Below are 52,055 nucleotides of genomic sequence, written 5' to 3'. Positions count from 1 at the left end.
CTTCTTACTCACCATCATATCTACCTTTTTTGACATAAGTTATCCACAACCCTGCTAAACGGTAATTTCCTTAACAACAAAAAAAGAGGCGCCCTGTGCGCCTCTTTGGGGGGTTCATCCCTTCCCCCGCCCGTTCATATAGCTAAAAGCTATCTTGTTTAAATTATACCATATCTGGTAAATCAGTCAAAGACTTTCACCCAGATATATTGTATACATTTCATCACTATTTGGTATACCGGTCCGCCACTTTACTGGCGCCGTAAGAATAGGGTTTTACCCTGGCCAGAAACCCGCTCATATTCACCATACCAACAACCTGCTGAATCAGTTCCTTGGTTTTACCCTTTGTTCCCACATCCAGGTGAATCTCAATGGTAAGTTCAGGGTTAATAGCAGATAACTTTTCCATCAACCGCGCGGCTATATCCAGACTTTCATTGGCTTCGGCAAAAATTCGCTGCTGCAAAGAATGATATGGCTTGTGATAAGTTCGCCGGTAATAGAATTTGGCACCTTTACCTGCGCGGTGAATAATGACCGCAGTAACAAAACAGGTTTTTTCGCCCTGTTGTGAATCAGTCCCAATAATTATCCGGTAGCTGTCTTTCGGGGACTGAATAGTGAAATTAATCAAATCGGTAACCATTTCCTCGAGGCTGATGGAACCCTTGGACGGACTAATGAAACGCATCCGGTTACCTCCGTTCTAAATTGAATTGTTTGTATATACTATATAGTATATCATAATTTGGGCAATTAATTGTTACCAAAAGTACAAATTTTAGTTTCCTACCGGACGCGCACTTTTTTAATATTTGGAAATGATGCTTTAAGGCAAAATTGTGGATAACCTCAAAGCATAATTTCGGACATCAATAAAAGTTTCCAGGAAATCTCGATAGAAACTTTTGTTTTTGCCATGGTTACGAATGCTTTAGCTAATCATTCTCTTGCCGTAAATCACCCGGTGGACAACTTTACTTAATTCCACCATTTTATAAGGTTTGGCGACAACGTCTATAAATCCATACTGCTGGTAATTTGCCATAATCGGGTCATTGGAGTAACCGCTGGAAACAATAGCCTTTATATTGGGATCATAATCCAGCAGCTTCGCAATGGCCTCTTTACCGCCCATACCACCGGGTATAGTCAAATCCATGATTACTACATCGAAAGGGCGGCCTGCCTCTTTGGCCAGCCTGTATAATTTTATAGCCTCTGCTCCGTCTCTTGCTTCTTCCACATGATAGCCAAAATGGTTCAACATGCTGCGGACTACATAGCGAATGGTTTCTTCATCATCCATGATAAGTACCCGCCCTTTTCCTTGTAGCGGATAACTATGTGTGTTCTTCTTGGAACAAACCTGTTTTGGGGAAGCCGGCAAGTAAATGTAAAACCTTGTTCCTTGTCCTGGTTCCGATTCAACCTCAATATGCCCGTTATGTTTTTTGATAATGGAATAGGCCGTTGCCAGGCCCAGTCCACTCCCTTTAGGTTTGGTAGTAAAATAGGGGTCAAAAATCCGGGGCAGATTTTCTTCAGGTATACCTATCCCCTGGTCATCTACAGTTACTTTAACATATCTTCCTTCGGCAAGGGAAATAAACTCACCGGTACCTATATAAACATTTTCCGCCTTTACCTTAAGTACCCCGCCCTCCGGCATAGCCTGTTTGGAGTTAATCACCAGGTTGTTGATAACCTGACTGATTTGCCCTTCATCGACTTTTACCGCCCACAAATCCGGCGGCATGGAAAATTCGCACTTCACGTTGGAACCCCGCAAAACAAAACTTACCGTATCTCTTATGAGCTGTTTTATCGAAGCCGTTGTCAATATGGGAGCGCCACCCTTGGCAAAGGTGAGCAACTGTTTCGTCAAATCTTTAGCCTGCATGGTCACCTTTTCCATTTCTTCCAGTTGAGCATATGCTTCTGAATCAGGCGGCGTGAGCATCTGAACCAGGGAAATGTTACCAAGAATCACCGTCAGGATGTTATTAAAATCGTGGGCGATACCTCCGGCAAGAATACCCAGGGATTCGAGCTTCTCTACCTTAAGGAATTCCTCTTCAATTTTTCTCTGGTCGGTAACATCTCTGATAACCAGCACGACCCCGACAATTTGACCGCTGTCGGTACAAATAGGCCTTGCGCTGTCCACAATAATTCTCTCTGTTCCGTTCCTGTTCACAAGTATCTTTTGTTCTGTAAAAGTAATACCCTGTCCGCTGTCTAATACCTTAGTTCCGGCATCGGCGCACCTTTCTCCTGTTTTCTCGTTTCTAACGTTAACTACTTCCGTCAATAATTTCCCGATGGCCTCTTCCTGACTCCATCCTGTCAGGTTTTCAGCCACCAGGTTCATGAGTACGATTTTCCCTTTACTGTCAGCCGTAATTACTCCCTCATCGATACTGCGCAGGGTTACCGCCAGCCGCTCCCTTTCTGTAGCCAGAGCGCCCTCCGTCTCTTTACGCTGGGTAATGTCCCTAATAATCATCTGGATAGCCGGTTTTCCTTTATAAGTATAAGGTATCAATGAAAGTTCCACATCTATGACGGCCCCGTCAACCCGCAGAAATTTTTCTTCCGTTACAGGTTTGACCGAACCCTTTTCACCGGTTTGAATCTTTTCCTGAACAGCCTCCCTATGATCGGGGTGGACCAAATCAAGTATAGGTCTGCCGATTAATTCTTCAGGGTCGGAGACACCAAACAGCGTTGCACCTGCCCGGTTAATAAATACGATGTTGCCGTCCATAATTACGGAAATAGTATTCGGGAAAAATTCCACCAGACGGCGGTAGCGCTCTTCACTTTCCCTTAAAGCCTTCTCATCTTCTTTTTGCTTCGTTATGTCCCGGCCTATGCCGATCATGGCGGGCTGCCCCTGCCAGTATACCTTGGTAAGAGTCAGATCCATGACCTTTACTTTTCCATTCACCCAGTATTCCGTTTCAACGGTACCACCATTAACCCAATAAGGTCTTTGCTGTTTTAGCATGCCCTCCCGGCCCGGGGGTACAGTATTTTTGACATTCATGGTCAAAAATTTTTTTCTGTCGCATTCCAAAAATTTTAATGCTTCTTCATTGCAGTCTATGTAATTTCCTTTTTTGTCAATGACGATAATGGGGTTCTGGGACTTTTCAAATAAGGTCCGATACATGGCTTCTCGTTCTTCAAGAGCTTGCACCGCCAGGTTCCGTTCGGTTATATCCTGAATTTGAGAAACAAAGTAAGAAGGATTTCCCTCGTTATCCCTGACCAGGGTAGCGCTGAGCAGACAATGGACCACTCGGCCGGACTTATGTATATACTTTTTTTCTGTCCAGTAGTTGGCAAGTTCGCCCTTTTCCATCTGAAACCGCTTACTGACGGCTACATCCAGGTCTTCGGGGTGAGTGATGTCCTGAAATCTCATGGACAACATTTCCTGTTCCGTATAACCAAGTATTTCACACATGGATTTATTGACTTTTAAAAAACCTCCGTCCAAAGAAACCAGGGCCATGCCAATCGGGGCATAGTTGAATGCCTGCCTGAACCTTTCCTCGCTGGCCTGCAGTAATGCCTCGGCCCGTTTGCGGTCAGTAATATCGCGGACAACACCCATATTGCGACCGCCCCCCAGAGATACGGCATGGATTTCGACAGTAATTTCCGTGCCATCTTTTCTGCGGGCGGTAATCTCGCCTTTACTCTCACCTGTTTCCATCAACTTTTTAAAGTGTTCAAAGCCGTCAGTCTGACCGGAAGCTATTATGTCCGCTATAGTCATATGGAGCATTTCATCCTCAGTATAACCCAGCATGGCACAACCTGCCGGGTTTACTTCCAGGTACCTTCCCTCATTATCAACAATGTGTATACCATCTATAGACTGGTTAATGTATGATTTAAACTTGGCTTCGCTTTTGCGCAAAGCTTCTTCAGCTTTTTTCCGCTCCGTTATATCCTGAAGTTGCATGACAAAATACAACGGCTGTCCCTGGTTGTTTCGTACGAGAGTGGCATTGGTCAGGGCCATAACAACCTGCCCCAATTTATGGATGCACCGTTTTTCTATTTGATAAGTGCTTCTTTCTCCGGCAATTAGCTGCTGCATAAAGTTTTCTTCTACCGGCATATCATTGGCATGGGTTATGTCTTTTAAGGCCAAACTTAACAATTCAACTTTTGGAAACCCCAGCATCTCGCAAAGGGAATTGTTGACTTTGAGAAAATATCCTTCAAGGGACACCAGCGCCATACCTATAGGGGCATATTCAAAGGCACATTTAAATTTTTCTTCACTGGCCTGCAGCGCTTCTTCGGCCCATTTTTGCCAGGTTACATCTTGAAAATAAATCAGCAGTCCTGCCCCGGAAGGAACAGCCCGTACAGAAAACCAAAGATTGCAAGGTTTATGATATATTTCAAATTGAACTGAAATCTGTTTATTCTTGGCTGCATAAAGTTCCTTGTAAAAATTGGAATCAGCCGTTTCCGAAAAGATTTCCCATAAATTTTTACCAATTATCGCTGACCTCGGTTGCTGCAAAATTTGCTCGGCCGCCTTGTTAACACTTACAAATTTCCAGTCATTATCCAATGATAAAAAGGCCTGCGGTATGTTTTCAAAAAACCTGGCGAATAATTTGTTAAGCCTCTTCCAAGTTGCGATATCATGGGTAAGATGCAGCCTTTTTTGTTCCCTTGTAAGGTTTGTGGTACTGGTTAACTTATCAGTCATAATTTCCCCTCCCACTCTACAAAGCCAACCTCATTAAAACCGAAATAACCCGTTACTCTCGACCAATCTTTTTTGTATCAGACCCCTCCTTTTCAGCCAGAATCAGTAATAATTATGGTATTAATTCTTTCTTTCTCAATTATCTTCCTTTATATTTAACAATAAATCGTTCACCAAATTCCTTTGTTTTTCGACACCTGCATCGAAATCCAGGGCAAAATTAGTATAATAGAAAACCGTGTCCCAAAATGAAACACGGTATAGGAATACTTCCCAGTTAAGGAACTCCCAGAGGTCTTACCTGTACATGTTTAAAGCTAACTTTAGTTGTAAATAATTTCTAGTCACGAACCGGTTAACGGATTATTATCAGTATGGTCTTCTTTACTGTGGAACGAAATAATACAAGTGCGGCCGTTCTTGTTGATCTAACCATGTTACTTTCAATGATTTAATCACGTCCCATTTTCCCACCTGAGGTTTTGCCCTTATATGAAACCTGTGCCCAACAATTTGTTTATCATTATGGCCGACTCTGCTCTGGTGATATAATTACCGGGAGCAAAGTAACCGTTTATATAACCGGCTATTATCCCGTTTCGGGCGGCCAGCGCCACAAAAACCTTAGCCCATGGGCTAATCTCCGACTTATCTTTAAATCGGGCCAAAATTTTTTCGCTGTCTATATCGGCAGTGGAAACACCGGCGAATTTCAAGGCCCTCACCATGATAGCCGCTGCTTCCTCTCTTCTGATATATCTGTCAGGCCGGAAAGTTCCGTCCGCATACCCGTTAATCAAACCGGCATTAACAGCAGCGTTAACTGGCCCGGAGTACCACGCAGCGCCCTTAATATCCTTAAAATAACTCCAGGTATCTTCTGGTTTTAATCCCAATGCCTTTACCAGCATCGTTGTAAATTGGGCCCTAGTAACTTTATTATTCGGAGCATATGTATTTGGTTTTATTCCCTTGACGATCAATTTGGCCGCTAAATCATTGATATCATTTTCGGCCCAGTGGTTTTGCAAATCCTTAAACCTGGGAATGTTTTCTACAGCGGTGTAAATGCCTGTGTACCTGCTTTTGATTACAGCGGCGGAACGGCCTCCGTCTACCCTGAACCGGGAAGGTACGGGCAATAAAGCATTGTTGTAAATCGATACTCCACCAACGTATCTGTTATTGACGGTTTGAGATAAATAGATGATAAGACTGGCATACCTGTTTAAATTCCCTACTGTAATTCGCTTATCACCGGCCGATGCCTCTATCTTAAATTCAATCGGATATGATAACATTTTCAGCTTATCTTTATTGGTTAATCTGCCTATTAAGTTGACATCTCCCGCCTCGGCATTTTCGACGGTAATTTTTACCTCTAGCTCACCGTTTTGGCCGTCAAGATATCTACCTATACTTTGTTCGATATCTGGGGCAGACAATACAATGGCCCCTCTAGTCGTACGTACTTCGACCAGCGCGCCTTTTCCGGAGAGTTTATTTAACAACCCACCTTTAAAATACACATTTACGGAGTCCGCTTCCACTACTACCGGAATCAATGCAACCCGCACATTGGAATAACCTTCAATTATTTTCAGGGCAACCTTTTCATCAACCTGCGCATTGACGGTGAACCGGTCATTAATTATGGAGAAACTGCTGGTTACCGCGTCGGATAAATCTACTTTCTCTGTGAGAGCCCCCTCCCGGGGAACCCCTTCAGTAAAAAAGCTCAACGAATATGACTGCAACAATGGTTTCCCCGCCGTATCAACTACCGCACCCTCAGGAACGGTAACAGTATATTTGGTACCGTAAGCCAATTTCACCGAAGGAATAATGGTCAGAGTATCACCTGTCAATTGAGTTGTAAACTGCAGCTTTCTATCCTCCACCGTGAAAATAATATTATCAAAAGAACTGCCTTTATGTACCAAATCATTAAAAACAACAGAAATCTTTGTATCCACGGGTACCTGTTCGGCCTCCGGCTCCGGAATGCTCGCAGACACCGCTAGGCACGGGTAAAAATCAAATATCCCTCTTCCTTCACGGGTCTTTCCGTAACTGTCGGTGGCCTTAATCACCATAATGTAAGTACCTTCGGCTACGTAATTTCCGGCAGTATCTTTTCCATCCCACGACACCGAATTATACCCTGCCCTCTTTTGTTGTTTATTAATTATTCTCCGGACAAGGGTACCTCCTTGATATACCGCAACTGAAACCTGCGCATCTTCACTTAATATATATCTTGCAGTTAACTGCCTACTTTTATTTAAGTGAAAGGGATTGGGATAGATAGTCAAATCCTTTATAAAAGGAATTTCTTTTTCCACATTGACATTTATTTTAAATGTGGTGTTAAAGGCCGGTACTGTCGGGTTCTCAGCATAAATCCGGCAAGTATAAGTACCGTCGGCGGCAACAGTACCGTCATCCAGCCTACCATCCCATGTGGTACTGTATGTGCCTGCATCTTTCTCCTCTTCAGAAATTAATGTCTTGACCGGAAGGTAGTTTTTGAGGATACTTATTGTAATTTTGGCTTTGTCTGTCAGCGTATAATTAATCATCATTCTCTCTCCGTCCAGGGGGTTGAAGGGGCCCGTCACGCCGGTTACCTCAGCGATTTTGGGAGGTCGGGCAGCTAACACAATTTTTTCCCGCGACCCCAGAGTTATACCGTCTTTACCTTTCGCTGTAATAACAAATTTATAATAGCCGTCACCAACTAACTCGTTATTGACATTTTTCCCGTTCCAGGCCTGGAAGTTGGCTCCGGCATAACGATAGACATTGTCCAGAATAGTTTGCACCTTATGCCCTGTTTCACCCAGGTTGCTGGATTCGTAGACATCAATAGTGATATAGGCTCCTTGCGACAAAGTATACTGAAGATACGCGCCGGAACCAAGTCTTATAGGGTCAGGCCCTATGTCTAAAGGGCCAATTACCATTGAACCCTCGGCCTCAGCCGCTTTGGCATAAAGCATACTAACCAATGCTGCCGTAAGAGCCACAGCAACTAGGAAGGTGGCTAATCCGGAAAGCAGCCTGCCCGACTTCATCTCTTAACACCCCCGTTTTGTACGGAAAATGTCTTTTTACTTTCCGATACTTTTCCGTATTTATCCACTGCGGTAATTTCAAGAGTATAATTTCCTGCGCCGACATACTTGCCGTTACTTCCTTTTCCGTCCCACCCGGCGCTGTTCGGACCCGCCCTTCTGGCAGCATTATTGTCAAGAACTTTTATCACATTGTTCTTATTGTCAAGTATTTTTAAGGTTACATCACCATCTTCACTGAGGGTATAGATTATGTTTAACCATACACCGACAGGCAGTGGATCAGGCCCAACAGTAAAGTCTTTTATAACGGGGGGACCTTTTTCAACAACAATGTTTCTCCTGACCGTTGTTTTAAAAGAAGGTTCAATGGGGTTGACGGCCTCAATCTGATAAACGTATGTACCATCTTCCACCAAATTGCCGCTGCTGTCTTTTCCGTCCCAGTAAACAGTATTTTTACCGGCAGACTTAAGGGAATCAGCGATCAGGCTGACCACCGGAGCATAATTTTTTAGGATGGTCACCGTAATAAGGGCATCACAGGACAGCTCAAATTGGCTAGTCCTACCCCCGTTCAGGGGGTTAAACAATTCCTGCCCGTCACTTACCTCGGTGATGATAGGCACTCGGGCAGCAACCTGCACCTTTTCTGCCTTCCCGATAAGCTTTCCCTCTTTGTCTCTGGCTTCCACCACAAGCTTATACTTACCGTCGGCAACCAGATTGCCGTCTTCATCCTTGCCATCCCATACCAGGAACTGGAGACCGGCTGTTTTAAAAACATCCCTGGCAAGGGTGCGTACACAGTAACCGTTAGCGTTATATATCTTCACGGTCACGCAACCATCCACAGTCAGTTTATAAGATATACTAATTCCCGCTCCGATTCTAATCCGATCAGGCAGTGTTAACCCGGTGACCCGGTTGTCGTTATAAATTACCCGGCGGATTATCGTCGCCATATTTCCCGCCTTGTCCCGGGCAGTAATAAACAACCTATTACTGTACACAGCAAGATCCACAACTTTACTAAAGTTCCCCTCACTGTCAAGCGGAACCTCAGACCAGTTAACATTTACGGTACTTTCCGGCTCAGCGTACCCGGTAACTATCACCATATCATTACCTGTCTCCGTTTCTTCTGTTGGACTGGTTACAAACAGTTCGGGAGGTGTATGATCATAAACTACGGTCCGGGAACAGGTCTGGGCGTTGCCGGCATTATCAATAACTGAAACCGCCAGTAAATTCTTACCGGGGTTCAGGTTAATGAGACTTCTAAAATTGCCCTGGTTGTCCGTTTTGGCAACTCTTCCATTAACCTTCACTATACAGCCTGGTTCAGCATAACCGGCTACAGCCAGGGGACTTTTGTTTGTGAGTAAATTGTCAACGGGCGCTATTACATCAAAATCAGGTGCATACTTGTCATAAATGACAGTACGTTGCAAAGTGGCTCTGTTGCCCTTTTGATCAGTAGCTGTGACCGTAATCGTATTGTTACCGGGGGACAAATAAACAGCATCAGAGACGAAACTGCCTGTAGGCTTGAGGTACACCGGTTTATTATTGACAGTGACAAAACTTCCGGCCTGGGCCTTTCCGAAAACAAAGACATAATTTTTGTTCGTTTTAAAATTATCAATAGGGGAATCAACCTGAAAAGCAGAGGTGATCAACTCTGCTTTTCTCAACATTCTGGTGATCATAACAACGGCTTCTGCCCTCGTACAGGGTTTTTCTAGGCTTAGCAGTCCCTCACTGTTACCGGTAATGATGTGGCTTTTTATTGCTATGGCTGTCAACTGCTTAACCCACGGTCTGACGGTACTTCTGTCTTTAAACGGGGCCAGCAGCTCAGCCGTCTCTGTCAGAGTGACAGTATTTTTTTTATTCAGCATATCCAGGGTTGAGGACAGCATTATAACTGCCTGTTCCCTTGTTACAAAGGCGTTCGGTTTAAAGGTTCCGTCTTTATAACCTTTGATTATGCCTGCTTCTGCCGCAGCTCCAACTGTACCGGCATACCAGTCGCTCGCCCTGATATCGCGAAATGTTTTTGCCGCCAGCTTAGGTTCTAAACCCAAGGCCCTGGTTAACATGGCCGTAAATTGGGCCCGTGTAATTTTGCTGTCAGGGGCAAAGCTGCTGTTATTAACACCTGCGATAACCATTTTTGACGCCAGTAGGCTAATTTCATCCTGCCCCCAATGAAGCAGTGTATCCTCGAAATTCTTTTCATTGTCAATAACTGTGTAAACCCCGTTCGCCTGGTGTTTGATAATTGCTGTTACCCGGCCATTGGAATCTTCTGTAAATTGGGTCGGGACCGGTATGAGCCTGCCCTGACCGGTTAACGCTGCGCCTGTTGTCCTGTTAATATCTATTGGCGTTTCAACAGTCATGGTACGGGTAATAAAACTCTTGAACTTTTTAATTTCAACAGACCTTTCGCCAGCAACCGCTTCGACCTTAAACTCAACAGGTTTAACCACTTGGCGCAGCATGTTTTCCTCGGCAAATGTTCTGATATAACCTTCCTGCTCGGCATCGACTTTACCAATAATGATGTTTATACAAAACAGATTTTCAGGTACAGCCAACTCTTTGGCAAGGGCAGCAACCGGAATTTCCGAAGCTGGAAGTACATAGGTGCTGTGTAATGCCGCCACTTCTATATTGATATTTCTACCGGCTAAAGCCCTTAAAGTCTCACTTGCCAACTGTACCGTAATTGTAGAAGAAGTATTATTTATGGGAATGAGCACATTGGAAGCAACTTGGTCCTGGTTTAGCCGGTCCAGCAAATTTTTTTCGTCAATTTTCACTAAGTTAACAGTATGTCCACTAATTTGGGAAGAAGAGTTATCTACAATCCTTGCAATAATTTTGCCTGTACCTGCTTCTGCCAACCGGAGATTGCATACCGAAAATACGGACAAGAAAATAATGGCTAAACAGATGCAAAACCAATATGAACGCAGTTGTTGTAACATATCTTCTTACCCCTTCCTTAAACTCATGACAATATAAAAACCTGACAAGGATTATAGTGTAAAAAGGGGAGCAGCAACAAAGCCGCTCCCCTTTTCCGCCACTATTTATAGATTACCTCTATCCTGTAGCCGGCAGGCAGCGCCTGATCAGAAGCATTATGAGTGGCTCCGCCGTAGAACCAGATCATTACCTTATGTTTATCCTTTGTAAAGGTTACATTAAAGAAGTTTGCTCCCGGCACCGGCGCTTCGGAGACCAGGGTCCAACCTTGGGCCGCCAGTTCAGTTTTATAGAAGTTCCAAACGGTATCCCCTATATGGTCTGGACGACGGTTGGAAATAACCACTTTGCCACCAACCAGGAATTCATCGGGCATCCAGGACTCTCCCGCCCACAGCGAAGCATCCTGCGGTTGGGTCCACTGGGTATAGACAACGTCGCCAACGGTTTTGCGGTAAAGGGGGATGTCTGCCGGAACCGTCTCTGCAAACATTATGTTATGACCCTCACGGTGACAGGCTGCGCACTGTCTATTACCGGTACTGAGAGCTCCTACTACAGCAGGCTGAGTACTGGCGTGGCAGGTATCACAGGTCCAGGATTTTGCCTGCCCTGTTACAGGATCTGTTTGTGTTTTCGGGTTATTTAAGTGTTCTTGGGTCAGGCTGTTAATATGGCAGGTGGTACAATTGGCATCTAGCGCTGTCGTAACGTGCATTTCTTCATGGCCTGATGTCGGGCCATGGCAGGCGGAACAATTGGTTTGCTGATTGTAAATGGCTTGTTGTACAGTCTCCTTGGTACTCTGGTGACAGGTGTTACAATCATAGGGTACCAGCGTCACGGGGTCCGCATATTTGGGGTGTTCAACAGTCAAATTCCGGTCATGGCATTTTTCACAATCGGCGCTCACATCGGCCGTATGAATCACATTAATATCCCCGTGTGCAGGAATCTTATAACTGTAGGTAGGATTGTGGCAGAATTCACACTCATATTTTTCCAGAACAGAACCGTCACTATGAGTCTGCCATGTCGGGTGGCAGAAAGCGCAATCCTGAAGGGGTTCATTGTCACCGTGGCAGCCAAAGCAGTTGTTCATGGGATGAACAACCGGATACCCCGCATGGCATTGCTTACAATTGTTAGGCTCAGACGGCGGCAATGGAGGCCCGATAAGTTCTCCGGTCACCTCAACAGCGCCGGAGGCCTGAGCAGCCTTATAATACCCTATGACAGAAGATGCATCTATTGTATATTTAAGAGTACCTGTTACCAGCCGACCGTTTTCGTAGACATTCAGAACAACGGAATCTGCACCTGCCGATATCTTTTCATAAGAACGCAGGGTCTTCCAAACCTGGTTATTGGCATCGAAAACCTTTAATGTCACATAGGAATCCTCAGATACATTATAAGAAATGGTTGTCGTGGTTTGGCCTGTAGACAAATCAATTGTTTGTGGGGTTGCCTTAACATTGGTGATTTGGGGTGGCACTGCTGCCTGGAAAGCCAGTTCCGAGGAGCCTGCTTTGCCAAAACTGTCAGTAGCGCTTATTTTAATGATATAGTCCCCGGTTAAAACTAAATTACCCCCATTGTCCCTGGTATCCCAGGTTAAGGAGTAGTAGCCTCCTGCAGTTTTTGTCTCTGACGGGAAGTCACGGACTACTTGCAGGGTTTCCGATTTTAATATTTGGGCACTAACGGTGGCCGGTTCACTCAGGGTATACCTGAAAGTAGCCTGATAACCTACCTTGGCCACAGTGGGGGCTACTATTATGTCATTGATGGCCGGCGCCCCGGATTCTACCGTGACAGTTCCCTTATAAATGCTCCTGAATGTCTCAACCATAGGGCTTACTGCTTCTATCTGGTATGTATAGAACCCATCCTTAACAGGTTGACCGTTATTGTCTTTTCCGTCCCAGGTAATAGCCCGGGAGCCAAATGGTACATTTTTTTCGGAAATAGTCCTTACCGGAAGGGAACCATTCATAATAGTAACAGTTATGTTAGCGTCACTGGACAAATCAAACTTAAAAGTGGCACTGCCCTGCGCCGGGTCATATGGCTCCGGCGTATGGGTTACATTGCTGATAACCGGCAAATATCCGGCCGTTACAGTACCACTGACTTGACCGGTAAGACCGGTACTGTCAACAGCGCTGACAGTTACGGTATAAATTCCTTCGTCAACAAAGTTATTGGCCTCATTTTTACCGTCCCAGGAAACTCCGTTACTACCGGCATTCTGGGATTTAGCGGTGATAATTTTCCTGACCAGTAAGTCTCCTTGATAGACATTTACGGATACCATAGCATTTTCACTTAAGTTGTACCTTATGGAAAGAACACCGGCAGCGCCCAATTTGTATGGCTCGGGACTTAATGTAAGGTCAGTTATTTTGGGTGCGCCTTTCTCCACTGTAACCGTTCCTTTGGCCGTGCTGCAGAAGGTATCCACCACTGCGCTCTGCGCCTTTATCTGGTAAATGTAAGAACCGTCAGCCACAACGTTTCCGTTATCGTCTTTACCATCCCATATAACGGAATTGACACCGGAGCCCTTTTGCTGCTTATCAACGATTGTCCTCACCGGCACACTGCCGTTCAGTATTTGCGCAGTTACCAATGCATCGTTAGACAAAGTATAGGAAACAGTAGCCTGATTATTTGTCGGGCCAGTGGGGTCAAAAACAACCGGGGCAACAGAAAGGTTGCTGATAGTCGGTTGAAAACCTGCCTTAAAGTTTACTGTCCGGTCCCCGGAAGATTTGCCGGAATTATCTACTGCATTAATAACAACCGAGTAAGAGCCTTCAGGTATATAATTAGTATTATCAAATTTACCATCCCAGGAACTGCTGTTGTAGCCGGCCTTTTTGGGGGCATTTTCCAAAATAGTCTTAACAACATTTCCGCCGCTATCGTAAACCTTCATGGTAACGGCAGCATCTTCGCTCAACGTATACCTTATGCTCATGGTGGAACCCGCAATTTTAAACAGGTCAGAACTAAGAGAAAAATCAGTCACCTTGGGCGGATCTTTCTCTACAGTCACATAAGCCCTATAGGCGCTGTTGAAACTGCTGACCAAAGGACTTTCAGCATAAATCTGGTACATATAAGTCCCATCGGCAGCGAAACTGCCATCGCCCAGTTTACCGTCCCAGGTTACGCTGTAAGTCCCGGCGTCTTGCGTCACGTTACTGGCGATAGTCCTGACCGGCACATAATTCTTGAGAATAGATATAGTAACTTTGGCATTACTGGTTAACGTATAATTAAGGGCCCACTGTTGACCAGCGCTTGGATTAAAAGGATCCGGGTCGTCAGTTACCCCGGTAATACCAGGGCTACGGGCAGCCAGTACAGTCTTTTCTGCCGAGCCAATGGTCGCGCCGCCGGCGTCCTTTGCTGTAACCACGATTTTATAATTACCGTCGGGAACCAGGACATTGTTGGCATCCTTTCCATCCCAGGTCTGGTAGTTGGTTCCGGCATACTTATACACATTGTTTAAAACCGTCCGTACCTTCTCCCCCGATTCTTTAAACACGTCGATAGTCACATAAGAATTTTCACCCAAGGTATATACGATATTGGCATTAGACCCTAGTTTAATCGGGTCAGGACTGACAGACAGCGAAATCTCCCCCACAGCCGTAGCAATGGAAATGCCGGCTATGGCCACAAGTACAGCAAGAACCAATATTACTACTTTTTTTGAACCATTGTTTCCTACTTTGCCAATTAATTGAATCATAACTTTAACCTCCTCCCCCTTTCCTCAAAATTTGCACTGCATAATACCTCCTTTCATTTCGTTCTATAGCAGTTGCCCAAAGGTGCAACTTACTACCAACTTTTACCTTTCATAGTTGAATTAGATTGCAAGTCAACCAAAAGGAAGGCGGGGTCAACAAATGATTGAGCACTTTTAATAGCAAAATGAAGGTGGGGACCGGTGCTCCGGCCTGTATTTCCTGACCACCCTATCAGAGTCCCGGTGTTTACCGCGGTTCCATCTTTAATAGGTGCCCAATCACTTAGGTGGCCGTAATATGTAGTTAACCCGTTATTGTGAACGATGTATACATATTTGCCCAAACCTCCATCTCCCTGGTCTCCCTTAAAAACCACACCGTTATATGAGGCTATAATCGGCGTCCCTATCGGAACAGCAATGTCTAATGCCCGATGCTTTTTACCTTCCCGGTCTTCATAAAAAGTAGAAGTGATCACGGGGTCTATTCCAGCCACCGGCCATAAAAACACAGAACGTTTTTTGTTAAAAGTCTGTTCAGATAGTCGCTGGTTTGAGATAAGTTCTGTTATTTGGCTTTCAATCTTGGGCTTATGACGATTCGTAAATTTTTTGATACGAGAACTAATTAACCCCTGCTGCAATCCGTGTGGTAGTTGCTCCATTGCAGTCGTAAAGTACCCTTCCCTAGATCGAAGTGCATCGTCCCTGGTTCTTTGGACCGTCCCCAAGCCGGTCATAACAACATCAAAATTTAAAATACCGGTAAAAGGCAGGAACAGAAATATGACCAGAATTGCAGATACTAATTTGTAATTTACTGGCATAAGCTATTCCTCTCCTGTCAAAGGCCAATTATTGAGTTTACTGCGGCCCGTGGGCAGCCGCCACAGGGGAACCGCCGTGGCAGGAACTGCAATACTGCGTATCGTTCGCAGCATGCCCGGGAATATCGTATACAAAACCGGCAACAATACCGTATAATTCAGTTTCATTGTTATGACAACTTGTACAGAATCGCCGTTCATTGGCAGGATCCCAGGTATCCCCTTGCGATAAAAACTGTCTACCCTTGTTATGGCCAAGTTTTTCCCGCAGCATTTTTAAGTTAGAGGAACCGTGCGTATTGTGGCAGTCGGAGCAGGCCAAATGGCCGTTCAGGTAACTGCCGTCCTCGGCCTTGATGGTATGCCGGGAAGGTTGTTTATAATAGGTTGCTATGTCAGAAGCGTTAGAACCGTCATGACATCGCAGGCACAGGCTGTAATCCTCGGGAGTTCCTTTGCTTGTATGCCATTTTCGGTAATTGTACATAACGTACGTTACTCTGGGGTCATCTTTGATAGTAGAAAGATGACAGTTTTCACACAATGCTTCCTCGGTACTGTTCGGAAGATACGGATTAGTGGGGTCATTATGTTCGTAATAGTAATAATCCATTAATAAATCGGGGTTTTCTTCAGTCAGGGTCAGATGGGGGTTATGACAGCCTGCACAGGCACTTGGGCCGGCTGTCCCCTCTATACTCATCCGAAAATTATGGTTGTTCGCCGCAGGCCAATTTTGGGGAAGCGGTGCAGCAGTACCATCATGGCAGGCGTTGCAATAGTCATCTATTATTGGGGCCTGAGCATCTATAGGCCGGCTTAGCTTAGGATCCTGAGCGCGATGCGGTCGGTGGCAGTTCACACATGTATTCACATTTAAAGTATAATTGCCATGTGGGTTCTCATATACCGTAGCGCCGGTAGTCTGGAATTCCCATACCCTGGGATACACGGGGTTTCCGGCAGCATCCTTTAACAGGGGGTTCACCGACACCCGGTACTTTGTATACGGCCTGAGAAGTGCATTAGGTTGAAAGATAATTTCATAATAGGGATCGCCGTATACCGTAGTATAAACAGCGCTGTAAACCGTACCGTACACTGTCTCCCCTGTCGTTCCTCCCACCTCAGCAAGGCTTATGGCTGTCCGCATGGTTTCGGCGTCCATTGGGTATTTCTCAACCAAATATACTCTTGCCAAAACATCCAAGGGCACCTGGGTCATATCTTCGGGAGGACTGAAATCCGGCAGCACTACCGGGCGGGTCGTATCCAGAATAAAAGAACAGTTTGGTGCAGTTGTCACGTTGCCTGCCTTATCTACCGCCGTGGCATATACCGTATGTTGGCCCTCGGGAAGGGTCTGGTCGAAATAAAACCAATTACCAAGCAGATCTGAACGCACCGTGGCCTGTTTACCGTAAACAAAAACCGTAACATCAGTTTCCGGTTCCGTCCTGCCTTCGATTAAAGGCAAATTAACGTAGGAACCGTTGACCGGTTTGGTAATAGTTAACTCTGGCGCCGTCACATCCACTTGAAAATTAACCCTATTGGAGATACCCACATTGCCACCCGAATCCGTCGCCGTGGCATAAAGGCTGTGGGTACCTTCCCCAACACTGACCGCATTGAAAGTCCAGTTGCCACTACTGTCCGGAACAGTGGACCCTTGCCATACATCATCTATATATACATCAACCGTAACGGTTGTTTCTGTCGAACCTAAAATACTCACGGAAGTAGTATTTAAAGCCTGTCCTTCAACAGGACTGGTAATATTAATCACAGGGGGTATTGCCGCAACAGCAAGTTGGTGAATGGGAAGCGGTACTGCTATTGTAACAAAGGCAAGGGCTGTTATGGTCAAAAGCACGATCGGCTTAAGATGCAGGTGGTATTTCATAAGCATCCCCCTTTTGGCAGTGTTGTTGACAAAATACCGGAAAAGAAATTATAATTAAAAGATAAAGAAATTATATAAGTAAGGGCTAAGGTATTATGGGGGGCATAATACCTTAGCCAAATCCGGTTATTTCCCTGTAGAGCTAACAAAGTTATTTTGTTAGCTATTTTTTTACCAGTTGTGCTCCAGGCTGGTGTCAATACCGGTTGAACCACCGTGGGGCACGCCTGCAGTATTCCAGAAGAAGTCATTGTTCTTGAGCTGTTCAGCCTTGGAGTCAGTATGGCACTTCCAGCAAACTGCCATATTGGTGTACCGCTTCAAAGCAGAAGACGGGTTCTTATCGAGGAGGTAAGCTTTGGCAGTTGCTTGGTCAGTCTTACCGGCAGCAACAAGGCGGTCTACTGTCCAGTCATTGGCATCCTTCATAACAGTTACGTCAGTACCGTGAGCGAAGTGGCACTTCAGACAGGTGTAACGGTCGTTGTTGGTGGTGTGCCGGAAGGCTGTAGTGTACATACCGGTACCGTTTACATAGTCTTTTCTGTTACCGGCAGATGCAGCCAGGTAGTCAACGTGGCAGGCGCCGCAGTACTTACCGATAGCGACACCGTATCCGGCTTCATCGTAAATATCGGGGTTGACCTTGGTGATGGCTACGCCGCCAAAATCCGCAATTTTCTGCATAGGCATATCAATAATGGTGCCGTCTTTTTGCTTGGCAGGACCACCGAGTTTAACAACGTAAACGCGGGAGATATCAGCCCTGACAGCCAAGTTAACATCACCTTTGGCATAGGACAGGCCGTATTCAACCTCAATACCCTTCTCATTCAGTTCTTTGTTATTGGCATCCCAGAATGCAGTATAGTGAGGAGCGCTATAATAGGGATAGCCGTATAACCATGGAGTCTTATCCATTACATAAGAATAGGTCTTATCAGCATTTTGAACCTTCTTCATCAGAACGATTATAGGAGTGCCTGTAGTTTCCTGGGTGACACCAACTGCATCAGCAGTTGTCCTGTAGACAACAAAATCAGGTGAAGTTGCAGAAGCTTGAGGAAGCGCATCATATACAGAATCAGAAACCTTCTGTCCACCGTTAGCTATAGAAACTGTGGCCATGCCGTTGGGGTTGTAATGTAATAGACGATCACTGTAGGAACCGTGCGGGCTGTGGCAGGAAGCGCAATCGAACTTGTCGCCCCATGCGCCGTTATTGGTTCCGGTCTTCATTAAGTTACCGCCGGGAGCCAGAGCATGCTCAATGTATCCTTCAGCCAGGTGTACGGAGGCGTTGCCATCCATAGTTCCGCCGAAAGTACCTGCTGTCGGCAGACTGCCATCGATATTCTTGGTGGCAAATACGTTGTAGAAACCTAAAGTACCGTCATGGCAAGCTGTACATGTATTGTATACACCCATCTTGAACAACAGGTCTTTGGATGCGCCAGTATGGGTCTGGTGGCAGCTTGCACAGGAGTTGGTGTTGTTTTGGTACTCACCGTGCGTCCTCTGGGTACGCGGACCGGTGAAATCATTCATCAACATATTTTTGGACTTAATAACGTTGTAAGGGTCCTGGGCATTAGTGGGATTTTCTAACTCCACGCCATTACCGGTAGCGTTGGCGTTACCAGGCCCCAGATCAATTTCGTCACCGTCTGTCAGCGGTGCCGTGTAACTGGGCGCCCCCATGGTATCCGGGGTACCGTTAAGTCCCGAATAAGCAGCGAAGGCGCTGGTTGCTGCACCGAAAACAAACATCCCGGTGAGCAAAACAGTAAACAGCTTTCTCTTCATTTTTTTCCCTCCTGATTGATTTTTTATATAACACCCCCAACCATCAATCAGATATGATGTGCAGCCTGCTTCCCCCCTTTCTCTTTTATTCTGGGGTTGGGAGGGTTACCCCCTCTTATTCGTAAACAGCTATCCGCTGGTTGACAGTATCCGTTATCAATACCTCATCATTTTCGGTGATGAACAGTCCATTAGGCAAGCTAAACTGATCATTAGCTGAACCATTGCCGCCGAAAGTAAATACCTGGTTGCCCTCTCTGTCAAAGCCATGGACAAAATGGGTCAAGTTGCTGACTACATAGACGATGCCACGGGAATCAATTCCTATGCCGCGGGGATTAACGAATTGTGAGGGCCCCTTACCGTCCGGGGAACCATTGATAATTCTTAAAAACTTTCCTTTTTTATCAAATACCTGTACCCGCTGGTTACCGGTATCTACCACGTAAATGTTGCCTTCTTTATCAGCGGTTACGGCATTAGGGGCCCGTAATTCCCCTTCTTTGATGCCCATTTTTCCGATTTCCAGCAGTTTTTTCCCCTCCATGTCAAAAACATAAACCTTCGACTTAGTAATATCGGTAACGTAAACTTTATTATCAATTATTCTTAAGCCGCCCGGGGTTTCAATAGTTTTCTCCGCAGGTTTTTTTTCCGCGAAATACTTTATAAACTTCCCTTTACTGTCATGCACCGAAATTCCACCATTATATAAATCCGCTACATAGACGTTGCCTTTACTATCCCCGGCTATTCCATAAGGAAACTGAAACTCGCCGGGGCCGTCCCCCTGTTTGCCAAATTTAAAGATGGGCGTACCACCGGTATCAAAAACCTGAACCCGGTGGTTGTTGGTGTCGGTCACATATATAAACTGGCCGATTACAGCAACATCCATGGGCTTCTTCAGGGCTTCTTCGCCAAACCCCCCGTATATCATCCGGCTGAATTTAGGCGGCCCGTTAGGATCTACTAAAGCGGGAATTGCTTCCACCTCTACCTGATTGTAAAATAGGTAGCCGTATATGGCAGACACCGCCAGAAAAGTAAGCAGCATAAGGCTATACACCTTAGACTTTTTAATAGTCCGTTTTACATTTGCCGCGTTTCCCATCTGATTCAACTCCATTCCTGTCTATTTTTGTACCCGCTTCAAAGCTTCGGCGGCCTCTTTATACAGGGGGTCGTAACTCAGAGCCTCTTTATATATACCGGCCGCAGTCTTTTTATCTCCTTTTGCTTCCGCAACCATACCAATTTCATAAATAATATTGGCGCTCCCCGGCGCAAGCTTGTTGGCTTTTTCCAAAGACTCGAGGGCCTCCTTGTACATACCCATTTTTCTGTACGTAATCCCTTTATTCAAGTAACCTTTATGGTCCCTGGGTGATATTTCCACACACTTTTGAAACTCATCTAAGGCATCGTCCAATTTGCCCTCGTCAAGGTAAACCAGACCAAGATTGTAATGAGCGTTATAGTAATTTTTATCAATCTCCAAAACCTGGTTAAGTTCCTTAACAGCCTTTTCATTTTCACCCTTCAGATAATAGGTATAACCCAAGGCTACCCGGTTTTCCAGGTTTTTAGGCTCGGCCTGCACCTTCTTCTGTAAGTATTCCAACTGCTGTTGTACCCTTTGCATATCCAGGTCCGACCAGAAAAAGTACTTGCCGGCCGCATACCAGCCAACAACACTAACGACAAAGGTGAGTAAAACCAGGGTGACGGCCTGTAGTAGGGTGAAACCATCTTGTTTTTCCTTCCTCTCGATTTTATGCAAGCTGAGTTCTGAGTTGGTAACTGACATTTTTTCCCCTCCCTAATCAAAAATATAATTAATTGGCTCTCTTTTGTATTTTCCCGTGACACCTGCCACAGCTTTCCTGGCTGTGGCAGGTGTAGCATGATTCATCAACCTTCCCATTGGGCGGTAGTTCAAAGGGATGGTAAAATTTCTTGGACCGGTGTATGCTGGGATGACATTCATTGCAGGAAATATTAGCTACCGTATTGGGACCGCCCTGACCTTTGGGCCCCTGGGGCCCCTGGTTGTCATGGCATGTGTAGCACCTCTGTTTGTCTTTTTGGGCCATCTGCCCGTGTTTTTCAATAAACATAGCTTCATTGTGGCTGGGTGGCCTTTTCTGGTGACAGGCCTTGCACCAGGTATTTTCCCTGGAATAAGTAATCACGCTTAGGCTGTTGTTTTGGTTTTTATCACCACCTAAATACTGAAGATATTTTTCAGGCTCTTTTAATGTTTCGATTTTTTTCTCACTCATATAACTATGGCAGGAATCACAGTACCCCAGGTCCCCTGCTGCTATCTTGCCATGACCGCCATTTCTGAAATTCCCCTTTAAGTGGTCTGCCGGTTTCATACCGTTTTTGTGGCAGGCGTCACATGCTACGGTAACCTTCCGCAACTGATGGCAGCGCATGCATAAATCCATATCAGGCCGGACATATTCGGCATTATTTTTCATCAATGATTGGCCCAGTGTGGCATTCCACCTCTGGTAATCTCCTTCATAGGTAATTTTTCGCTTAGCAATGTTGCCATGGGTTATGCCCTGGTGGCATTTAGAGCAATTGACCTTTTGCTTTTTGTGTTTTCCATGTGGGATGATCAAGTCTTCTGAAGTTGTAACTATCCGGTTTTCCATATTGTGACAGCGTTCACAGGCCGCATCAGACATTGGGCCGAGTTTGATAATCGGCGCCACATAAGATTTGGTTGCCATTTTGAAGAAATGCTTGACCCCAGTAATGTTAGCTTTAATAAATGGCCCGGGGCCAGGGGGAATATGACAGGATATGCAGTTTACTTTCGCATGCGACGACGCCAGCCAGGTATAATACTCCGGTTTCATCATGTGGCAGGCGCCGCACATTTTCGAAGGTATGTTGGCCGTCCAGGCCCGAGACGCTATCGCTGCTGCCGTACCAAGTAAAAAAAGAAGGACTAGCAAGACCTTAATAAGCTTATGACAGGTTTTTATGTTAAAGCCCATGATAGCCCCTCAACTTTTCGTAGATTTTGTATCGGCACATTACAATTAACGTAATGCTATTCATATTTTATTGCTGAAGATGTCCCTTTTGTACAAACTTTGATTTAAAATTCCCTATCTTTGTCCAAAAAGACATAACCTGAATAGCAGTTATTTTTCTTTATGAATTTAACCACATGTTCTGCACAATCTAACCTCTTTCTTATTGCACAATTTTAATTTATCTAAATGGCAATTTGTACAAACCTTGATTTAAAGTTCCTTCCGATTGTTTGAAAAGGTAAAAATATGTTTAAAAAAAACGTCCCTCAAAACAGAGGGACGTCAATCAATAAGATATTTTTCTTGAAACTCTTTCGCCTTATCAAGGGTCATCAAAACCGTTTCCTTTGTGCCCTTCAACCTGACCAGATAAGTCTTATGTCCCCAGGGCGATAGCTCCGTAACCTTATCGGCATTTATAATGTACCCCTTATGACACCGGAAAAAATTTTCCGTCTTTAGGCGGCGGTGCAGTTTTTCCAAAGATTCATTAGTCTTAAAAACTCCTGTAGAAGTATGGATTGCTGTCTTCCGGTCTTCCCTGGTAATAAAAATAATATCCTGGATGTCAATTATATTGCAACTATCCTGGGTCTGTATTTTTAGCTTCATGTTTTTGTTACCCATCTGGGATGCCATGCGTTCGATTATTTTTAGGCGTTCTATTTCATCTTTCCAGGCCTTGACCCGGGCTATTGTCTGGTGAATACGTTCCACCTCGAAGGGTTTCATTATGTAATCACAGGCATAAACCTCAAATGCTTCAAGAGTATAACTGTCGTAACCCGTGGCAAAAACTATAAAGATGTTGGGGTTTACACTGAAAATTTCCCTGGCCGCCTGCGCCCCGTTCATTTCCGGCATATCCACATCAACAAATACAATATCAGGTTGCATGTCCTTGACCATTTCCACCAGTTGGCGCCCATTTTCTGCTTCTCCTATTACCGTGACCCCGGAAATACTGTTTAAAATCTTTTTCAAAACATTCCTTATATCCGGACCATCATCGGCAATGACAACTTTTAGCATACTCTCACCTTCCCGGAAGAAGCCCATGAAGGAAACAACCCTTTGTAACTGAATGTTTTGCATGCATCCACAAACAATAATCCAAATATTTTATAATAGAAACAAAAGTTTTTATCGAAACCTCATGGAAACTTTTGTTGATATCCGGAAATCATGCTTTGAAGTTATCCATAATTTTACCTCAAAGCATAACTCCCTAAAATATTAAAAAAATCTTTGTCGGAACTGCCAACAAAGAATGCTTAACCTACAAATATTTGGCAGCCCGGCGGTCATAGAGCATTGGACACAGATTACTGCCCGCTATTCTTCAGACCCGTAGCTTTGCGTCCTTGCCTTTCGACAAGTTTGCTTTTCACAAATATTCCCTTACTTTTATCGGATTTATCAACTTATTCCATTTATTCTATATCCTATGCTTATTTCCTGCAAAAGCTAGGACAAAAGTTTCTATCGAAACCGCATGGAAACCCGTTGATATCCGGAAATCATGCTTTGAGAATATTCAACAATTCTACCTCAAAGCATAATTCCCTAAATATGAAAAATAGCCCATTATTTTTGTTAATAATGGGCTATTCCAGGCAGGCACAATTTCTCAAGAACCCTTCTTTACAGCTTTGCTAAGGCCTGGTCCAAATCCTCAATCAGGTCATCAACATTTTCCAACCCGACGGAAAGCCTGATGAAATCCGGCGTTACCCCGGCTGCCATCTGTTCTTCCGGCGTAAGCTGCTGATGGGTCGTGGAAGCCGGGTGTATTACCAGCGACTTAGCATCACCAATATTGGCCAGCAACGAATGTAACTGCAAATTATCAATAAAAGTTTTGCCTGCCTCCAGGCCGCCTTTGACGCCAAATCCGACGATGCCGCCGTATAATCCTTTCGTATGGTACTTCCGCGCCACTTCGTAGGACGGGTGTTCAGGTAGTCCCGGGTAATTCACCCAGGATACTTTGGGGTGACCTGCAAGGAATGTGGCTATCTCCATGGCATTCTGGCTGTGGCGCTCCATTCTCAAATGTAAAGTTTCCAGCCCCTGAAGAAGGAGAAAGGCATTAAATGGACTCAAGGCGGGTCCCATATCTCTGAGCAACTGCACCCGAACCTTCGTAATATACGCTAAATTGCCCAGGGCCTCCCAGAAATTCACGCCATGGTAACTGGGGTCTGGTTCGCTCAACTGGGGAAACTTTCCATTGCCCCAGTTGAATTTACCGCCATCTACAATAACCCCGCCAATGGAAGTTCCGTGACCCCCGATAAACTTGGTGGCAGAATGAACCACGATATCGGCCCCATGGGCAATGGGGTTAACCAGGTAAGGAGAAGGCATGGTATTGTCAATAACAAGAGGTATCCCGTGTTGATGAGCTATCTCAGCCACCGCCTCAATATCGAGGGTATCCAACTTTGGATTACCCAGGGTTTCCGCGTAAAGGGCCTTGGTCCGCGGGGATATAGCCTTGGCAAAGTTTTCTGGTTCCGTTGGATCAACGAAAATAACCTTTATTCCCAAGTTGGCAAAGGTATAATGCAGCAGTGTATATGTCCCACCGTAAAGGTTTGCTGAAGCAACAATCTCATCGCCGGCATGCGCCAGAGTTAAAAGGGCCAGGGAAATTGCCGATTGTCCTGAAGCAACCGCCAATGCACCAACTCCGCCTTCCAGGGCGGCAACTCTCTTTTCAAACACATCAGTAGTAGGATTCATGATCCGGGTATAAATATTGCCTGGTTCCTGCAAGCCAAAAAGGCGGGCCGCATGGTCGCTGTTGTTGAAAACATAGGAAGTGGTCTGATAAATGGGAACGGCCCTGGAATTTGTAGTGGGATCCGGCTGTTGCCCAGCATGCAGGGCCAGGGTTTCCGGTTTGTATTTTCTTGCTTTTTCCATTTTCCATTCCTCCTTCAAATTTGTTCATTGTTAACCTGATGGTGTCACTTGATAGCACTTAAATCGTATGGTGTCTCCTGATATACGTAATAATTTGACCAGTTGGAAAAGAGCAGGTTGGCATGGCCCCGCCAATTGACAACAGGCTCTAGCGAAGGGTCGTCATTGGGGAAATAGTTCCGGGGAATATTAACTTTGAGCCCTTTGCTGATATCCCGCTCATATTCGGCTTTCAAGGTCAGCGGATCATACTCGGCATGGCCGGTTATAAAAATCTGCCGCCCGTCTCTGGTTGCTATGATGTACATACCCGCGACGTCTGACTCTGCCAGCACTTCCAGCTCCGGGATTCTCTCCACATCCTCCCGGCGGTTTTCCGTATGGCGCGAATGGGGCGCGTAAAAGATATCGTCAAACCCCCGCAATAACTTGACGTTCTTCTTGGTAACCACGTGCGAAAAAACGCCAAACATTTTTTCTTCCAGAGGGTATTTGGGAATACCGTAATGGTGGTAAAGACCCGCCTGGGCTGCCCAGCACAAGTGAATTGTCGAAGTAACGTGATGTACCGACCAGTCCATTATTTCTTTCAGCTCTTCCCAATAGGCCACCTCTTCAAAAGGCATCTGTTCCACAGGGGCCCCGGTAATGATCATACCGTCAAATTTCTCGTCTTTTACCTGGGGAAAAGTTTTATAAAAAGCAATCAGATGTTCCTGGGGAGTATTCTGCGACGTATATGATTGGGGATGCAGAAACTCCACTTCAACCTGTAACGGGGAATTCCCCAATAACCGTAATATTTGGGTCTCTGTAACAATTTTCGTAGGCATGAGGTTAAGCAGTAAAATTTTCAATGGACGGATGTCCTGGTGAAATGCCCTGTCCTCATCCATGACAAAAATGTTTTCCTGGGTCAGGATTTCTTTCGCTGGTAAATCGTTTGGTATTTTGATCGGCATCTCAGTTTTAACCCCCTATTTTATTGTGTTTCGCCAAAATATTTAATAAACAAAAAACCTCTTCCGATAAGAAGAGGTCAAAATCAAACATTATACCTATCCCTCCTCTCATCTCTCAGGAATGATCCTGCAGGAATTGGCACATTTCCAAAGCTTTTACAGCTTTGGCTGTTGCCGGGTTTCATTGGGCCAGTCCCTCCACCTCTCTGGATAAGAGTCTCCCTGGTAAGGAGAATTGATTATTAACTTTGAATATATACTAACAGATGTAGGAGGCAAGGTCAATAAAAAAATTATTACAAAATTTCGGCAATATTCGGCAAAAACAAAAAAACCGCTCTGACGCGGCAAACCTGCAATGCACCTTAGGCTGTTAATTATTTTGTTCCGCAAAACAGTCATAAATCATGGCCCACGTGGCCACTACCAATACAACTGCAAAAGTAACAGCCAAACCAATCTGGAGAGCTACCATAAAACCACCTTCTTACTTCAAATCTACTTGTCGCCGCGAATGGTCGTTTTCAAACCGTTAACGGTCGTTTTTCGAAGTTGATTGGTTTTCCTAGGTTAATATTAGCAATATTTATTTAAAATTTCAAGGGCATCAACCAAATCCAGAATATTTTCACGAACACTAAAAGAGGCCTGTTGGCCTCTTTTACATCATATTCCTTTTACATCATATTCATACCGCCCATGCTTGCGGAATTGCCTCCCATATTGCCGGTGCCGCTCATGGAACCGGCGCCGCCCATATTTGTTCCTACGCCCGTGCCGCCAGGCACACCCTGGGTGCTCATCTGCCGGTTCATATACATTTCAGTTATTCGGGCAAGCTGCTGCCGCATCTGCATCATGTTCACCTGAAGATTATAGATTTGAGCCTCCAGGCTCCCTGTTGCCAAACCGTTATTGTAACCGGGCACCTGAGTTGCTACAGGTACAAAACCGGGCGCCTGATATGCCGGCACATTAACGGCGGCGCTGCCTCCATGGGCAGAATGGATATCCTGGCCACCGGAAAGGCTGTTCACAAATCCCAGGGCAAAAGAAGCGATAATGATACCTACAAAAGATGTAATAGCAAGCTTGATCCACTTATTTATTGCTTTTCCTCCCTTTTTGTCAAGGTAATTTTCTACAGTATCCCAATATTTTCTGGCCAGGGTTACAGCTACTACCGCTGTCCCGGTAACCAAAACAAGAATTAGCAGCAAGACGTAAAAGTTACCCACAGATCCCAGTACACTCATTCTTTCACCTTTCCTATATCCATAGTACGACCAGCAATGCGGAAGCGCCCACCATAAGCGGCAGCATCAGCAATATGGCCGCTGAACTTCCCAAATCCAGGGAACTTATATAAAAGGGTAACGGGTGATGACCTGCGACTGTCTCAGCGTGGTGCGGCAGGTTGGCATTAAATAACCCGTCTAATATATTGCTTAAGCTAAACCCCCATACATGCTCATTTTTCATCATAAATCCCATTGACCCATTCATATCTTTGACAGTTTTCAAACCATAACTATCGCCACTGACAACAGCCATCATGGTAACAACAGAAAACACAATTACCAGAAGCCAAAATCCCGTTTTCCCCTTGACAGTCATTTTCTCTTCCTCCATATTTTCAAGAACAAACCTGCTTCAATACCCACAAATATCATTAATAACGATAATTGGCCCGATTGTCGGAATAAATAGCTAAAAACCTCAGAATTATCCATGGACGCACCCATAAGCGAATTATGCATTGCTGACATCATGCCTTCCATCCAGCGCATAACCTGCAATTCTGTAGGACCTGGCTTTAAAAGGGCTATTGCCACCGTTGCCGCAACAAAAACATAGAACGAACTTAGGGCCCAGTAAAGGAAACGCATGATTTTATTCCCGTTAACTTGTATTGCTATCGCCGACCACCCCCGAAAATGAGCACATGGGATTTGTCGTACAAGTGCCAAGTCATACCTATTATCATAGCAAAGGTCACTGTCTGGTGGACAACGGACGCTAGGGCTGTTACCCCGTGGTCGTCTTCGGTACAATGCCATAACAGCAGGCCTGAAATGATCAGAAGCCAGGCAGAAATAAAGGTAATCAGGGCAAAACCACTTTTCCCAATGACCAACCAGGGTTCCCGTTTCGAATCATTAAAAAGAATTCGCTTTAGTTCCAATAATATTTCTATAAATAACAGCCCCGTAAATAAAATCGCCACTGTACGGTGCAGGTAATCTGCCATTGCCAGGTTGTAATTGAGTGCCCAGCCGTATCTGGGCCCGAGAAGGGCCAGGCCGGTAATAAGCAGTATTCCAAAAACCGCTGCCCATATCCAATGTAGGATAAATTCTAACCTAAACCTGTCCATCGATTTCATCCTATTCTGAACCAAATACTGTTTCTTGGTTTGATTATTGTAAAATTAAGGGTTTGGCCGCGGAACATTCTCTGCGAATAAGCTCCCAATAAACCCTACCATAGAAACAATGGCAATAATAACTGAAACAATCAGTACCAGGCTGAAAATCAATTTAATGGTGTTGGCATTCAAAAAGCCGTTGCCCGGAACATTGTGGTTTTGATGTAAATTCGCCTGACTGCTCCCAGGCTGGCCTGTCACGCCGCTTTGAGATTGATTGTCTGCCGTCTGTCCCTGGGCAATCCCCTGCTGGCCGTTACCTGAGCTGTAATAATTCTGGTTATAAGGGCCCTGATAAGGGTTTTGCGCAAGGTAAGGATTATACTGATTATAAGTCGGCGGTAAGTTTTGCCCGTACCCATAGGGAACACCCGTTACAGGCGGCAGTTGCTGGGTCTGGGTGTCCAGGTCTTTGGACATATTATCGATGAGATATTCCATGCCAGCTATATCCTGTCCAAGACTATAAAATTCCTCGTGTAATTCATTCATATTACCGGCGCCTGAAGAAGTCGTCCCGTTTGACTGGACCACTGTTTCCCCACCGCTGTTAGCAGCTATCTTCGCATTGGCTTTATCGATAGACTTGAGTCTCTCCTTCAACAGGTCTACGTAAAACCGGGGGTCTGTTTTCGGCACCTGAACGGGGACCTGTATTACAACAGGGCCCTGAGCCTCATTAGGGTTATTTTTTTCTATAGCTGAGCTACTTTTGTCTTTGCCGTCCGTGGATTCCGTATTGGCAGCATCTTTGTCATGGGTTTCTTTTGCAGGTTCGGAGCTCGTTTTTTGCTGTCCCGTACCCACGTTGACTGCCGTCACTTTACTGTGGTCCATGTTGCCCATTCGGACAAGATAAATCCCTCCTGCCGCTATAATAAAAACAAAGATTACTACCATTACTGTCAAAACTTTTTTCAGCGCCTCCACTATAGATCTCCTTTCCTTTTTGTTATTTTTACGTTCTACGGTAAATTCTAATACCAAGGCTATAAACGTTCCATAATCATGCACAATCTTCACAAAATCTTCACAAACGCTTTTTACTATAATTTTTGAATGCCATATTTTAGTGGAGGTATGCTATGAGGGTTTTAGTCGTTGAAGATGAGCCGGATATCCGGAGATTGTTAAGGGCTTACCTGGAAAAGGAAGGCTTTATTGTAGAGGAAACCAATAACGGCCAGAGGGCCTTGACCATGGTTGACCGGAATCCATATGACTTGATAATTCTGGATATTATGATACCGGAGATAGACGGATGGGCAGTCTGCCAAAGAATCAGAAAAAAGTCCAATATTCCGATCATAATGGTCACCGCAAGGGGGGCGGAACCTGACAAGATAATGGGCCTGGAATTAGGAGCGGACGATTATCTTGTGAAACCCTTCAGTCCTAAAGAGCTTATCGCCAGGATTAAAGCGTTGTTTCGCAGGATAAAGGCAAAAACTCCCCCTGCGGAAACAAATGACCGCATCAGCCTCGGGCAAATGTCCATTGACCCACAAAGCCGTGAAGTTAAGGTGAACGAGTGCCCCATACCGCTGACCCCGAAAGAGTTTTCGATACTGTATACACTGGCCAGACATCCCAATAAGGCTTTTACCAGAAATGAACTCCTTCTGGAGGTATGGGGTGACCAATTTAACGACACAAGGACTGTAGATGCTCATATTAAACAGCTCAGGGAAAAACTGCATAAAGCCGGGTTAAGCAAAGATGCAGTCAAAACTGTATGGGGCGTCGGCTACAAACTTGGGGATGTCAATGATGTTTAGAAGTATAGTTTTTAAGCTGTGGATTACTATATTTGCCCTTACCCTGGGCATTTTGCTGGTATTTTCGTTATTTTTATATAACCGTATCGAAGATATTTATTTTTCTAACCAGGTACAGCTTATGAACGAGCGCGCTTTGCAGTGGAAACAGGTCATGCTAAGCGACTTGCCGCCGGAAAAGATACAGGACGAAGCAGAATTTTGGGGGAAAGTGTCGCGCTACAAAATAACTGTATTTAATAAGCGGGGCATTGTTCAATATAGTTCCGATGTCAGGCATTCCCCCATTGGAATGAAATCCAGTTGGAAGCATTTTAAAGCCGGAATAGAAGGCAAGGAAACATATTACACCGGCTACAGCCCGGAATTTAATACGAAAATGACGGCTACCTTCATGCCTTTTGAAAAAAATGGTGAGAAGTACCTTATTATGGTACATGCTCCCACTGATGATCTACTGGAAATAATTAAGGCAACAAGGCGGACAGGGCTGGAAGTACTAATTTTGTTCTTTATTCTCAGTGGAATACTGGCCTGGCATTTTTCTTTCTTGATAGCACGCCCTATTATTAACATAAAAAAAGTTGCCATGAACATGGCAAAGGGCGATTTCTCCACCCTGGTAGAAAACCGCCGGAAAGATGAACTCGGTGAACTCGCCCAAACCATTAACACATTAAGCGTGCAGTTGAAAAAAACCCTTGATTATTTGTCACGTTCCAATGCTGAACTCAACTCGCTCCTTAAAAAATGGAAGGAATTTGTAGCAGACGTTTCTCACGAACTTCGCACCCCCCTTTTTTTAATTCAGGGCTATTCCGAAGCCATTATCGAAAAGGTGGTCGACGACGAAAAAACAAGAGAAGAGTACTTGAAGGTAATAAACAAGGAAAGTCTCCGCCTCCAAAAGCTGGTTAACGACCTGTTGGCCGTCGAGGGAGGGCTTCCTCTCAAAAAAACCCCTGTTTCCCTGTATAATCTTGTGGCGGAAACCATTGCTCCTTTTGAAATAAAAGCTAAAGATAAAAAAATAACAATTATAATTGATGACTGCCTGGATGAAATCGGACCTGTACTGGTAGATGCCGATAGGTTTGGAGAAGTAATTTACAACCTGATAGATAACGCCATCAGGCATACTCCGGAAGGCGGGCTAATATCTATCGCCGGCGCCGCCGAGGGAAATGACCGGGTTAGAATAACTTTCTCCAATACAGGGCAGGGAATTCCCGCCGAACACCTGCCATATCTTTTTGAGCGTTTTTACCGAGTAGATAAGGCCCGCAGCCGGGCCGAAGGCGGCACGGGCCTTGGTCTGGCCATAGTTAAAAGAATTGTAGAACAGCACAATGGGAAAATACGGGCGGAAAGCAAAGAAGGCAAAGGGGCTACTTTCATCATTACCCTGCCCCGAACCTAACGCCCTCCAATAAAATAAGGCCTAATGAATTAAACCCTGTCAGGCCGTTGCAAAGAAATTTCAGTAAATCAGGGGAGGTTAAATGTATTCAGAACCTCCCCTGTATGCTACAACTATTTTAATCCGCTGGGCCTGATGAATTAAGCCCTGTTTTTATCTCATCCCGTACATACCCATTCCACTGCGCATACCCATTCCCATACCGGGCACATTAATTTCCATGTATCCAGGGCCCATTTTGTAATCCATCCAGTAATGACCTTCTTCCGCCGGCCCCAACGTGTTCCATGTGCCTGTGCCACCCATATACATGTGGTTAGACGGGGTAATTATGCCTAAAAGAAAGGTACCGATGAGAATCCCCAAAAATGCATATAAGGCTATCTTAAACCATTGATTCATTTTTTTCACCCTTCCTCTTATTGTTTATTTCTGTGCCGCACGCAGGGCAGCATTTCCAACCTGGCTGAAGGCTTTTGCCACACTGGTTGCAAGTGCTGCTCAGGACAGCCCTGCAATTTGGGCAAAACTTATACTCAGGAGCCACTTTGGACCCACATTCCGGGCAGGTTGCTGTTCCGGCAGCCGATGGTACCAGGTTTCCTAAAAACTGCAGGTTAATGTTCTTCTCTTCCACAAAATATTTTTTTGCAAACATAACTATACCGGCGATTAAGCTGATAACAAAGACAAGCCATAGCAGCTTTACTGCCAGTGTAAACAGGGATGCCAATAAACCGTTCAGCTCAAGGCCTGTGCCCCGGCCATACATGCCGTAGCCCATTCCAGAACCGCTGCCAGTCAGTAAATTAAAGATTAATAATACTCCCAGCAATACCAAACTCAAAACGCCTATGTTTTTTAATGTTTCCTGACTGTTATTTTGTGACATATTTTTTCACTCCTTTGTTGTTTGTTATTGTGGAGGAATCCCACCAATTGGCTGTAATTGGACCTGCACATCACCTCTTTGTTTTCCGGTTCGCTTTTATTGTACAAATTATTTATGAAGATATTATGAAGTTTTTCAAGAACAAATAAATGGCTGTCGGGGACATATGACCCGGCAGCCATTTTGCATTATTTGTGCAGCTATTACATTATTTATGCTGTTTGCGGTTCGGTTGAAGGCTGTGGAACAACTTTAGATTGGCCACACTTGGGGCAGCAGGTCCATTCGTTTTTCAGGACGGTACCGCATTTAGTGCAGGCTGTATTGGATCCCCCGGCAAATAAAGCACCGTTCAGCACATATTTTTTGATCAGCATTGCAGCGCCAACTACCAAGCCTACCAGCAGTAATATCACGAATACGTCCACAGCCAGAGTTAGCAAAGTACTTAACAGGGAATTCAAATCCAGATTGCCTAGACCCAGCAATCCACTGGAATGTGTGGCTGCGTCGTGCATTTGCGCTGCAGCATTGGGGTCTATCATTCCAGGCATTCCGGCGTGGTTGACCATGCCGTCAACAGGAGCAGGAGTTGCCATTCCCGGCATGTTACTCATGTTGTTTGCCCCCCAACTGATGTTCATGGACCCCGAGCCCATGGTTACCATGTCATTCATAGGCATGTTGTCCATCGCCATTTCAGCGGACCGTCCCATCTCACTCATCATCATCATGACCAATTCCTCCTTAATTTAAATTTTCACTTGGTTCGAAATTAATTATAATAGTATCTTGTGAAGATTTTATGGAGTTTGCAAAAATTACTATGCTATGTCGTACTTCAGTCAGGTTACATCATGGGCATCCTATTCATTTCATTCATGTCATTCATGTTACTTGGACCGGACATGTTCATATTCTCTCTTTGGGACATTTGATTCATAAGAAAATTCATCTGGTACCGCATCTGATTCATCTGCTGATTAATCATATTGATCCGGTTCTGCATTTCCAGTGGGTAATGGGCATTATTTGCGTGCCCGATACCCCAAAACGGACCAGGAAATTGATTGGGAATAAACCCCTGGTAGCCATCATGCTGAAACTGTCCAGTAAAATTACCGGTGAGTTGGTTGGCGCCACCCTGTATCTGGCCTTGTAAATAGGTTGTATGATTTGTTCCGGAATGGGTGTTCTGCCCGTCAAAAGCCTGGACAAAATACAACCCTCCAAGGCTAATAACTATTCCAGCAAAAGCTACCACTGCCAACTTAAACCACTTGTTCATTGCCTTCCCCCCTTTCCTTTAATCATTAAAAAAATTTCAAATCCTTTACCCAAGCGAAAATGCCCAATACCAGCCCTACAATCATCGTCAAATATAAGACTTTTACCGCCAGGACCAATAAACCGGCCAAGGTCAGGGACCCTCCGCCGAAAAGTAGGGCGTAAACAAGATTTAAGGCGATAATTCCTATAAAAGAGTTTAAAGCCAACCTTAACCACTTATTCACCGCTTATTTCACCTCCTTCATTTATCTGATTTGATTATAGCCCTGACTTATGTAGATTTTATGGATAATTGCGAAAAAGCCGCCCGTCTTTTTTGGGCAGCCTTTCTGGAAGCAGTAACCTATAAAATCAGGTGATGAATAAAGTAGCCCAATACTCCGACAATGGCTAAACCGACAATAACAATCAGGGCTATCATTGTAGATTTGCTCATTATTGCTCACCTCATTTCCCTGAATAGTAAAAATTTGGCCGCTAAACCTTTTTAAGGCCCAAGCCGGCATGTTTAAATATTACAGCTTCAATTGTAGAAATCTTAAATGGCCATTTCAATAAATGGGCCCGAACTTCACAAAATCTACACATTTATAAACTACAATCATGGCAGTTGATACGTTCTGCAAAAAACTAAGGAGGAACCAAATGATTCCTCCTTAGTTTTTTTTGCTGAATATTAATTGTTACTTCTCCCGGTCCCGCACCAAGGACAGCTTTTCCAGCCAACCTGAAGGTCTTTCCCACATCGTGCACAAACATCTTTAAGGCTCGCTTTACAATTAGGGCAAAACTTGAATTCAGCGGTCAGGCGCGTACCACAGCAGGGGCAGGTGTATCCTTGTTCATCACTCGGCCCTGTAAATGCCAAGCCTATTTTTTTACCGTCAACAAGATACTTTTTAGTCACCATCACAATACCCACCACCAGACTAATAATAAAAGTGAGCCACAGCAACTTGACAACAAATACGAGGGATCCGGTTACCAAACTATTGATATCAAGGCTCTGCCCGTAATATATTCCTAAACCGAAGAAAAGCCTCTGCCTAAGAAAAAGACTATAAAGAATAATTGAAATTACTGCCGTCAGGAAAATGATTAATAACATTTTCACCAAATTATCCCGGTTATCTCCACGTGTCATTTTCTTCACCCCTTATTCCCGAATTGGAATTTCAAGCTAAATAACAACTGCTTCCCTTCCGCAGGCAAAATTACATTGCCAATCATGCTGCAGTTATTTGTTGCTTACCATAGGCGCCTTCAATTCCGTACCACAACTTGGGCAGTATTTAAACTGTTTTTTTACAAATGCACCACACCGGCATTTCACCTGTGGGGCAAGGTTTCTAATCAGGTCTTCCCGGTTAATATTCATTCCGGGAAGATATTGTCTCCCCATAACTATAACAGTCGCTATCAAGCTTATCAAAAATACCAACCATAAAATCTTTCCTGCCAGAAAAAAGATATCAGAAATAAATCCCGTGGTCTTTACCCCATAATTCATCCCATTATTTATCCCTTCCTGCATCTCATAACCAAAGCCGGCAGGTCCTCCTAACAGAGCGTTATACAACAGAGCAAAAATAATTACTGATAAACATAAAATGCCGATAAACCTAACCTTGCTGTCAAAGTTTTGATTTTGAGCCACTTTTATTCTCCCCTCCCAGTTTACAATTCTTTTGTGTAGATTCTGTGAAGATTTTTTATTTATTACCGGGCATCAAATCTATCAGCCCCTTGGCAAAATCACGGTTATTTCGGTACCCAATCCTTCCTGGCTCACCACATCAATCGAGCCGCGGTGCGCCTCGACAATGGATTTGGCTATAGTTAATCCTATTCCGTATCCTCCCGTTGACCTGGCTCTGGAAGCATCACTCCTGTAAAACCTGTTAAAAACGTGGTTTATATCTTTTGTCGGTATACCAATTCCGCTATCATTAATGACCATATAAACATGCTCCCTGTCACCTTTCAGGTCAATTAAAACTTTACCACCCCGATTAGTATATTTTATACTGTTAGAAAGCAGGTTTATAATAACCTGGCTTATTTTATCTTTATCAGCATAAATATCCTGCTCTTCACCTGAGATTGTCAATGCTATGCCTTTAGTTTTCAACTGACCCTGAAAATTTAATGCTATGCTGTTTATCAGTTCTCTCAGGCCGAAATTGGTTTTTTCAAGGACTATATTCTCATCTTCGATCTTGGATAGTTTTTCCAGGTCCCCAACCAACCTTATCAACCTCAGTATTTCTTCGTGACAGGAAACAAATCGTTCAGCAGTCGGCTCCCATACACCTTCAATGAGGGCCTCCAGGTGGGCCTGCAAAGTTGTGAGCGGGGTTCTCAACTCATGGGCCAAATCGGAGGTCATTCTTTTCTTCAGTTCTTCTCTCTTGAAAGTAATATCCCTTAATGCGTTTAATTCATTAAAAAGAGATTGCACCTCATAATACCTGGGCTTACTTTCAAAGCTATATGACGAACCCTTCACCAGGCTTGATGCGTAATCTCTGGCTTTATCCAGGTCAGCCTTTAACAAACCGGCGGTAGCTACACCTGTAGCGGAAGAAAAACCTACAGCAAAAATAATAAACATAAGGGTAAGGCGTAAAAAAGCCGAGAAAAACTTCGGCGTATTACGCCCCGCGAAATAAGGGACGAAATAGGTAAGTACCGCCTTTCCCTTACCCTCTGGCAACAAAATTTCCTGTTTTTCCAGGCGCCCGCCGAATTCAAGCCGAAGAATCAAGATGTTTTCATTAAGCTTCCGTTCCTTTGTATTTCCTTCTGCATCGATGAGAGCCAGGCCCACGTTGTTTAATTGGGCTACCCTGAAAGCCTCTACAGGCGATTTTTCCACTAAAGCCAGTATTTGACTGTTAATTTGGTTTTGGGTCTTTGTCATGTATTCCAGGTTCCTGCCTATAAAAAAATAGGTGCCCAGAAAATAGAGAAGCGATAGAAGTATGATGTTGAAGTTATATGAAACTGCAAGCTGCCAGGTTAGTTTTTTCAACTTCAGTCGCCTCCAAATTTATACCCTATTCCGTGGACAGTCAATATATATAACGGGTTTTTGGGGTCAGCCTCAATTTTGTGCCTAAGATTTTTTATATGGGTATCTATTGACCTGTCATTCCCTTCGTAGTTCCAACCATAAACAGCCTGAATAAGTTCCTCCCTGGTAAAGACTTTTTTCATGTTTTTTGCCAGGGTCTGCAATAACCTGAATTCCACAGCTGTCAGATTTACAGGAGCGCCTCTGACAAGCACTTCGCGGCTGACACAATTTATTTCCAGTTCCCCCTGTCTGAAGCTGATGATATCGGCTACAACCTGGGCACTATCGGCATATCGCCTTAGAACAGCCCTTACCCGTCCCATCAGAGCCCTGGGGCTGAAAGGTTTCGTCACGTAGTCATCGGCCCCCAGGTCCAGGCATTGAACCGTATCCTCTTCACCTACCCGTGCCGTAAGCATAATAATAGGAACTTTGGATTTTTTCCTTATCATCTTACAAAGTTCTTTCCCATCAATGTCCGGAAGCATTATATCCAAAATTACCAGATCCGGCTTAACGTTTTCAAACAACTTCAGGGCCCTGTCACCGTTTTGGGCCACATAAGCCCTGTAGCCGTCGGCCTCGAGGAAGGACTTGACTACTTCGAGGATTTTTGTTTCATCGTCAACTACCAGGACTGTATGCTTCTTTTCCACTCTGATCCCCCCGTACTATGGTTCGTAATAAGTATAAAAAGTTCCCTATAATGGTTCAACGATTTAACCGGAACTTCACAAAATCTACACAATTCCGTTCTGTCCTGCTAAGAAAGGAAAATAATAAGAGACAGGTCAAGATACCTGTCTCTTCCAACTGATGGATTTTCCAATTTGGTTCCCCGAAAACTGTATTTACAAAGGGGCTTCTGCTGCATAGCCCATTGAGCGCCGATTATTTATTGGGCTTAGCCACTATTAATTTTAATATTTCCATGCCCACCGTTTCTACCGTCTCCACATGTAATCCAGCCTTCTTCATGTTTTCCACGGTTTCCCTGTTGATATTTGATCCTATCACTCTGACCACCAAAGGGTTAAGGATATCCATTAATATACCCAAAACCTGGTTTGCGCTCCTGACATGTTCCAGGAACACCATTTGCCCGTCAGGTTTACATACCCTGTTTAGCTCCCGGAACCCTTTGATGGGATCGGGCACAGTACAGAAAACACAGGTACCAATTACCGTATCAAAGGTATTGTCGGGGAAATCCAGGTTCTGCACATCCATTTCATAAAGAGTAACATTAGCCAAACCTTTGGCCCGCTGCCTGGCTTTTTTCAACATGCCCGGGCTGAAGTCGATGCCTGTCACCTCGCAGGCGGGAGAATAAAATTTCAGGTTTTTGCCCGTGCCCACACCTACTTCCAGTACCTTACCGTAGGCTAATTCAATAACCTTTTTCCTTGTTTCATCGTTAATCAACCAGTCCATACAGTCATAAAAAATGGAGGTTCGATCGTACCTTCGCCTGATGATTTCGGTAGTTGCCGCCACGTGAAAACACCTCCGCAAACAGAACTTAAAATATATTTACCCATCGGCACAACAATTAATGCAAAAGAACAGTGGCTCGACCGGTCGGTTTACCCAGGTTTACAGCGGTAAAGACCAAGTGAACTTTCTTTCCGAAACGCCCTGCAGCTCTTTGAGGTTTAATTCAATAACTGTGTTCGACTTCAAAACCGGAGTTCCTTGTGCGTTTTTCGGGGAAAAAATGAGTAGCCCTACCGGGTGATGACCTTCATCTGCCGTTAATTTCCAACCGGCCGGTTTTATTACTTTCCCATTCACCAGCAACTCAGCTTTTTCAGCAATGGGATACTCCCTCAAATCTCCCATATGAGTAGTCATGGCTATTTCAAATAAAATACTTTTTTGCAAATCATAATTACCCGGTAGTTTCATTCCTGTTAACCGAATGTACTCCGGTGTTAATAATACCGCTGTAACCTGTACCCCACCCTGTCCTTCATCGTAGCGAACATACTTCTGTTCAAGACTTGTACCTGCAGCACCGGTCCCACCGGCACTTGAAACAGAAGCTTCTTTTCTTTGTGACAAACCATATCCTATCATTGCCATGCCGGCAATAATGATGAGCACCAAAACCACTATTAACTTCTTTGTCATAACCATACCCCTTCCAAATAGTCATTATTTCTCAACAAGGATACCGGGCCATAGACGGTTTTTAACAATCAACCGCAACATCAGCCCAATCCCTATCAGGTTAATAACAATTCCGACTCCCATAACAGGGTACCGGTACCGTTCAAAAAATAAGGTCACGCCTGAAAGTCCTATGAGAGGTAACACGTCCCCCAAATGGTGCAAACAGCAGGCCAGCATAGAAACTGTTGAAGTTCCCGTACCGGAGGCAGTGATAGCCGCCAGTTTTCTACTTTTTATAAGTTTTTGCACCCTTTTAACATAACTATAAAGGCCTACCTGCGTCCCGAAACCGCCGGCAATTGCCATAACAAACCAGAAATCTCCTGTGAAAAGGTCAACTGCATGGTCCCAGGACTGAATAAAGCCAACCAGTGAAAAATAAAACGATACCAGCAAAAGAGCAGCAACTATACCAATGGCAGTCGATTTATAAACAATTTTTGACCTGTCCGTCACTTGGGCATCATCCTCTAAAATAGTTTTTCAACGGATTAAACTTAAAAAAATAAAAGGGCAGTTTAAAGTCATACCCAGGACCCAATCTATTTTAAGGCCCACTGGATTAAAGTGGGTTCCAATAGGAGGGGGTAGTATTATTTCTTATCCGGCCTTATTCAAACCCTTCTTTTCCCCTTGTTCGTGGTCGCATGACTGACCATGATTCATTCCACGCATCATTAAGAAATGCATCAGCGGGCATAACAGGGCCATGGCCAGAAATAAAAAGGATTCACCGTTTACCTTTTCAGGCAGAGTTCCGCCGGTAAAATAGAAAAATACAGCAATCATAGGAATAATACAGGCAAGCATAAGCAGGTTGTGCCAGTTAAATCGATTCTTTCTCACACCAATTCTCCCCTCTGTCCCTTATGAGCGAAAACGCCACTCAACGTAGTACTACTTTTTGTAGTAATTTGATTGTACAATAAACTCCGATTAATTTCAACCCCCACTTTGAAAAATGTTTAAAAGAGGCCATGAAAGCCAAGCCTTGCATAAACAGAATACCTGGCGTCCATGGCCTTTTGTTATCTTTACAGTACCTGGTAGCCCTGATCCGTAATGGCTTTCTTCAGATCTGCCTCGTTAACCTTGTCTGCTTGGAAAGAAACAGTAACTTTTTTTCCATTCAGGTCAACATCTACGCTGTTAACTCCTTCTATGGCCGAAAGAGCTTTTTCAACTGATGCCTTGCAGTGACCGCAAGTCATTCCTTCTACATTAAGGGTTACAGTTTTTACATTTTCGCCTCCGCAACAATGGGACATGTTATCACCTCCTCTCCCTTTATGCCCGCTGTGACCATGACCGTGGCCGCCGCAGCATCCACCGCGCCGCATCATAAAAAACATAACCGCTATGAATAACAGCCAAGGCCCGTAGTTACTGAAAAATTCGTTCATGTTCCGTCTCCCCCATACTTTCTCTACTTATTGTACTTTTTCTTAATCCATGGAATAATTGCAGGCATCAAGATAATCATGGACAGGATAAATACCCATACAGCCCCGCCGTATCGGGCTACAGCGTCATATTTTCCTCCCCCCGTGGCCAGATAAAAGGCCAGGGCCAGGCCCAGGGAAATTCCTGTATACCAGACAGCGCTTATGGTAGCAATCTTTTTCTCGTTAGTGTTCCCCATAGTCTTCCCTCCTTAAGCCATCCGGGGCTTTTTAATGGATGGCACAAAACCTTTCAGCATCAAGGTATTCATGGTAACGGAGAATGAACTTAACGCCATGAATAAGGCAGCCAACTGCGGGCTGACAATCCATCCCGTCAATGGATAAATCAGGCCTGCCGCAATGGGAATACCAAGAGAGTTATATCCGAAAGCCCAGAACAGGTTCTGCCTTACTTTACGCATGGTAGCCCTGCCGATCTCAATGGCAGCAACTACGTCCCGCAGGTCACCTTTAATGAGGATGATATCACCTGTTTCCTTGGCCACATCAGTACCGCTGCCAATAGCTATGCCAACATCAGCCTGGGCCAGCGCCGGAGCATCATTTATTCCGTCACCCACCATGGCTACTTTATTATTTTGCTTTTGTAGTTTTATTACCTCATTAGCCTTATCTTCAGGCAGAACTTCAGCCAGAACATAGTCTATGCCTGCCTGTTTAGCAATAGCTTCCGCGGTCCGCCTGTTATCACCGGTGATCATGCCAACCTTTATACCCATTTCTTTAAGCCGCCGCACAGCTTCTACAGAACTCTCTTTCAGTGTGTCAGCAACGGCAATTAACCCGGCCGGTTGTCCGTTAATCCCCATGAACATTACAGTCTTACCTTCCCTTTCCAGTTTTTCTACTTGGCCTGTGTAACTGGAAATATCAATATTGCGCTGCTGCATCAACCTCCTGTTGCCCAACAGTACAAGTTTTCCGGCAATATCGGCTTCAATGCCATGGCCCGGAATAGCGTTAAAGGACTTGGCTTCCTGAATTCCCAAGCTTTTTTCTTCGGCACCTCTTACAATCGCTTCACCCAGCGGATGCTCTGAGTTCTTTTCAGCGGAAGCGGCAAACTTCAGGATATCATCCTGTGAAAAACCTCCCAGAGCAATTACATCTGTCACTGAAGGTTCCCCCTTTGTCAGGGTCCCTGTCTTATCAAACACAACAGCATTCAGCCTGGCGGTAGTTTCAATCGCCTCTGCACCTTTAAAAAGAATACCGTTTTCAGCTCCCTTACCGGAACCGGCCATAATAGCGCTCGGGGTGGCCAGGCCGACAGCACATGGGCACGAAATAACAAGAACTGTTAAGCTCAGGAGCATAGAAAATCCGAATACGCCTATACTGCCAAGTTTAGTTGTGGACAGAAGGAAAACACTGTCGGGAGTAAACCACTGGTTATATCCTATAAAGAACCAGAATCCGAACACGATTAACGCCAACAAGTGTACACCCAGGATAAAGTGCCCCGCCACCACGTCGGCGATTTTTTGAATAGGCGCCTTGGAACCCTGAGCATCCTCCACCAGTTTTATTATCTGGGACAGCGCCGTATCTTTGCCTACCTTAGTTGCTTTAAATTTAAAAGTACCGGTTTTGTTGATAGTTCCGCCGATAACTTCGTCTCCCTCTTTTTTCTCCACGGGAATACTTTCGCCGGTAATCATGGATTCATCTACGGCCGAGTAGCCTTCAATAACATTACCGTCAACAGGGATGCTCTCGCCGGGCCTTACTGAAATAATGTCACCTATCTCCACCTGTTCAACCGGGATTTCTATTTCCTTACCGTTCCTGATAACTCTTGCCGTCCTGGCCTGAAGGCTCATCAGTTTACGGATAGCCTCTGAAGTACGTCCCTTCGTTAATGCTTCGAGATAACGCCCAAGAACGATAAAGGCTGTCAACAATGCTGCGGACTCATAAAAGGTTGCCTTGGGGCCGCCGAACCCGGCATTGGGCCAAACTGTATTTATGACTGCAATCAGGTAAGAAGCGCCGATACCTGTGGCATACAACAGGTTCATGTCAGTAACGCCTCTCTTCAGCCCCTGCCAGCTCTTGACAAAAAACTGCCAACCACCAAAGACCACAACGGGGGTAGTTATGGCCCAGAGAAAATAATTATGGGCCATCCATTCGGGGATGAACCGCCCCAAAGGCCCCACCATCTCCCTCATAGTGCCAAGCATGGCAATGAGGCCCAAAGGCCAGGTGAGCCACATATTACGGCGCTGTCTGCGAATTTCCTCCTCCCTGGCCCGCCGCTCCCGGTCCAACTCAGACTGAGCGTCTGCCCTCTCCTCAACCCCATAACCAAGGCTTTCAATAACTTGTCGGATTTGGGCCTTATCAATAGTCCCCGGGTAAAAACTGACTTTAGCTGTTTCATTAGCAAGGTTTACCACAACGCCGGTAACACCGGGAAGAGCCTTAATTGCTTTTTCCACTTTATTTACACAGGCGGCACAGGACATTCCGGTAACCTTTAAAGTTAGTTCCTCCGTATCCACTTCATAACCTATATCCCTGATAGCTTTAACCATGTCGCTAACCCCAACTTTATCGGAGTCATAGTCAACAGTTGCTTTGCCTGTCATCAGGTTGACCTTGGCTTCCTCTACCCCTGCCAGGCCTTTTAAAGCCTTCTCCACATGGGCCACACACGATGCACAGGTCATACCTCTAACCGGAAGAACAACCTGATCCTTATGAGTCATTTTTACCCCTCCTCAAAATGACAAATTTTAAAATTTGAACAATGGTTTCTATCGAAACCTCAAGGAAACTTTTGTTGCTATCCGGAAATCATGCTTTGAGGTTAGCAACAATTTTACCTCAAAGCAAAATTCCCTAGATATTTAAAAGCTTCCAACCTTCGCGATCATAGGACCCCTCCCCCCAGGGGGGGTAGTTTAATTAAATAATATCTGCTTATTGTTATTTTGTCAAGAGATATAGAAAAATATTTCATAAAAGTAAAAGAGGCCCCAAACCCAAGCCCCCTAAACTGCATCGCAAAAATACTTTTAAACTTAGTTAATAAATGTTGGAACGACATCCATTATTTATCTGTCGGAATTGCGCATCCCGGCAGTTCATAGTCTATAAGTTCCTTGATAGTCGGATTTTCGCCGCAAACCGGACACGCGGGATTTTTCTTTACCTGCACTTCCCTGAAGGACATTTCCAGCGCATCATAGGTCAGCAGCCTGCCGATCAGCAGTTCACCTATACCCAGGATGTATTTGAGTACTTCCGTTGCCTGTATTAACCCTATAGTACCGGCAAGCACCCCTAAGACACCTGCTTCTGAACATGTGGGTACAGAGCCCGGCGGAGGTGGTTCACGAAAAATGCACCTGAAACACGGACCTGCACCCGGAACAACGGTCAGGGCCTGGCCGGCAAACCTGAGAATTCCGCCGTGGACGAAAGGCTTTCCCGCCATAACACAGGCGTCATTGGTAACAAAGCGAGTGGCAAAATTGTCGGTTCCGTCAACTATTATGTCATAATCCCTGATTATGTCCATAATGTTATGGGCCATCAACCTTTCATGATAGGTGACCACATTGCAATCAGGATTGAGGGCCACCAGTTTTTCCCTGGCTGAATCCACCTTTGGCCGTCCAATATCTTTAGTACTGTGTAAAATCTGCCGTTGCAAGTTGCTCAAATCTACCACGTCGTCATCAATGATACCCAGGTTGCCCACCCCGGCCGCCGCCAGGTAAAAGGCGACCGGCGACCCCAGCCCCCCTGTTCCGATAACCAGCACTTTAGCATTATTTATCTTCATCTGGCCTTCCCCGCCCACTTCGGGGAGGATTATATGTCTGCTGTACCTATGCACCCACTCTTCTGAAAAGTTCAACTAAATCACCTCTTAATTTATTAAAGTTCAATCCCCCGTCTCTGCAGATCCATTCGGAAGTAAGATGCCATGCTCAGGTAACGTTCCCCCGTATCGGGGAAAATAGTCACTACCTTTTTCCCCGGCCCCAGCTCACGGGCAACTTGTATGGCAGCGGCAGCAGCCGCTCCGGAAGAATAACCCACCAGCAGCCCTTCTTCTCTCGCCAGGGTAACCGAAGTTAAATAGGCATCAACGTCCTTAATGGTTATTACCCGGTCCAACACATTAACATCAAGGGTCTTAGGAACGAACCCGGCGCCAATACCTTGAATCCTGTGGGGTCCGGCTTGTCCTCCCGACAGGACTGGGGATTCGGCGGGTTCAACACCAATAATTTGCACCCCGGGTATTTCTTTTTTCAGGACCTGGCCCACCCCCGTTATAGTTCCTCCTGTACCTATGCCGGCAACAAAGGCATCTACTTTACCGCCTATTTGTTCGAGAATTTCTCTGGCCGTAGTCAGGCGGTGAATTTCCGGGTTAGCCGGATTTTCAAACTGCCTCGGCATGTAATAGCCAGGATTTTGGGCCAGGATTTCTTCCGCTTTATCCACTGACCCCTTCATGCCATCCTGTCCCGGTGTGAGAACAAGCTCAGCGCCATAAGCGGTAAGGATTTCCTGCCTTTCCCTGCTCATGGTTTCGGGCATAACCAGAATGAGGCGGTACCCTTTTGCTGCCGCTACCATGGCCAGGCCAATCCCCGTATTACCGCTGGTAGCCTCCACTATCACGCCGCCCGGTTTTAGAAGTCCCTCTTCTTCGGCCTTTTCAACCATATGCATGGCTATACGGTCTTTTACACTACCACCTGGGTTAAACATCTCCAGCTTGGCATAAACATCGGCAGCCCCGGCAGGTACAATGGAAGAAAGCTTGACCATGGGGGTATTTCCTATGAGACTGATCGCATCCCCGGCTGCGCCTGAAGCCATTTTAATTACCTCCACCCATGAACAGCAGGATATCTACTGTGTCACCATCTTTAATAAACTTATTCCCCAACGTATCCCTGGCCAGGATATCTCCGTTAACTGCCACAGTTACTATATCCGGGTTAAATTCATATTTCTCCAGTAGTTCAGCTACGGTATACTCTTTATCCAGGACTTCCTTTTCGCCGTTTAACACTATTTCCATGCTACTACTCCCCTTTCTCAATTAATAACCTGAATTTATCCGAAACCTTCTCCACAGTAATAATTTTGTGCCCTTCGTCCTTGACACTCCTGGGAACGTTTTGGATAGGTTCCCCATCGTTGAGGATTACTTCCAGTATTTCTCCTTTTTTCATCTGCTCCAGTTTGAGTTTTGTTTTCACGAAAGTAATAGGACAGACATCAGAAGTAATATCCAGCGTCGCATCAACTTTTACATCAGCCATTTCTAAACAGCCTCCTTTTCCGATCCTCCGTCATGTGTACGGCGCTTTAAGCTATCACCTGCATCCTCCGGCTTAAGCTCTTTTTCATCAGCCTTTACCCTTTCATACTCGGCCTTGAAAGCTGCTATACCAACCCTTGTTACGGTATCGCCTATCCGTTCTCTGTCCCGGCGAAGGGTTGTAAAAGCCCGGAGAACCCTTTCTACGGCCACTTCAACTTCCTCTTCTTTTATAAATTTATCTATGACCTGGCCCAAGCGGGGTTTGCGGCCTATTTTTCCGCCCGCATAAAGGAGATAACCCCTTCTCTTCTCCTGCCAGGCATCAGACGGACAGGAAAAAATGCAGTTTCCTTCCAGAAGACACCTGGATTTATCTATGACAGGTTTCCCTTCGGCCATTTGAATAGCCCTGTTCGGACAAACTCTCTCACAGAGCCCGCATGAAATGCATTTATTTTCGTCCAATTCGGGTTCAATGGCCCCTACGAAACCGATATCATTTTCCTGGGGTTTGGCACAGGAATTGGGACAGCCTGATACGCCGATCTTTGTCTTGATGGGAACCTCCCGGCAAAAAAATGCTCTATCCAGCTTGATGGCCGTTTCTCTACAATTCATCAGGCCAAACTGGCAAACTTCCATACCGGGACAGGCTACCACAGTCCTGATCCTGGGACCGCAGGTACCGGTATTTAAACCGCGTTCCATAATCTCTTTTTTCATTTCATTATAATCATTAATGTTTACCCAGGGAATTTCAGCCCCCTGGCGGGTGGTGACATGAACGTACCCTTGGCCGTACCTATCGGCCAGGTCGGCCAGGTGGCGCAGTTGCTCACTTGTCAAATTCCCGGCCAGGCTGCGGAAACGGACAATGAAAAGGTCTTTCTGCCTTTGCTTGAGGAAACCGCCTTTTTTCAACTCATTGTAATCAACTGACATTTTTCAGACCTCCGTTAATTTGTTTTTTCAGCTCCCCTGATAGTACCGGATAAGCACTTCGGCAACTTCTTTCCTCGTAAACTCTTCCGGCGGCGTTTGCCCTGCCGCCAACATCTCCCTCACCTTGGTCCCGCTCAGGAAAACATGATGCTCTTTATCGTGCGGACAGGTTTTACTGCTGCCCATACCGCCACAGACTTTGCAGTAGAAGGTATGTTCAAAGAAAAGCGGGGTTATGCCCAATTCTGCCGGTGTGAAGTTGTCAAAAATCAGTTGGGCATCATAAGTTCCATAATAGTTTCCTACCCCGGCATGGTCCCGCCCGACTATAAAATGAGTGGCGCCGTAATTTTTCCGCACAATGGCGTGGAAAACAGCTTCCCGGGGGCCAGCATATCTCATGGCTGCCGGGAAGGCCGACATAAAGGTCCGCTCGGCAGGATAATATTTGTCCAGGAGAACATTGTAGCACTCCACCCGTACTGCCGCGGGAATATCATCCTCTTTCGTCTCACCGACCAGGGGGTTGAGGAAGAGACCGTCACAGATCTCCAGGGCACACTTTTGCAGGTACTCATGAGCCCGGTGAATGGGGTTGCGCGTCTGAAAAGCCACAACCCGCCGCCAGCCTTTTTCGGTAAAAATCCGGCGGGTTTCTGCCGGGTCCAGGTACATTTCGGGAAACAATTTGGGTTTAACCCTGTTGACCAGGCTGATCTGGCCCCCAACAAGAAGAGGGTCTCTCTGATAAAGGCGCTTCACGCCGGGATGAGCCTCGTCCTTGGTCAAAAATACTTTTTCCGCTTCCAAGTCTTTATTATAACCGAATATCTCTTCAACTTTAATAATGCCTAACAATAAGCCATCTTCTGAGTACAGGGCCGCTTCACCGGCGACCTTCAAATCTTCGGCCTCCTCAGGGGTAACCCCCAGGACAATGGGGAGGCTCCATACGGTCCCGTCAGCCAGCCGCATATGATTAACCACATGCTCATAATCGTCTTTTTTCATAAACCCGGTCAGGGGGCTGTAGGCTCCGTTGGCAATAAGCTCCAGATCTGATACTTCCCAGTTATCCAGCACCAGCCTGGGTAAGCTATCTGCCCTGGCGATGACCTTTTCTTTTTCTGTACCGGTCAAAATCCTGTTTATCAAAACACCTCCGTGAGGTTTTATCGTCATATTTGCATCTCTCCTTTATAGCATTAGTTTTGTTCGAAGCGGCAGATTAACTCTGCGACTTTTCCGTTCTTGTTTTGATAATGAAGGTTTCTGTAGTGCCGTCCGGTTTGGTCAGAAACCAACTAAGAACTCCTTGTTCGGATTTTGCTTTTAAAGTTGCCCCCCGGCCTCCTATCTGCACTGGCAGGTACATTTCCAGCGCCTGTCTGGGACATTCCTTGATGCAGGCGGCACAATCCCAGCAATCGCGGGGGTCCCGGACAGCACACCTGTTGGCACTGTCCTTAAAAAGCAGGTCACCCGGACAAACCCTTACACACCTGGGTTCAGTTGCGTTACCGCAGCCATTGCAAAGATTTTTATCAACTTTAACGGGCATGTTCTGTCACCACCCCTTCCGCAGGGCGTTCGATAATTGTAATACTGTTGTTTTCATGATTAAACCGGGAATTTACAAAGATAAACCAACGTTCATCATTTCGCCGCGGATAATCGACCCTTTCCTGATAGGAAGGCCATCTGGTCTCTTTTCTGTATAACAGGTGTTCCACCAAAACCCGGGCCACCAATACCCGGTCCGTTACCTCGTGGGCTTTTACCAGTTCAAACATATTACGGGCTTTAATTTTGTTGTTTACTTCCTCCTGCAGTACAAGCAGCAGCTCCCGGGCCTTTAACAGCTTTGCTTCACAGAGTTCGTAATTAGCCGAAATTCCACCGGCATAATCATCCATAATTTTCTGCAGCCGTTCCTCGTATTCGTCGGGAGCCGGTCCCCTGTCCCTGAACAGCGGTGTGAAAACCCGGGTCAGCTCAGCCTCCGTTTCTTCCGGACTGATTTCGGCTGTATGTTTATCCTTTATGTATTGCAAAGCTGCCAAACCGGCTATTTCCCCTTCGGCAAAACACCCGGTGACATACTTTTTGGGCGCGCCCCCTACCACATCGCCGGCCGCAAACAGGCCCGTCACGGTAGAACGCCTGAAGATGTCCACCCAGTAGCCTGCCTGCCCATGCCCACCTACAATATAGGGCTCCGAACCACAAATCTCCAGCGGCCGGTGATTCGGCTCCACACCCTCATCAGCCCATTTAAGGAGTATGCCGGGCGACATATTCAGGTAAGCTTCTTTCAGGCGAATGTTAACCTGGTCAGATAAATGGGTAAAATCCAGGTAACAGGGACCGCGCCCTGCCTTGTTCTCTGCCACGGTGGCGTACAGGCGCATGGGGGTGGAGCGGTTTTCATACCGGTCCAGGTATTCCTCCCCCAGAGCGTTGACCTGTCGGGCTCTGACCCCCTGAGCTACTGTACCCGTAGGGGACATGACGTCTTTTACTCTCAGGGCGATAAATCTCATTTCAAATGTGGTCATTTCCGCCCCCGCCCGGAGCCCCATCGCAAACCCGGTCCCCACATTAAAAGGGCAGTACCACATTTTATGCCTGGCGGCGCCCTCATTATTAGGTTTATATATGCCTGCGGCCCCTCCGGTAGCACAGATCACTGCTTTGGCAGAAATAACATAAAACTTTTTCTCCCGTGCGGAAAAGGCGTAAACTCCAACAATGCGGCCCTCACTCATTATGTAGTTGGTGGCCACGGTGCGGTTCAGTACCCGCGCCCCCGACTTTTTGACGGCATCAGCAATTACCGGTTTAATACTTTCACCGATTATTTCGACACTTCGCTTACCCCGCTCAAGATATGAACCGTCTTCGTTCTTCTTAAAGGGAAGTCCCCAGGATTCCAGTTTTTCTGTCACCTTATTCAACCGTTGACCGATGGAAAGTACCAGGTCATCCCGCACTAATCCGGCCGATTCTTTCTTCACGTACTCAAGATAACTTTCAGGTGACTGACCGGGGTTCAGATAAGCGTTAATGGCATTTACTCCGGCGGCCAGGCAACCGCTTCTTTTTATATGGGCCTTTTCGATGATCAGCACCTCGGTTTGGGGGCTGTTCTCTTTAATGGTAACAGCCGCAAAACAGCCGGCCGTCCCGCCGCCGACAATGGCTACATCGGTGGTCAGTCTGACGACCTCCACGCCGTTATCCCCTGTTGCCAAATAGTCTTCATTCATTCTATATCACCCTTCTGTTTGATAACCCCCTGCGCAACCAGGAAGTTTATAACCTTATTCGTCGATTCTTCCAGGGTTTCTGTAGCAGTTTCCAGAACCAGTTCCGGCGTCAACGGTTCCTCGTAGGGAGCGGAAATACCGGTAAACTCCTGTATTTCACCGGCCCTGGCTTTTTTATACAGCCCTTTGACATCCCTTTTTTCGCATTCCTCAACAGAACACTTGACGTATATTTCAAAAAATTCTCCCTTCGGCAACAAGGCCCTGGCATTGTCCCGATCGGCCCGGTAAGGAGAAATGAACGCGGTGATGGTTATTACCCCCGCATCGGCAAAAAGTTTGGCCACTTCACCGATGCGGCGAATATTCTCTTTCCTGTCTTCGGGTGAGAAACCCAAGTTCTTGTTTAAGCCAAACCGTATGTTATCTCCGTCCAGAACATAAGCCAGGTGTCCTGCTTCATAAAGCCTTCTTTCAACTTCTCTGGCTACCGTCGATTTCCCGGAACCTGAAAGACCTGTAAACCAAAGGACAACCCCTTTCTGGTTTAACAGTTTTTCGCGGTCGTTTTTGGTGACGTTTCCGCCGTGCCAAACAATGTTGGTCGCTTTCTGAACAGTCATTTCCATTCCTCCTTTGATAGTGGCCAGAGGTCATTAACCGGTGGTAGGCGGCCGATGACCGGTTCAAATGAGTACGCCGGCTTTTTAACTATTTTATGCTGTGTTAAGCCCGGTCCAGACCCCAGCGGTACCGGATAGACGACTCCAAACGGCCAAAAATCAATTTATCTATAACCAGACCCAAAACTATGATGATAATCATAACACTGACAACCTGGTTCATGTCAGCCAAATCACGGCCCACAGTCAAGGCGTAACCCAGGCCGTCTTTTGGCGACAGCATTTCTCCGGCCATTAGGGCCCGCCAGGCAAAGGACCAGCCTTGCTTCATTCCTGATATAATACTGGGTAACGCCGCCGGAATAACTACGGTTGTATAAGCCTTTAATCCCTTTGCCCCCATGGTTTTGGCCACTCTCATATAAAGCGGTGGAACATTCTTAATCCCCGATACTGCAGCCATACTGATAGAAAAAATTGAACCAATGGCAATCACAAAAATAATGGAATCCTCACCTATACCGAACCATAATATAGCCAAGGGGAGCCAACAAATACTGGGCAGTGTCTGCAAACCCAAGAGCAGGGGACTTAAGTTTTCATCCAGGTACCGAACCCTTACCACAGTGAGCCCTAGAGTAAGACCAATAACCAGTGATATGAAGTAACCGGTAATCACCCTTTTTAAACTGACTGCTATGGCAATTAGAAAACTGGTATCACGAAAACCCGCCCAGAGGTTACTCATCACCCCGACAGGGGAAGGAAACGAAAATTCCGGCCATAACCCGCTTCTAAATACCATTTCCCAAATCACTATAAGGATTAGGTAGAAAAGAATTTTTTTCAAGAGACCAATCACTGTCAAATTCTGCTTTGGCAACCTTTTCCACCTCCTCCTTGAGGTCGGCCATTATTTCACTGACGACAAAGGCGACGTCAACATTGTCGATATCTCTGGGGCGGGCCAATCGAACGTTAAATACCCTTTTAATTCGCCCCGGGTTCGCTGCCATCACAATAACCCTGTCGGCCAACAATACTGCTTCCTCAACGTTATGGGTAACAAAAAGTATGGTCTTCCGGGTTTGCCACCATATCTGCTGCAGTTCCCGGTGCAGTATATTGCGCGTTTGGCTGTCTAAAGCGGCAAAAGGTTCATCCATCAGCAGGACATCGGAATCCATCGCCAGGGCCCTGGCCAGCGCCACTCTCTGCCGCATGCCACCGGACAATTCATGAGGGTAACAATTGATAAAACGGGTTAGGTGTACCATCTTTAAAAAATGCAAGGCTTTCTCACGGCGCCG

At 45.6% G+C, this 52,055-nt stretch carries 47 protein-coding genes and 2 riboswitches (1 of these 49 only partly in view); of the genes, 2 read left to right on the top strand and 45 right to left on the bottom strand.

Annotated elements, in window-relative coordinates; genetic code table 11:
- Positions 1-226: 226 nt before the first annotated feature.
- From ACSNJE_RS06140 to ACSNJE_RS06055, 18 genes are all read right to left on the bottom strand, one after another.
- Positions 227-694, bottom strand: coding sequence for a ribonuclease H-like YkuK family protein (locus ACSNJE_RS06140; RefSeq protein ID WP_474660777.1), 468 nt, complete (start codon positions 692-694; stop codon positions 227-229).
- Positions 695-937: 243 nt separating this feature from the next.
- Positions 938-4,747 carry a PAS domain S-box protein gene (locus ACSNJE_RS06135; RefSeq protein ID WP_495252214.1) on the bottom strand — a complete coding sequence of 1,270 codons (3,810 nt, stop codon included), beginning with the start codon at positions 4,745-4,747 and terminating at the stop codon, positions 938-940.
- Positions 4,748-5,235: 488 nt separating this feature from the next.
- Positions 5,236-7,824, bottom strand: a complete 2,589-nt coding sequence (locus ACSNJE_RS06130) for an S-layer homology domain-containing protein (RefSeq protein WP_495252213.1) — start codon at positions 7,822-7,824, stop codon at positions 5,236-5,238.
- Positions 7,821-10,823, bottom strand: a complete 3,003-nt coding sequence (locus ACSNJE_RS06125) for a FlgD immunoglobulin-like domain containing protein (protein WP_495252212.1) — start codon at positions 10,821-10,823, stop codon at positions 7,821-7,823. Before ACSNJE_RS06125 ends, ACSNJE_RS06130 begins: the two co-directional genes overlap by 4 nt.
- 101 nt (positions 10,824-10,924) lie before the next feature.
- Positions 10,925-14,593, bottom strand: coding sequence for a FlgD immunoglobulin-like domain containing protein (locus tag ACSNJE_RS06120; RefSeq protein WP_495252211.1), 3,669 nt, complete (start codon positions 14,591-14,593; stop codon positions 10,925-10,927).
- A 92-nt stretch (positions 14,594-14,685) separates the two neighbouring features.
- Complete coding sequence (locus ACSNJE_RS06115; protein WP_474773676.1) at positions 14,686-15,420, bottom strand: M23 family metallopeptidase; 735 nt, start codon at positions 15,418-15,420, stop codon at positions 14,686-14,688.
- Between the two features lie 37 nt (positions 15,421-15,457).
- A complete protein-coding gene (locus tag ACSNJE_RS06110; RefSeq protein ID WP_474773677.1) occupies positions 15,458-17,326 on the bottom strand; it encodes an Ig-like domain-containing protein in 1,869 nt (622 codons plus the stop codon).
- A gap of 171 nt (positions 17,327-17,497) precedes the next feature.
- Complete coding sequence (locus tag ACSNJE_RS06105; RefSeq protein WP_474773678.1) at positions 17,498-19,132, bottom strand: cytochrome c3 family protein; 1,635 nt, start codon at positions 19,130-19,132, stop codon at positions 17,498-17,500.
- A 115-nt stretch (positions 19,133-19,247) separates the two neighbouring features.
- Positions 19,248-20,189, bottom strand: a complete 942-nt coding sequence (locus ACSNJE_RS06100) for a 6-bladed beta-propeller (protein ID WP_474773679.1) — start codon at positions 20,187-20,189, stop codon at positions 19,248-19,250.
- A gap of 78 nt (positions 20,190-20,267) precedes the next feature.
- A complete protein-coding gene (locus ACSNJE_RS06095; protein ID WP_052216908.1) occupies positions 20,268-20,942 on the bottom strand; it encodes a tetratricopeptide repeat protein in 675 nt (224 codons plus the stop codon).
- 28 nt (positions 20,943-20,970) lie between these two features.
- On the bottom strand, positions 20,971-22,149 hold the full coding sequence (locus ACSNJE_RS06090) for a NapC/NirT family cytochrome c (RefSeq protein ID WP_474773680.1): 1,179 nt from the start codon (positions 22,147-22,149) through the stop codon (positions 20,971-20,973).
- A gap of 324 nt (positions 22,150-22,473) precedes the next feature.
- Positions 22,474-23,223, bottom strand: a complete 750-nt coding sequence (locus ACSNJE_RS06085) for a LytR/AlgR family response regulator transcription factor (protein ID WP_052216910.1) — start codon at positions 23,221-23,223, stop codon at positions 22,474-22,476.
- Positions 23,224-23,479: 256 nt separating this feature from the next.
- Positions 23,480-23,586: riboswitch (cyclic di-GMP riboswitch) on the bottom strand.
- A gap of 249 nt (positions 23,587-23,835) precedes the next feature.
- The gene (locus tag ACSNJE_RS06080; RefSeq protein WP_052216911.1) at positions 23,836-25,122 is read right to left on the bottom strand and encodes a homocysteine synthase; all 1,287 of its coding nucleotides are present in this window, start codon (positions 25,120-25,122) and stop codon (positions 23,836-23,838) included.
- A gap of 44 nt (positions 25,123-25,166) precedes the next feature.
- A complete protein-coding gene (gene metA, locus ACSNJE_RS06075) occupies positions 25,167-26,084 on the bottom strand; it encodes a homoserine O-acetyltransferase MetA (RefSeq protein WP_474773681.1) in 918 nt (305 codons plus the stop codon).
- A gap of 105 nt (positions 26,085-26,189) precedes the next feature.
- Positions 26,190-26,301: riboswitch (SAM riboswitch) on the bottom strand.
- A 460-nt stretch (positions 26,302-26,761) separates the two neighbouring features.
- A complete protein-coding gene (locus tag ACSNJE_RS06070) occupies positions 26,762-27,340 on the bottom strand; it encodes a hypothetical protein (protein ID WP_495252210.1) in 579 nt (192 codons plus the stop codon).
- A gap of 13 nt (positions 27,341-27,353) precedes the next feature.
- Complete coding sequence (locus ACSNJE_RS06065; RefSeq protein WP_052216914.1) at positions 27,354-27,701, bottom strand: hypothetical protein; 348 nt, start codon at positions 27,699-27,701, stop codon at positions 27,354-27,356.
- A gap of 298 nt (positions 27,702-27,999) precedes the next feature.
- Entirely contained in the window at positions 28,000-28,461 is a 462-nt protein-coding gene (locus tag ACSNJE_RS06060) for a cytochrome b/b6 domain-containing protein (RefSeq protein WP_052216916.1), read from the bottom strand.
- A gap of 54 nt (positions 28,462-28,515) precedes the next feature.
- Positions 28,516-29,442 (bottom strand): hypothetical protein, encoded by a 927-nt coding sequence (locus ACSNJE_RS06055; RefSeq protein ID WP_495252209.1) that lies wholly within the window; start codon positions 29,440-29,442, stop codon positions 28,516-28,518.
- A gap of 155 nt (positions 29,443-29,597) precedes the next feature.
- Here ACSNJE_RS06055 and ACSNJE_RS06050 point away from each other — a divergent pair, with 155 nt between their 5' ends.
- On the top strand, positions 29,598-30,290 hold the full coding sequence (locus tag ACSNJE_RS06050; protein WP_495252208.1) for a response regulator transcription factor: 693 nt from the start codon (positions 29,598-29,600) through the stop codon (positions 30,288-30,290).
- Positions 30,283-31,710: a sensor histidine kinase gene (locus ACSNJE_RS06045; RefSeq protein WP_495252207.1), complete on the top strand. Its 1,428-nt coding sequence runs from the start codon at positions 30,283-30,285 to the stop codon at positions 31,708-31,710. The genes ACSNJE_RS06050 and ACSNJE_RS06045 overlap by 8 nt, the downstream gene beginning before the upstream one ends.
- A 153-nt stretch (positions 31,711-31,863) precedes the next feature.
- On the opposite strand, the gene ACSNJE_RS06040 is transcribed toward ACSNJE_RS06045, so the two are convergent.
- From ACSNJE_RS06040 to ACSNJE_RS05910, 27 genes are all read right to left on the bottom strand, one after another.
- Positions 31,864-32,112 (bottom strand): hypothetical protein, encoded by a 249-nt coding sequence (locus ACSNJE_RS06040; protein WP_052216920.1) that lies wholly within the window; start codon positions 32,110-32,112, stop codon positions 31,864-31,866.
- On the bottom strand, positions 32,096-32,602 hold the full coding sequence (locus ACSNJE_RS06035) for a zinc ribbon domain-containing protein (protein WP_495252206.1): 507 nt from the start codon (positions 32,600-32,602) through the stop codon (positions 32,096-32,098). The genes ACSNJE_RS06040 and ACSNJE_RS06035 overlap by 17 nt, the downstream gene beginning before the upstream one ends.
- A 212-nt stretch (positions 32,603-32,814) precedes the next feature.
- Positions 32,815-33,336: a hypothetical protein gene (locus ACSNJE_RS06030; protein ID WP_495252205.1), complete on the bottom strand. Its 522-nt coding sequence runs from the start codon at positions 33,334-33,336 to the stop codon at positions 32,815-32,817.
- 116 nt (positions 33,337-33,452) lie between these two features.
- A complete protein-coding gene (locus ACSNJE_RS06025; protein WP_495252204.1) occupies positions 33,453-33,890 on the bottom strand; it encodes a hypothetical protein in 438 nt (145 codons plus the stop codon).
- A 25-nt stretch (positions 33,891-33,915) separates the two neighbouring features.
- The gene (locus tag ACSNJE_RS06020) at positions 33,916-34,116 is read right to left on the bottom strand and encodes a hypothetical protein (RefSeq protein WP_052216924.1); all 201 of its coding nucleotides are present in this window, start codon (positions 34,114-34,116) and stop codon (positions 33,916-33,918) included.
- Between the two features lie 452 nt (positions 34,117-34,568).
- On the bottom strand, positions 34,569-35,000 hold the full coding sequence (locus ACSNJE_RS06015) for a zinc ribbon domain-containing protein (protein WP_461570730.1): 432 nt from the start codon (positions 34,998-35,000) through the stop codon (positions 34,569-34,571).
- A 129-nt stretch (positions 35,001-35,129) separates the two neighbouring features.
- Entirely contained in the window at positions 35,130-35,549 is a 420-nt protein-coding gene (locus ACSNJE_RS06010; RefSeq protein ID WP_495252203.1) for a hypothetical protein, read from the bottom strand.
- A gap of 81 nt (positions 35,550-35,630) precedes the next feature.
- Positions 35,631-36,926, bottom strand: coding sequence for a sensor histidine kinase (locus ACSNJE_RS06005; protein WP_461570732.1), 1,296 nt, complete (start codon positions 36,924-36,926; stop codon positions 35,631-35,633).
- A gap of 2 nt (positions 36,927-36,928) precedes the next feature.
- Positions 36,929-37,627 carry a response regulator transcription factor gene (locus ACSNJE_RS06000; protein WP_052216928.1) on the bottom strand — a complete coding sequence of 233 codons (699 nt, stop codon included), beginning with the start codon at positions 37,625-37,627 and terminating at the stop codon, positions 36,929-36,931.
- Between the two features lie 235 nt (positions 37,628-37,862).
- Positions 37,863-38,468 carry a class I SAM-dependent methyltransferase gene (locus ACSNJE_RS05995; protein ID WP_495252202.1) on the bottom strand — a complete coding sequence of 202 codons (606 nt, stop codon included), beginning with the start codon at positions 38,466-38,468 and terminating at the stop codon, positions 37,863-37,865.
- A gap of 99 nt (positions 38,469-38,567) precedes the next feature.
- Positions 38,568-39,104, bottom strand: a complete 537-nt coding sequence (locus tag ACSNJE_RS05990) for a hypothetical protein (protein ID WP_495252201.1) — start codon at positions 39,102-39,104, stop codon at positions 38,568-38,570.
- A 24-nt stretch (positions 39,105-39,128) separates the two neighbouring features.
- Positions 39,129-39,602, bottom strand: a complete 474-nt coding sequence (locus tag ACSNJE_RS05985) for a hypothetical protein (protein ID WP_052216931.1) — start codon at positions 39,600-39,602, stop codon at positions 39,129-39,131.
- A 144-nt stretch (positions 39,603-39,746) separates the two neighbouring features.
- Entirely contained in the window at positions 39,747-39,992 is a 246-nt protein-coding gene (locus ACSNJE_RS05980) for a DUF2933 domain-containing protein (RefSeq protein ID WP_052216932.1), read from the bottom strand.
- A gap of 188 nt (positions 39,993-40,180) precedes the next feature.
- Entirely contained in the window at positions 40,181-40,549 is a 369-nt protein-coding gene (copZ, locus tag ACSNJE_RS05975; RefSeq protein ID WP_495252200.1) for a copper chaperone CopZ, read from the bottom strand.
- A gap of 23 nt (positions 40,550-40,572) precedes the next feature.
- Complete coding sequence (locus ACSNJE_RS05970; protein ID WP_013121083.1) at positions 40,573-40,788, bottom strand: hypothetical protein; 216 nt, start codon at positions 40,786-40,788, stop codon at positions 40,573-40,575.
- Positions 40,789-40,800: 12 nt separating this feature from the next.
- Complete coding sequence (locus tag ACSNJE_RS05965) at positions 40,801-43,326, bottom strand: heavy metal translocating P-type ATPase (protein WP_495252199.1); 2,526 nt, start codon at positions 43,324-43,326, stop codon at positions 40,801-40,803.
- Between the two features lie 344 nt (positions 43,327-43,670).
- The gene (locus ACSNJE_RS05960) at positions 43,671-44,483 is read right to left on the bottom strand and encodes a HesA/MoeB/ThiF family protein (protein WP_013121085.1); all 813 of its coding nucleotides are present in this window, start codon (positions 44,481-44,483) and stop codon (positions 43,671-43,673) included.
- Between the two features lie 20 nt (positions 44,484-44,503).
- Entirely contained in the window at positions 44,504-45,460 is a 957-nt protein-coding gene (cysK, locus tag ACSNJE_RS05955) for a cysteine synthase A (protein ID WP_013121086.1), read from the bottom strand.
- A 1-nt stretch (position 45,461) separates the two neighbouring features.
- Positions 45,462-45,665: a sulfur carrier protein ThiS gene (thiS, locus tag ACSNJE_RS05950; protein ID WP_052216936.1), complete on the bottom strand. Its 204-nt coding sequence runs from the start codon at positions 45,663-45,665 to the stop codon at positions 45,462-45,464.
- A gap of 4 nt (positions 45,666-45,669) precedes the next feature.
- The gene (locus ACSNJE_RS05945) at positions 45,670-45,909 is read right to left on the bottom strand and encodes a sulfurtransferase TusA family protein (RefSeq protein ID WP_013121088.1); all 240 of its coding nucleotides are present in this window, start codon (positions 45,907-45,909) and stop codon (positions 45,670-45,672) included.
- Between the two features lie 2 nt (positions 45,910-45,911).
- On the bottom strand, positions 45,912-46,853 hold the full coding sequence (locus ACSNJE_RS05940) for a ferredoxin-like domain-containing protein (RefSeq protein ID WP_474773690.1): 942 nt from the start codon (positions 46,851-46,853) through the stop codon (positions 45,912-45,914).
- A 27-nt stretch (positions 46,854-46,880) separates the two neighbouring features.
- Positions 46,881-48,035 (bottom strand): sulfate adenylyltransferase, encoded by a 1,155-nt coding sequence (sat, locus tag ACSNJE_RS05935; RefSeq protein WP_495252198.1) that lies wholly within the window; start codon positions 48,033-48,035, stop codon positions 46,881-46,883.
- Positions 48,036-48,081: 46 nt separating this feature from the next.
- Positions 48,082-48,414, bottom strand: a complete 333-nt coding sequence (locus tag ACSNJE_RS05930; RefSeq protein ID WP_013121091.1) for a 4Fe-4S dicluster domain-containing protein — start codon at positions 48,412-48,414, stop codon at positions 48,082-48,084.
- Positions 48,404-50,122, bottom strand: a complete 1,719-nt coding sequence (locus tag ACSNJE_RS05925; RefSeq protein WP_474773691.1) for an adenylyl-sulfate reductase subunit alpha — start codon at positions 50,120-50,122, stop codon at positions 48,404-48,406. The genes ACSNJE_RS05930 and ACSNJE_RS05925 overlap by 11 nt, the downstream gene beginning before the upstream one ends.
- Entirely contained in the window at positions 50,119-50,745 is a 627-nt protein-coding gene (gene cysC, locus ACSNJE_RS05920) for an adenylyl-sulfate kinase (RefSeq protein WP_052216940.1), read from the bottom strand. The genes ACSNJE_RS05925 and cysC overlap by 4 nt, the downstream gene beginning before the upstream one ends.
- Before the next feature lie 103 nt (positions 50,746-50,848).
- On the bottom strand, positions 50,849-51,550 hold the full coding sequence (locus ACSNJE_RS05915; RefSeq protein WP_013121094.1) for an ABC transporter permease: 702 nt from the start codon (positions 51,548-51,550) through the stop codon (positions 50,849-50,851).
- Positions 51,540-52,055, bottom strand: the 3' portion of a protein-coding gene (locus ACSNJE_RS05910; RefSeq protein WP_052216941.1) for an ABC transporter ATP-binding protein. 321 nt of this gene lie beyond the right edge of the window; the window shows 516 of its 837 coding nt (coding positions 322-837); its start codon lies beyond the right edge, outside the window; the stop codon is at positions 51,540-51,542. Before ACSNJE_RS05910 ends, ACSNJE_RS05915 begins: the two co-directional genes overlap by 11 nt.

The sequence above is a fragment of the Thermincola sp. GK-1 genome, from assembly GCF_059412445.1.
Note: the sequence above shows the minus strand (reverse complement) of the source record. Positions and strands in the feature narration are given on the sequence as shown.

Bases quoted from the DNA above. Each gene is read 5' to 3' on its own strand.
- ACSNJE_RS06140 (WP_474660777.1), bottom strand. From the start codon at position 694: ATGCGTTTCATTAGTCCGTCCAAGGGTTCCATCAGCCTCGAGGAAATG.
- ACSNJE_RS06135 (WP_495252214.1), bottom strand. From the start codon at position 4,747: ATGACTGATAAGTTAACCAGTACCACAAACCTTACAAGGGAACAAAAA.
- ACSNJE_RS06130 (WP_495252213.1), bottom strand. From the start codon at position 7,824: ATGAAGTCGGGCAGGCTGCTTTCCGGATTAGCCACCTTCCTAGTTGCT.
- ACSNJE_RS06125 (WP_495252212.1), bottom strand. From the start codon at position 10,823: ATGTTACAACAACTGCGTTCATATTGGTTTTGCATCTGTTTAGCCATT.
- ACSNJE_RS06120 (WP_495252211.1), bottom strand. From the start codon at position 14,593: ATGATTCAATTAATTGGCAAAGTAGGAAACAATGGTTCAAAAAAAGTA.
- ACSNJE_RS06115 (WP_474773676.1), bottom strand. From the start codon at position 15,420: ATGCCAGTAAATTACAAATTAGTATCTGCAATTCTGGTCATATTTCTG.
- ACSNJE_RS06110 (WP_474773677.1), bottom strand. From the start codon at position 17,326: ATGAAATACCACCTGCATCTTAAGCCGATCGTGCTTTTGACCATAACA.
- ACSNJE_RS06105 (WP_474773678.1), bottom strand. From the start codon at position 19,132: ATGAAGAGAAAGCTGTTTACTGTTTTGCTCACCGGGATGTTTGTTTTC.
- ACSNJE_RS06100 (WP_474773679.1), bottom strand. From the start codon at position 20,189: ATGCTGCTTACTTTTCTGGCGGTGTCTGCCATATACGGCTACCTATTT.
- ACSNJE_RS06095 (WP_052216908.1), bottom strand. From the start codon at position 20,942: ATGTCAGTTACCAACTCAGAACTCAGCTTGCATAAAATCGAGAGGAAG.
- ACSNJE_RS06090 (WP_474773680.1), bottom strand. From the start codon at position 22,149: ATGGGCTTTAACATAAAAACCTGTCATAAGCTTATTAAGGTCTTGCTA.
- ACSNJE_RS06085 (WP_052216910.1), bottom strand. From the start codon at position 23,223: ATGCTAAAAGTTGTCATTGCCGATGATGGTCCGGATATAAGGAATGTT.
- ACSNJE_RS06080 (WP_052216911.1), bottom strand. From the start codon at position 25,122: ATGGAAAAAGCAAGAAAATACAAACCGGAAACCCTGGCCCTGCATGCT.
- metA (WP_474773681.1), bottom strand. From the start codon at position 26,084: ATGCCGATCAAAATACCAAACGATTTACCAGCGAAAGAAATCCTGACC.
- ACSNJE_RS06070 (WP_495252210.1), bottom strand. From the start codon at position 27,340: ATGAGTGTACTGGGATCTGTGGGTAACTTTTACGTCTTGCTGCTAATT.
- ACSNJE_RS06065 (WP_052216914.1), bottom strand. From the start codon at position 27,701: ATGACTGTCAAGGGGAAAACGGGATTTTGGCTTCTGGTAATTGTGTTT.
- ACSNJE_RS06060 (WP_052216916.1), bottom strand. From the start codon at position 28,461: ATGGACAGGTTTAGGTTAGAATTTATCCTACATTGGATATGGGCAGCG.
- ACSNJE_RS06050 (WP_495252208.1), top strand. From the start codon at position 29,598: ATGAGGGTTTTAGTCGTTGAAGATGAGCCGGATATCCGGAGATTGTTA.
- ACSNJE_RS06045 (WP_495252207.1), top strand. From the start codon at position 30,283: ATGTTTAGAAGTATAGTTTTTAAGCTGTGGATTACTATATTTGCCCTT.
- ACSNJE_RS06040 (WP_052216920.1), bottom strand. From the start codon at position 32,112: ATGAATCAATGGTTTAAGATAGCCTTATATGCATTTTTGGGGATTCTC.
- ACSNJE_RS06035 (WP_495252206.1), bottom strand. From the start codon at position 32,602: ATGTCACAAAATAACAGTCAGGAAACATTAAAAAACATAGGCGTTTTG.
- ACSNJE_RS06030 (WP_495252205.1), bottom strand. From the start codon at position 33,336: ATGATGATGATGAGTGAGATGGGACGGTCCGCTGAAATGGCGATGGAC.
- ACSNJE_RS06025 (WP_495252204.1), bottom strand. From the start codon at position 33,890: ATGAACAAGTGGTTTAAGTTGGCAGTGGTAGCTTTTGCTGGAATAGTT.
- ACSNJE_RS06015 (WP_461570730.1), bottom strand. From the start codon at position 35,000: ATGTTATTAATCATTTTCCTGACGGCAGTAATTTCAATTATTCTTTAT.
- ACSNJE_RS05990 (WP_495252201.1), bottom strand. From the start codon at position 39,104: ATGACAAAGAAGTTAATAGTGGTTTTGGTGCTCATCATTATTGCCGGC.
- copZ (WP_495252200.1), bottom strand. From the start codon at position 40,549: ATGAACGAATTTTTCAGTAACTACGGGCCTTGGCTGTTATTCATAGCG.
- ACSNJE_RS05970 (WP_013121083.1), bottom strand. From the start codon at position 40,788: ATGGGGAACACTAACGAGAAAAAGATTGCTACCATAAGCGCTGTCTGG.
- ACSNJE_RS05965 (WP_495252199.1), bottom strand. From the start codon at position 43,326: ATGACTCATAAGGATCAGGTTGTTCTTCCGGTTAGAGGTATGACCTGT.
- cysK (WP_013121086.1), bottom strand. From the start codon at position 45,460: ATGGCTTCAGGCGCAGCCGGGGATGCGATCAGTCTCATAGGAAATACC.
- thiS (WP_052216936.1), bottom strand. From the start codon at position 45,665: ATGGAAATAGTGTTAAACGGCGAAAAGGAAGTCCTGGATAAAGAGTAT.
- ACSNJE_RS05945 (WP_013121088.1), bottom strand. From the start codon at position 45,909: ATGGCTGATGTAAAAGTTGATGCGACGCTGGATATTACTTCTGATGTC.
- ACSNJE_RS05940 (WP_474773690.1), bottom strand. From the start codon at position 46,853: ATGTCAGTTGATTACAATGAGTTGAAAAAAGGCGGTTTCCTCAAGCAA.
- sat (WP_495252198.1), bottom strand. From the start codon at position 48,035: ATGACGATAAAACCTCACGGAGGTGTTTTGATAAACAGGATTTTGACC.
- ACSNJE_RS05930 (WP_013121091.1), bottom strand. From the start codon at position 48,414: ATGCCCGTTAAAGTTGATAAAAATCTTTGCAATGGCTGCGGTAACGCA.
- ACSNJE_RS05925 (WP_474773691.1), bottom strand. From the start codon at position 50,122: ATGAATGAAGACTATTTGGCAACAGGGGATAACGGCGTGGAGGTCGTC.
- cysC (WP_052216940.1), bottom strand. From the start codon at position 50,745: ATGACTGTTCAGAAAGCGACCAACATTGTTTGGCACGGCGGAAACGTC.
- ACSNJE_RS05915 (WP_013121094.1), bottom strand. From the start codon at position 51,550: ATGGTATTTAGAAGCGGGTTATGGCCGGAATTTTCGTTTCCTTCCCCT.